This window comes from Streptomyces lucensis JCM 4490 (assembly GCF_014650035.1).
Classification (GTDB): domain Bacteria; phylum Actinomycetota; class Actinomycetes; order Streptomycetales; family Streptomycetaceae; genus Streptomyces; species Streptomyces lucensis.
This window is the reverse complement of sequence record NZ_BMUE01000005.1, coordinates 57435-112715: the sequence shown is the minus strand read 5'-3', so window position 1 is coordinate 112715 and position 55281 is coordinate 57435. Positions and strand designations below refer to the sequence as shown.

The window sequence follows — 55281 nt, the reverse complement described above, 5'->3', positions numbered from 1 at the left end:
CGCCGGGCGCACCGCCCCCGCACCATGGCCGCACGGTCGCGCCGCCGCGCCCCGTCCGTCCTGTCACCGTCCCGGGTGGCGTGACCGAGTCAACTGCCCGGTTCCGGGCACTTCCCGGGTCGGCGCCGCCCCGGGAGCGCTACAGTCGGCCACTGCCCGTCCGTGGTCCGGCCGGATGATCGAGGTACGCAGCGTGTCCGTTCTGGTTCTCCTTCTCGCCGTGGGTGCCGCCTGCTGTCTGGGTTTCGGGTTCGTGTTCCAGCAGAGTGCCGCACAGCGGGCACCGCTGGACGACTTCCTCTCGCCCCGGCTGCTGCTCGACCTGGTGCGGATGCCGCGCTGGCTGGGCGGGCTGGGACTGATGGTGGCCGGCATGGTGCTGGGCGCGCTGGCCCTCGGCCAGGGCGAGATCTCCCTGGTCGAGCCGCTGCTCGCGACCAATCTGCTGTTCGCGCTGGCCCTCTCGCGCCGGCAGACCGGGCAGTCCCTGGGGCGCCAGGGGTGGGCCGGCCTGCTGCTGCTCGCGGGTGGCGTGAGCACGTTCCTCCTGGCGGGCGAGCCGCGCGGCGGCAGCGCCGTCGCCGATCCGCTGCGGCACTGGCTGATCATCGGTGCGATGGTGGGCTCGGCGCTCGTGCTCACCACCTGTGCCAAGCGCTCCCGGCTGAGCTGGGGCCCGGTGCTGCTGGCCACCGCCGCCGGCCTGCTCTACGGCGTGCAGGACGCGCTGACCCGGGTGAGCGGCACACGCTTCTCCGAGGGCGGCCTCGCGGCGCTGTTCACCGGCTGGCAGCCCTACGGCGTGCTGCTCTGCGGGTTCACCGGGCTGATCCTGGTGCAGAGCGCGTTCGAGACGTCGTCGCTGCGCATGTCGCTGCCCGCGCTCACCGCGGCGGAGCCGCTCGCCGGGATCCTGTGCGGGGTGGGCTTCCTCGGCGACCGGCTGCGCACCGACACCGGGGCGCTGGCCTGCGAGGCGGCGGGACTGGCGGCCGTGGTCACGGGCATCGTCCTGCTCGGACTGCACCCGGCGATGCCCTGCGGCACGGCACGACCCGCCCCGGCGCGCACCCTGCAGCACCCCTGAGGACCCCGTCCCGGATCACGGGCTCCAGGCCCTGATGCCGCCGGGGCGGCTGGTTGGATGGGGGGATGAATCCTGCTGACGAGATCCTCGACATCGTCGACGAGAACGACCAGGTCGTCGCCCAGGTCCCGCGTGGCGAGGCGTACGCCCGCGGACTGCGGCACCGCTGCGTGTTCGTCCAGGCCCGGGACGAGGCCGGCCGGCTCTTCGTGCACCGGCGCACGGCGACGAAGCTGGTCTTCCCCGCCCTGTACGACATGTTCGTCGGCGGGGTCGTGGGGGCGGGCGAGTCCTACGACGAGGCGGCCCTGCGGGAGGCCGAGGAGGAGCTGGGCGTGAGCGGGCTGCCGCGGCCGGAGTTCCTGTTCAAGTTCCTGTACGACGACGGGGCGGGCAAGAGCTGGTGGTCGGCGGTGTACGAGGTGCGCTGCGAGCTGCCGGTGAGCCCCCAGGTGGAGGAGGTCCAGTGGTACGGCTTCCTGCCCGAGGAGGAGATCGAGCGGCGGCTCGGCGACTGGGAGTGGGTGCCGGACGGCCTGGCCGCGTACGGGCGGCTGAGGGCGTTCCGGTCCGGCCGGTGAGACGCCGGTAGGGTCGTCGCCGTGAGCGAGTTCGTGCGGAACATCCGGCTGTGGTTCGCGCCGGAACAGGTGCGTCAGGAGGGCGGCACGCCCGACTACCGCTTCTCGCTGGCCAACGAGCGCACCTTCCTCGCCTGGCTGCGGACCGCGCTCGCGCTGATCGGCGGCGGATTCGCGGTGGACCAGTTCCTGCCGGACCTGCGCTGGGCGTGGCGGGTCGGTCTGGCGCTCGCGCTGCTGGGCGCCGGTGTGCTGTGTTCCCTGCGGGCGGTGAACCACTGGGTGCGCTGCGAGCGGGCGATGCGGCGCGGCGAGGACCTGCCCGCGTCCCGGTTCCCGCCGCTGCTCAGCCTGGTCGTCGCGGTGGTCGCCGTGGCGATGGTCGTGGTGGTGCTGTTCCGGGGCGAGGGATGAACCGCGCGGACCGGGACCCCGGACTGCAGCCCGAGCGCACCCGGCTGGCCTGGCGGCGCACGACCCTTTCCGCGGCCGTGGCCGCCGTGCTCGCCGTGAAGACGGCGCTGCACGACGGGTCGGCCACCGGAATCGCCGTGTGCGCGCTGTGCTGCGCCCTGTGGCTGGGCTTCCTGCGCGTGGCCCACCTGCGCATCCGCACCCTGGCCTCCGCCTCCCCGCCGCCCGCGCTCGCCCCCCGGCACGCCTCGGCGGCGGTCCTGTGCGCGGTGTCGATGGCGGTGTGCGCGGCCGTGCTGGTGGTCTGACCCGCCCCGTCTCAGGAGGGCCCGCCGGTCCCGCCACCCGGCGTCACGACGATCTTGCCGCGGGTGCGGCCCTCCTGGTTCAGGCGGTGCGCGTCCGCCGCGCGGGCCAGCGGGAACGTCTCCTGGACATGCACGCCCACAGCCCCCTGTTCCGCCAGCCGGGTGAGTTCCGCCAGGTCCCCGGCGTCCGGGCGGACGAAGTGGTAGCGGCCGCCGTGACTCACGACCTCCGGATCGGCGATCGAGGCCAGCCGGCCCCCGGAGGCGAGGAGGTGGGCGGAGGCCGTGAGGGTGTCGCCGCCGATGGTGTCGAAGACCGCGTCCACGCCTTCCGGGGCGAGCCCGCGCACCCGTTCGGCCAGGCCCTCGCCGTAGGTCACCGGCTCGCCGCCGAGGCCGCGTACGTAGTCGTGGTTGCGTTCGCTCGCGGTGCCGATCACCCGGGCGCCGAGATGGACGGCGATCTGGACGGCCAGGGAGCCGACCCCGCCGGCCGCCGCGTGCACCAGCACGGTGTCCCCGCGGCCGGCCCCCAGCACCTTGACCAGCACCTGGTAGGCGGTGAGCCCGGCCAGCGGGAGTCCGGCGGCCTCCTCGAAGGACAGGTTGCGGGGCTTGCGGGCCAGCGTGCGCACGGGCGCGGCGACGTACTCGGCGAAGGTGCCCCGGGACAGGAAGTCCTCGCGGACGTACCCGATCACCTCGTCGCCGGCGGAGAACTCGCTCACCGCGGCGCCGGGCCGGACGACCACCCCGCTGACGTCCCAGCCCGGGATCACCGGGAACACGGCGTCCAGCAGACCGTCCAGGTAGCCCTCGCGGCACTTCCAGTCGACCGGGTTCACGGCCGCCGCGCGCACCTCGACCAGGACCTGGTCGGGGCCGACCTTGGGGTCGCGCAGCTCGCCGTACTCCAGCACCTCGGGTCCGCCGTAGCGGCTGTAGCTGATGCCCTTCATGTCCTCGACCCTCCGGGGTAGTCGTGCGCCACGCAAGCGGTACGTCCCGATGTGCCCCGTTCGCGTGGCAGCGTGTCCTTCGTCGGCGTCCGGTACCCGGGACGGGCACGATGACCACCCTCCGTCCGTCGGCCTAGGGTGGCTCCGGTCACGTTTCACGCCAGGTTCGCCACACGCACTGGACGACATACCGACCGGTCGGCATCATGAATCATGTTCTCGTTCGCCCGCCCACAGGAGTGATGTATGAGCGCCGACCACCCGCCGGGACTCGACCTGGACCGGCTGCGCGCCCTGCTCGACCGCGAGCGCCCCGGCCTGGTACACGGCCCGCTGACCGGCCGGCTGATCGAGGGCGGACGGTCGAACCTCACCTACGCGCTCTCCGACGGCGCCTCCCGGTGGGTCGTACGGCGCCCCCCGCTGGGCCACGTCCTGGCCACCGCGCACGACATGAAGCGCGAGCACCGGGTGATCAGCGCCCTGCACCCCACCCGGGTGCCGGTCCCGCGGCCGGTGCTGCTGTGCGAGGACGAGGAGGTGCTCGGGGCGCCGTTCTACGTGATGGAGTTCATGGAGGGCACCCCGTACCGCACCGCCCAGCAGCTCGCACCGCTGGGTGCGGAGCGCACCCGGAACGCGGTGCTGTCCCTGGTGGACACCCTGGTCGAGCTGCACGCCGTGGACCCCGCCGAGGTGGGCCTCGGTGACTTCGGCCGCCCGGAGGGCTTCCTGGACCGCCAGCTGCGCCGGTGGGGCAAGCAGCTGGACGCCTCCCGCAACCGCGAGCTGCGCGGCATCGACGAGCTGCACGCGGCCCTCGGCCGGGCCCTGCCGACGTCCCCCGCCCCGGCCGTCGTGCACGGCGACTACCGCCTCGACAACGTCCTGATCGGGGACGACGACGAGATCAAGGCGATCCTCGACTGGGAGATGTCGACGCTCGGCGACCCGCTCACCGACCTCGGCCTGCTGGTGATGTACAGCCGGCCGCTGGGCATGGCGCACTCCCCCGTCTCCACCACCGCCGAGGCCCCCGGCCACCCCTCCCCGGCCGAACTGGTCGAACGGTACGCCGCTCGCTCGGGGCGCGACGTCTCCGCGGTGTCCTGGTACACGGCGTTCGCCTGGTTCAAGCTCGCCGTGATCCTGGAGGGCATCCACTACCGGTACACGCTGGGCCAGACGGTCGGACGCGGCTTCGACCGCATCGGCGACCTCGTGCCCGTCTTCATCGACCATGGACTGACGACCCTTCAGGAAGGCTGACCGCACATGGACTTCGCGTTCGACGCGCGCACCGAGGAACTGCGCGCCAGGCTCCTCGCCTTCATGGACGAGCACGTGTACCCGGCCGAGGCGGTCGCCGAGGAGCAGCGGGCCGCGCTGGCCTCGCCGTGGGACACCCCGGCGGTGATCGAGGAGCTGAAGGCCGAGGCCCGCAGGCAGGGCCTGTGGAACCTGTTCCTGCCGGACGCCGAGTACGGCGCCGGCCTGACGAACCTGCAGTACGCGCCGCTCGCGGAGATCACCGGCCGGTCCCCGCACCTCGCGCCGACCGCGACGAACTGCGCCGCGCCCGACACCGGGAACATGGAGGTGCTGGCGCAGTTCGGTGACGAGCGGCAGAGGAAGCAGTGGCTGGAGCCGCTGCTGGCGGGCGAGATCCGCTCGGCGTTCGCGATGACCGAGCCGGAGGTCGCCTCCTCGGACGCCACGAACATCACCACGCACATCGAGCGGGACGGCGACGAGTACGTCGTCACCGGCCGCAAGTGGTACATCTCCGGGGCGATGAACCCCGACTGCAGGATCTTCATCGTGATGGGCAAGACGGACCCGGACGGGCCGGACATCCGGCGCCAGCAGTCCATGGTCCTGGTCCCGCGCGACACCCCGGGCGTGACCGTCACGCGCGCGATGCAGGTCTTCGGCTACGAGGACCACTCCCACGGCGGCCACGCCGAGGTGGTCTTCGACCACGCGCGCGTGCCGGCGTCCAACCTGATCGGCGAGGAGGGCGGCGGCTTCGCCATCGCCCAGGCCCGGCTCGGTCCCGGCCGCATCCACCACTGCATGCGGCTGATCGGCATGGCCGAGCGGGCGATCGATCTGATGTGCCGGCGGGCCGTCTCCCGGACGGCGTTCGGCAAGGCGCTGGCGCAGCAGGGCGTGGTGCAGAACTGGATCGCCGACGCCCGGGTCACCGTCGAGCAGCTGCGGCTGCTGGTGCTGAAGACGGCCTGGCTGATGGACACGGTCGGCAACCGGGGCGCCCACACGGAGATCCAGGCCATCAAGATCGCCACCCCGCGTGCGGTGGTCGGCATCCTGGACCGGGCGATCCAGCTGCACGGCGCGGGCGGCGTGAGCCAGGACTTCCCGCTGGCCGAGCTGTACGCGAGCGCCCGCACCCTGATGCTCGCCGACGGCCCGGACGAGGTCCACCAGCGGTCGCTTGCGCGGCGGGAGCTGAAGAAGTACCTGTAGGGACGCGAGGACGAGGGGCGGTCGCCGGGCGGCCGCCCCTCGCGCGTGCCCTGCTACGGCCGCAGCGCCCGCAGCAGCAGGTCGGCGAGGTGGTCGGCGACCTGCTGGGGGGTGAGCGGGCCCTCGGGGCGGTACCAGGTCGACAGGTGGTGGACCGAGCCGAAGTGGTAGTCCACGATCAGGTCGGCCGGGGTCGCGGTGGAGAAGACGCCCGTCTTCTGGCCCTCCTCGACGAGCGCGCGGAACCGCTCATGGTAGCGGCGGCGCTCGGCGCGGACCTGCTTGTTCTTCTCCGGGCTCAGGTGGTGCATCGAGCGGAAGAAGATCATCGCGTCGTCGAGGTGCTCGATCGTCGTGACGACGACGTCCGCCGCCGCGGCCCTCAGCCGCCTGTCGACCGGCTCGTCGGCGTCCGCGAACGCGTCGAGACGCTCCTGCTGGACGCGCAGCATGCGCGCGTACACCTCGTGCAGCAGGTCGTCCTTGGAGCCGAAGTAGTGGTACAGCGCCCCCTTGGTGACACCGGCCGCCTCCACGATCTCCTGCACGGAGGTACGGTCGTACCCCTGCTCGGCGAAGAGCCGGGTGGCGGCGGCCAGCAGCCGCTGGGGCACGGGCGTGCCGTCCCCGTCCGTCGTCCTGGGCACTGCCGCCACCTGCCTTTCCTCGTCGCCTACTGACCGGCGTCGCTGTTGTCGTGCGCTCGGGAACGCAGTTCCCGACGGAGGATCTTGCCACTCGCCGTCTTGGGCAGGTCCGGCAGGATCTCCACCTGGCGCGGGTACTTGTAGGCGGCCAGTCTCTCCTTGCAGTACGCCGCCAGTTCATCCGGGTCCGTCCCGGCACCGGGACGAAGGCTGATGTACGCCTTGACGGTCTCCCCACGGTAGCCGTCGGGGACGCCGACGACGGCCGCCTCGCGCACCGCCGGGTGGGTGTACAGGACGTCTTCGACCTCGCGCGGCCACACCTTGAAGCCGGACGCGTTGATCATGTCCTTCTTGCGGTCGACGACGTACAGCCAGCCCTGTTCGTCGAGGAACCCGATGTCTCCGGTGCGCAGCTCGCCGTCCGGGAAGGTCCGGGCGGTGGCCTCCGGGCGCCGCCAGTAGCCGGGCACCACCTGGGGCCCGCTGACGACGATCTCGCCCGGTTCTCCGAACGGCACCTCCTCGCCCAGCTCGTCCACGATGCGCACGAGCGTGTCCGCGCCGGGCAGGCCCACGGAGAGCGTTCCGGAGACCGGGTCGACGGGCGCCCGGAGGCCGGGCGGGACGGCGGCGCAGGGGCCGGTGCACTCGGTCAGGCCGTAGCCCACGCGGATGTACGGCCCGAGCCGCCCGGCGAACTTCTCCACCAGGGCCGGCGGCACGGGGGCGCCGCCCGAGGAGAGGTTCACGAAGGAGGCGAAGTGCTCGCGGGTGACGTCCGGGTGGGCGGCGAGCGCCATGTAGGCGGTGGAGGGTCCCACGGTGTAGTGCGGGCGGTGCTCGGCGAAGGCGTCCAGGACGGCCCCGGGTTCGAAGCGGTAGCCGAGCACGAGGGTGCCCGCGCTGTTCAGGCAGGCGGCGAACTGGCAGACCATGCCGGTGATGTGGAAGAGGGGCGCGAGCGCGTAGTAGACGGGCGCCTCGGGCAGCCGGAGCCCGGTGCGCTGCCGCTCGGCGTTGTACATGATGTTGCGGTGCGTGTTGGTGGCGCCCTTGGGGGTGCCGCTGGTGCCCGAGGTGTAGCTGATCAGGGCGATGTCGTCCGGGCCCGGCGCACGGCCCTCGGGCGCCCGGCCGCCCTGCCGGGCGACGGTCACCAGGTCGTCGGCGTCCGGGGCCTCGGGCAGTCGCTCGAAGTTGAGCACGCGGGCGTCGTCGCGGGTCTGGAAGTCCCGCTCGCAGCCGGTCAGCACGATGCGCACCGGCGAGCCGGCGGCCGTGTCCCTGAGGTACGCCTCCCAGGCCCGGTCGGAGCAGACCAGCGCGGTCACCTCGCCGTCCCGCAGGACGTGCGCCACCTCGCCCGACTTGTACATGGGGTTGACCGGGACGACGGTCGCGCCCGCCTTCCAGGCGCCGAGCACCGCCAGCACGAAGTGCGGCGAGTTCTGCAGCAGGACGGCCACCCGGTCGCCGCGCTCCAGCCCGCGCTCGGCGAGGTGGGCGGCGACGGAGTCGCTCAGCCGGTCCACCTCGCGGTAGCTCAGGCGGGCGTCGAAGTAGGCGAGGAACGTGCGGTCGGGGGCCTCGGCGACGGCGCCGCGCAGGGCGTGCACGAGGGAGTCCGCCGGGGCGACGGGAGCACGCTGGGCGTCGTCGAGGAGGGCCAGCCAGGGGCGCGACGCGTAGCGGGAGAAGGTCACCGGGCGGCCTCCCACTTGCGCTGGATGTGGTTCATGCCGGCCAGCCAGCGGTCGGGGGCGGCGGCCCGCGCCTGGTAGTACTCGGCGACCTCGGGGTGCGGCAGGATCAGGAAGCGGTCCTCGGCGATGCCCTGGAACAGGGCGTCGGCGACGGCGTCCGGTTCGATCGCGGTCGGCCGGAGCACCAGGTCGCCCGCGCTGCCGGTGGCCGTCAGCATGTCGGTGCGCACGCCCTGCGGGCAGATCGCGTGCACCTTCAGGCCCCGGTGGCGGTAGGTGAGCGAGAGCCACTCGGCGAAGGCGTAGGCGCCGTGCTTGGTGACGCTGTAGGAGGGGGCGCCGATCATGGTGAGGAGTCCGGCCGCCGACACGGTGGACACGAACCGGCCGCCGCCCCGCTCCAGCCAGCCCGGCAGCAGCAGGTGGGCCGCGCGGACGTGCGCCATGACGTTGACGTCCCAGGCCGCCGCCCAGGACCTCTCGTCCAGCGGCCCGCCGTCCCCGCCGTCCTCGAAGGCGACGCCCGCGTTGGCGCAGTAGACGTCGACCGTGCCGCCGAGCGCGTCGCGCGCCTCACCGACGATCGCGGAGGCGTCGCCGGGCACGGCGATGCCGCCGATCTCCTCGGCGACCGCCTCGGCCCCCTGCGCGTCCAGGTCGTTGACGACCACGCGGGCGCCCTCGGCGGCGAACCGCCGGGCCAGCGCGGCCCCGATCCCGCCGCCCGCTCCGGTGACGACCACTCCCGCATCCTGCACGGCTTCCACCATCGGTCTCCTTCGGCACGGCTCCCGCGCGTCGCGCATCGGCTGACCGGGCCAGACTAACCAGTCGGTATGTGTAAAGGAAAGGGTGACTGCAGCAACCTCAAGGGGGGCGGGGCGGTGTCCGCCGAGCGGCTCCGCCCCCCGCGCGCGACCACGACAGACGGCCCGTACCTTCCGGACGGCCCGTACCTTCCGGACGCACGGAGGAACCATGCACCTGTCCCGACGGAACCTGCTCGCGTCGGCCACACTGGCGGCCGCCCCCTCCGGGCCCGCCCACCGCGGACCCGAGCGCCTGCGCACCGGCTTCGAGCGGCTCGCGGCCGACGGCTACTCGCTGCTGTCCGGCCAGAAGGTCGGCGTCGTCACCAACCCCACGGGCGTCACGCGCGACGCCCGCCACATCGTGGACGTCATGCACGCCGACCCCCGCGTGCGGCTGACCGCCGTCTTCGGCCCGGAGCACGGCTTCCGCGGCACCGCGCAGGCCGGCGGCTCCGAGGGCCGCTACGACGACCCGGCGACCGGACTGCCGGTCTACGACACCTACCTCAAGAGCGGCCGGGCGCTGGCCGACGTCTTCACCGCCTCCGGCGTCGACACGGTCGTCTTCGACATCCAGGACGTGGGCGCCCGCTTCTACACCTACATCTGGACCCTGTACGACTGCATGGAGGCGGCCGGACTGGCCGGCCGGCGCTTCGTCGTCCTCGACCGCCCGAACCCGGTGACCGGGCGCGCGGCCCTGGGCCCGGTGCTGCACAGGGAGTTCGCCACCTTCGTCGGCAGGCAGCCGATCGCGCAGGCCCACGGGATGACGGTCGCGGAGCTGGCCCGGCTGTTCGACGGGGAGTTCCTCACCACGCCCGTGCCGCTGCGGACCGTGCTGATGACGGGCTGGACGCGCGCACAGTTCCACGACGCCTCCGGCCTGCCGTGGGTGCCGCCGAGCCCGAACATGCCCACCGCGGACACGGCGCTGGTGTACTCCGGCACCTGCATGTTCGAGGGCACCAACCTGTCCGAGGGGCGGGGCACGACCAGGCCCTTCGAGCTCCTCGGCGCGGAGGGCGTCGACGGACGGTGGGCCGCCGCCGCCGGCGAACTCGGCCTGCCCGGGGTCCGGTTCCGGGAGGCGTACTTCACGCCCACCTTCTCCAAGTTCCAGGGCAGAACCGTCGGAGGGGTGCAGCTCCACGTCCACGACCGGACCGCCTTCGACCCCGTGCGCACCGGGATCGCGCTGCTGGTGACCGCCCGGAAGGTGTGGGACGGGTTCGCCTGGCGGCCGGACGACTGGATCGACAAGCTCACCGGCTCCGCCCGGGTGCGCACGATGATCGACGCGGGCGCCACGGCCGACGAGGTGGCGGCCGCCTGGGAGGACGAGCTGGAGGAGTTCCGGCGGATTCGAAAGGAATATCTGCTCTACAGGTGAGCCGCGGCGTATGGCCAATTCTGCCCCGCCGCAGGACGATACGCCCGCATGGCATCGTTTCAGGGGGGACGAGGGAGCCTGGCATGGCGGATCCTGGGATGAGCGTGACTCCCTACTGGGAGCTGACCTTCGACGCGGACGGGGACGTGGACGGCCCCGAACGCGACCATCTGCTCGCGCAGGTCACGGACCACGGGGTCCGTGACCTGATCGTCTTCGCGCACGGCTGGAACAACGACCGTTCCGGCGCGACCGCGTTGTACCGCCGTTTCCTCGCACCGGTCCCGGCGCTCGCGCCCGGGGCCCGGCTCGGCTACGTGGGCGTGATCTGGCCCTCGATGCGGTTCAGCGACGAGCCCATCCCCGATCTGCCGAGGTCCGTGGCGGCCGTCGAGGCGGCGGGGGCACCGGTCCCGGCGCTGGACAAGGACACGCGGCGCGCGCTGCTCGAGGCCTTTCCGGGCCGGACCACCGTGGTCGCCGAACTGGCCCGGCTGCTGGACGAACGTCCGGACCGGACGGACGGGCTGGCCGAGTTCGGCCGGCTGGTGCGGCTGCTGGTGGACGACGAGCGGCGTCACGGTGCGGCCGACACGGAGGAAGAGGAGGAGGGCGGACCGGCCGTGTTCGCGCTGGATCCGGTGACCGCCTGCGGGGAACTGGCCGGGGCGCTGGCCACGCTCGAGTCGCCGGGCGCGGCCGGGTTCGGCATCCCCAACCCGTGGGACGGCGCCAAGGAACTGCTCAGGCAGGCGACGTACTACACGATGAAACGGCGGGCCGGCACGGTCGGCGAGCACGGACTCGGGCCGCTTGTCGGGCGGCTGGCCGGCGCGGCGCCCGGGGTACGGGTGCACCTGGTCGGGCACAGCTTCGGCGGCCGGCTGGTGGCGTTCGCGCTGCGCGGGCTGCCGGAGGGGGTGCGCGCGGTGAAGTCGGTGACGCTCCTCCAGGGCGCCTTCTCGCACTACGCGTTCGCGGCCCGGCTGCCGCACGACACGGACCGGGCCGGGGCGCTCCGGGACCGGCAGCGGCGCATCGACGGCCCCCTGGTGTGCTGCCACTCGCACTTCGACTCGGCGCTGGGCACGTTCTACCCGCTGGCGTCCCGGGTGTCCGGGGACGACAGGTCGTGTGCGGGCACCGAGATCGCGGCCGTGCTCGGTCCGCGCTGGGGCGCCATGGGCCACGACGGGGTGCAGGCGGTGCCGGGGACCGCCCGGCTGGACCTGGCGGCGGCCCTGAGCGGGCGGCTGCCGGGGTCGGGGTGCGTGAACGTCGACACGGCGGCCGTCGTACGGCGCGGAGGCCCGCCGACCGGCGCGCACAGCGACATCCTGCACCCCGAACTGGCGCGGGTGGTGCTGGCGGCGGGCCGCATCGCCTGACCCGCCGCCCCGGTCACCTCACCGGTGCGAGGTGAACTCCACCACCTGCTGGTAGGTCGGCCGGTTCTGCCAGCCGATCCTGCCGTGCTTGATGCCGCCCAGGGTGCGCTGGACGATCGAGTCGGCGCACCACTGGTCGCCGGCCGAGCACTGGTCGTCGCCCGGGTAGACCTGGGCGGCGGTCGTCCCGGCCGCCTGCTTCAGCGTGCTGATCAGGACGTCCCGGCAGGAGCCGAGGCTGCCGCCGCCGCAGTAGGTGCGCGCGAGGCCGCCCCGCACGGGCTCCCCCAGCACCGCCCGGATGTCCTTGTCGACATAGCTCCACCAGCCGTACTGGAAGGAGCTCCCGGCGTGCGAGCCGGTCGGGCCGTGTCCGGCGGACGGGGTCTCGTCCACGGGCAGGCCGGCGGTGAAGGCGTCGTAGAGGTCACCGCCGAGCCCCGGCTCGAACTCCGCCTTGACGAGCAGCGGCCACCAGGCGTCCAGGATCCGGATCGCGTCGGCGTTCGCGTACGTCTTCGATCCGGCCGAGGTCTGGGTGCGCCGGGCGCCCGCGGTGACCCACGCCTGGAGCTTGTCCACCGCGGCGGCCGCCGTGGGGTCGGTGACCGGCGCGGAGCCGATCACCTTGAGCAGCTTCGGCAGGACGTCCTCGGCGCGCAGGTCGGCGAGGCCCCCCTCCGCCATGGCCCGCACCAGTTGCGCGCGGGTCACCCCGCCTGCCGCGACCAGCTTCCTCACCCGGTCGTCCAGCAGGTTGCCGCGGTGCACGGACCCGTCGCCCCAGGACGCGGTCGTGTAGTCCTCGGCCTGCTTGTTGTTCCAGGAGACGTAGTAGTCCTGGTCGACGGAGTTGGGGTGGGCCGAGGCCGGGGTGTAGTCGGCGGTGTTGGTGGCCGGGTCCCAGTTCCGCCACTCGTACGCCGCCTGTCCCCACACCGGGAACTCGGCGTCGACGCCGCTCGCCCGGACCGGGTTGTCACCGCTGTTGTAGTAGGCGGTGTGCCGGGAGTCGGCGTAGAACCAGTTGAAGGTGTAGTTGATGTGCTGCGCCGCGCTCCGGAAGTCCTCGGGTCCCTTGACGAAGTCGGGGTCGTTGAGCATCTGGAAGCCGATGATGGAGTCGGCCTCGTGCAGGTACGAGGAGCGCAGGGTGGTGTAGGCGACCTTCTTCCCGCCGACGGTCGCGCGGTATGCCACCGGTCCGTACTTCGTGCGCCACACGCGCATGGTGTACGACCCCGCCGCCGTGCCGTCGGCCACGGTCGGCTTCCAGGCGTTCTTCTGCTCGACCTGCTCCATGGCGGTGCAGGTGCCGTGGTACAGGTAGTGGTGGTCGTCCTGGCACAGCTCGACGGCGTAGGTGTCGATGATGTCCTGGCCGGAGGTGGTCGCGCTCCAGGAGTAGTCCTGGCCGCGGCCCAGTTCCACGTACATGCTCAGGCCTGCGAAGGATGCGCCGCGGGCGCTGATGCCGGGCCCCTGGATCTCCTGGAGCATGAGCAGCTGCGGGGCGAAGTACCCGGTCTGCGGCCCGAAGACGGCGACGGGGTGGCCGCTCGCGGTGTGTTCGCCGCTCACCACCAGCGCGTTGGACATGCCGCGCCGGGCCGAGCCGAGGGTGGCCCTCGCCGCCGCGGTGGAGGCCTTCCGGGCGCCGGCGCCGCCGGCGCTGCCGGTGCGGTCGTACACGAGCGGTTCCTCGGTCACCGAGCCGGCGTCGGGCAGGGCCCCGCCCCGGGCGTCGGCGGGCTTGGAGGCGTACGGGAAGCTCTGGCCGTCGTGGACGGTGAGGACGGCCTCGGGGTCGTTGCGCTCCCGGAAGGACTCCCACACCCGGGTGCCCTCCTCCACGCCGTACCGGGACTGGGCGGCCATCAGCGACAGGGCGTTGGTCACCTCGCCGCCGCCGCCGGAGCCGAACAGGGAGCCGATCACGGAGGCCAGGGCCACCAGGTCGCTGACCTTGAAGTGCTCGATGGTTCCGGCGTTGGTGATGGAGTCCTTGTGGCCGGTCAGGACGTACTCGCCGGGGAAGTAACGGCCGCTGTCGGAGGCGTCGATGTAGGCGTTGATGCCGTCCAGGTAGGCCTTGACATCGGCGAGGGCCTGCTGGCCGCGGGCGCCGCTGCCGGCCACGGCCCGGTCGATCTGCGCCTGGAGGTCGGCCTCGGTGTAGGGCGCGTTGCGGTAGAACTGCTGCTCCAGTCCCTGGTTGGCGGGCGCCCCGCCGGCGAAGCCGGTCAGCCGGCCGCGGCCCACGTGCCGGAAGACGTCCATCAGCCACAGCCGGTCCTCACCGGCCGCGTACCCCGCGCCGAACTCGGTGCCGTACCGGGTGGTGCCCGTGATGTGTGGCACACCGGTCTTCTTGTCGCGGACGATCGTCACGTCGCCGCGGCCGGCCGGTTTCTCGGTGGAGGCGACCTGGTCGGGCGGGACGCCGAACGAGGCGTCGGTGAAGAAGGTGTTGAGCGTGGCGTCGGTGAGGCCCGGGTAGCCGGTGGCGAGGTCGGCGTACGGGCCGAGCTGGTCCTCGGCGTGCGCGGGCTGGGTGCCGAAGGCCTGGTTGAGCAGGATCTGCGCGAGCGTCGCGTTGCCGTTCTCACCCGGCGGCAGGATGTCCGAGCACCGGCCGCCGCAGTGGTCGACGGCGGCGGCGGTGCCGGCCGCGGCCGGTGTCTGTGTGATGGGGGAGAGGAGACCGGCGGTCAGGACGCATATGGACGCCGTCTTCAGGAACCCGGAGAGACGGCGGGACGTTCTCACTCTGTCAAGGGCGTTGCGTGGGGTGCGCCGTGGCATGGCAGCTCCTAGCGACAGGGGTGGCCGAACGTTACCGCCGGTATCCCCACGTTCAAAGATGAACATGCGTCAGTTCCCACAGAGCGGCAAGCAGGAGCACGAGAAGAGATGGAGCCGAATCGCCTGTCGATACGTCTATTCGACGACGTCCGTGCGATGACGCCGAACTGACCGAAGTACAGGTGCAGGTGTGACGGAGGTGCAGGGCGATGGCCGGTTTCCGGAGTCTGGCGAGACAGGTACGCGACCCGGACTGCGATCTGGCACTGCGGCGCTACTCGCTGCGCAAGTGCCTTGAGAAGTTCGCCCCTTACGGGCATCGGGCGACCTGGGACCACCTGTGTTCCCGGGCGGGCTTCGGTCCCGAGGACCGCTCCCCCGAACCGGCGCGGCTCGTGGCCGCGTTGGAGGAGCTGGAAGAGGCCCGCTCGGTCTGGCTCGCCTACGAGACGGACTTCACCGAGCGGCGCAAGAAGGAGAAGCACGACGGGCTGCGCCGGCCGGGCAGCGTGGACGACTGGCACCGGATGACCTGGGGCGGGTTCGGGGTCGCCTGGTGCGACGACCCCCGGGTCCACCCGGACGGACCGCTGGCCGAGGTGCTGCGCCGGCTGATCGCCGCCCTGGAGCGGGCGCCGGGCTCCTGCTGCCCGGTGTGCGAGGGGGAACGCCTGGTCTGGCGCTACGGCCTGGACCACGAGCCGTCGTCCGGCCCGGTCTGCGCGGACTGCGGAATCCTGGTGCCGCGGCCCGTGCTCACCCCGCGGGCGCTGGAGTACGCCCGGCGGGAACGGGTGCTGATGTCGGCCTGAGCGGTCCGGGTTCCACCGGGGGTGCGCAGGGGATGCCGCACTCCCGGGTTCGAGGCGGCCGGGATGGACGCGGTGGACCCGGGCAGGTTCGTTCCATGGTGCAGGTGTGTCTCAACGGGCGCCGCTCGGCGGCCGACGGCGCGGGCGTCCCGCTGTCACCCGATGATCTGGCACGCTCGGCAGCCGGCGCGGTGGCCGCCGGGGCCACGTCGGTCCACGTCCACCCCAGGACGCCGTGCGGGCACGACAGCCTCTCCCCGGGCGTGATCGCCCCAGCGCTGGAGGCGATCCGGGCGCGGGTACGGGTCCCCGTGGGCGTGACCACCGGCGCGTGGGCGGAGCCCGATCCGGCGGCGCGGCTCGCCCGGGTGCGCTCATGGCGGGTCCTGCCCGACTTCGCCTCGGTCAACTGGCACGAGCCGGGCGCCGAGGAGGTCGCGGCCCAGTTGCTCGGCGCGGGGGTCGGCGTCGAGGCGGGCATCTGGTCGGGCACGGACGGCGCGGCGCGGTTCGCGCTCTCGCCGGTGCGGACGAGGGTGCTGCGGGTGCTGGCCGAGGTGACCGATCCGCACCCCGCGACCGCCGGGTCCTCGGCGCGGGCCCTGCTGGCCGGACTGGGCACGGCGGCCGGCCGTCCCGTCCTGCTGCACGGCGAGGAGGGCGGCGCCTGGCCGGTGCTGCGGCTGGCCGGCCGCCTGGGTCTGGCCACGCGCATCGGCCTGGAGGACACGCTGCTGCTGCCGGACGGCCGACGGGCCGTCTCCAACGCCGAGTTGGTGGCGGAGGCACTGCTCCAGTACGGCCGCGGCGCGCAGTCGGCGGGGGACCGGGGACCAGGACGTTAGCAGTTCCGAATCCGGTGGCTCCACCCGTTTCCGGTGCGGACAGTGGGGGTGATGAAACACGTCCGCCGGGCGCCGACGCGCCCGCACGCCTGAGGAGCCGCGATGTCGACGCTGCGCGTCACCGCCGAAGTGCTGACCGTCCACGAGCACCCGAACGCCGATGCGCTGGAGCTGGCCCAGGTGGGCCTGTACCGGGCCGTCGTCGCCAAGGGTGCCTACCGCACCGGTGAGGCCGCCGTCTACATCCCCGAGCAGGCCGTGCTCCCGGCTGCGCTGATCGAGGAACTGGGCCTGACCGGGCGGCTGGCGGGCGGCGAGGCGAACCGCGTCAAGGCGGTGCGGCTGCGCGGTGAGCTGTCGCAGGGCATCGTGTGCCGGCCGCGGGCTCTGGCGGACGTCGACCTGGCGCGGGCGGCGGCCGAGGGCACGGACTTCGCGCGGTCGCTGGGCATCACCAAGTGGGTGCCGCCGATCCCGCCGACGATGGACGGGGAGGTCGAGCAGGCACCGGACCTGCTGCCGTGGGTGGACATCGAGAACGTCCAGCGCTATCCGGACATCTTCGTGCCGGGCGAGCAGGTCGTGCTGACGGAGAAGCTGCACGGCTCGGCGTGCCTGCTGACGTACGTCGCCGGCGAGGGGCGGGTGTACGTGTCCTCGAAGGGGTTCGGGGCCAAGTCGCTGGCGCTGCGGGAGGATCCGCGGAACCTGTACTGGCGGGCGGTGCGCGGTCACGGGGTCGCCGAGGCGGCCGCCCGGCTGGCCGACCGGCTCGGGGCGCGCCGGGTCGGCATCTTCGGGGAGGTGTACGGCGCGGGGGTGCAGGACCTGTCGTACGGGGCCGACGGGCGCCGGGAGACGCTGGGGTACGCGGCGTTCGACGTGTCGGCGGAGGTGGACGGGGCGGTGCGCTGGCTGGACCCGGGTGAGGTGCTGGGCGGGGAGCTGCCGTCGGTGCCCCGGCTGTACGCGGGGCCGTACGACGTCGCGCGCGTGCTGGAGTTCGCGAGCGGGCGCGAGACGGTGTCGGGGCGGGGGCTGCACCTGCGGGAGGGCGTGGTGATCCGGCCCGCGGTGGAGCGGTACAGCGCGGTGACGGGGGGCCGGGCCATCGCCAAGGCGGTGAGCCCGGCGTACCTGACCCGGAAGGGCGGGACGGAGTACGAGTGACAGGCCGTCGGCTGCGGTTCGGTGCGTCACGGCTGCCCGCCGGGTGACGCACCGTCGCCTGCGGTTCGGTGCGTGTCGCCTGCCCGCCGGGTGACGTGCCGTCGGCTGCGGTCCGATGCGTCACGGCTGCCCGCCGGGGGACGTGCCGTCGGCTGCGACCGGCCCGGGGGACGTCGCTCGCCCGCGCTGTCGGGGTGCCTCCCCCAGAGGGGGTACCCCCAGCGCCCACCCGTGCCGCCCCAGCGGCACGACTGCCCGCAGCCGCGGCGGCTGTGGCGCGGGGAACCGCGCTATCGGCCGCCGTGCGCCCGCGGCCGGTGCCGGTGCCGGGCCGGAGCCCCACGGTCTCAGCCGCGCAGCGGTCGGCGTTCCTCGGCCAGGAGGCGGGAGCCGGTCAGGCGCTCGCCGGAGATGTCGTCCGGGTTGGACAGGACGCAGTTCTCCAGGGAGAGGCAGCCGCAGCCGATGCAGTCGGTGAGGTGGTCGCGCAGCCGGTTCAGCTGCCTGATCCGCTCGTCCAGTTCCGAGCGCCACTTCTCCGACAGCCGCGCCCAGTCCGCACGTGTCGGCGTCCGCTCCTCGGGCAGCTCGGCCAGCGCCTCGCGGATCGTGGCCAGCGGGATGCCGACCCGCTGCGCCGCGCGGACGAAGGCGACCCGGCGCAGGGTGTCCCGGCTGTAGCGGCGCTGGTTGCCGGACGTACGGCGGCTGGTGATGAGGCCCTTGGACTCGTAGAAGTGCAGGGCGGAGACGGCGGCGCCGCTGCGGGCGGACAGCTGGCCGACGGTCAGCTCGTGGATCTTCTCCGGGATCTGGGGCACTCCTCAGAGATTACCCACCCGAACGGCCCCGCCGTCCGTTGACATCGGCCCGGCGGCCGACCATGCTAAGCAGTCGCTTAGAGATGCGAGCGAGAGGCCGGGAACATGGCAGAACCGAGGATCTTCACCTCCCCCGACGAGCTGAGGGCGGCGGTGGGCGAGCAGCTGGGCCACACCGACTGGCTGGAGGTCGACCAGAAGCGGATCGACCTGTTCGCGGAGGCCACCGGGGACCACCAGTGGATCCACGTGGACCCTGAGAAGGCCGCCGAGGGGCCGTTCCGGACGACCATCGCGCACGGTTACCTCACGCTGTCCCTGCTCCCGCTGTTCGGCCCGCAGCTGATCCGGGTCGAGGGCGTGAAGATGGGCGTCAACTACGGCACGAACAAGGTCCGCTTCCCCGCCCCCGTCCCGGTGGGCTCCCGGCTGCGCGCGACGGCGAGGATCACCGGCGTCGAGGACGTCACCGGCGGTGTCCAGGTGGCGGTCGCCTTCACCGTGGAGCGCGAGGGCGGCGACAAGCCGGTGTGCGTGGCGGAGTCGGTGGCCCGGTACTACCTGTGAGCGCCCGGTCCCGCCGGGGACCGCTCCGCCCGGGGGCGCGCTAGCGCGCCCCCACCATCCGGAGCACCAGGTCGGCGTAGAGCTCGCCGACCTGCTCGGGGGTGCGCGGGCCGTTCACGGTGAACCAGCGGGCCACGTCGATGCACAGCGACAGCACCGCGAGGGTGGTGCCCTGGACGTCCGCCACGTCGAACTCGCCCGCGGCCACGCCGTCCTCGACGATGCCGCGCACCTCGGCGTCCACCTGGCGGCGCAGCGCGACGATCTCGGCGCGGGCCTCGGGACCGAGGGCGTCGAGCTCGTACTGCACGACCCGTGCGGTGGTGCGCCGCCCGGCGTGCCAGCGGACGAAGGAACTGACGGCGTCAGCCAGCCGCTCCTTGGCGCTGCCCTCGCGGCCGGCCGCCGTGCGCAGGATGTCGAGGGCCTTGTCGTGGCCGATCCGGCTGATCCGGTGGAGCAGCTCTTCCTTGGTCTTGTAGTGGATGTAGAGCGCGGCCGGGCTCATGCCGGCGCGGCTCGCGATGTCGCGGGTCGTCGTGGCGTGGTAGCCACGCTCGGCGAAGGCCTCCACGGCGGCGACCAGCAGCCGCCGGGCCGCGTCAGGGGTGACCTCTTCCCACGGCTCCACTTCGCCGCCGGTCGTCTCCTCCGCCGTGCTCATCCTGGTTGGCCCCTCTCGGTGACAGAGGCACCACCATACCGCTGACGGTGAGCGCCCGCTTAGAGCGGCTGCTCCGAGCTGCCCGTGGACTCGCGGAACGGCTCAGACCTTCTCGAAGGGATCGTGCTCGGCGAGCAGCTTCTCCAGCCGGGCCTGGTCGACGCGGCTGACGATCTGCCCGGCCTCCTGGCGGTCCCGGATCACCTTGGCGAGCGTGAAGGCGGACGTGACGAGGTAGAGGACGGCGATGGCCAGGAAGGACCGCACCCAGGCGTTGGCGTCCAGCCGGAAGATGCCGATGGCGGTGGCCGCCATGGCGACCGAGAAGGAGGCGACGGCCTGTCCGTAGAAGGCGGCCGTGCTCTGCTGTTTGACCGGTGTGTCACTCATGCGACGATCCTCGGCGGACGCGGGCCGCGCCGCATCCGCCGAAGTACTCAGGTGTGCTACTCAGAACGCCGAGACGCCGGTCAGGGAGCGCCCGATGAGCAGCTTCTGGATCTGGCTGGTGCCCTCGTAGAGGGTCATCACCCGGGCGTCGCGCAGGAGTTTGCCCGCCGGGTACTCGTCGATGTAGCCGTAGCCGCCGAACACCTGCAGGGCATTGTTGGCCGCGCGGACGGCGGCCTCGGAGGCGAACAGCTTGGCCTTGGACGACTCCACGGCGAAGGGCTCCCCGCGGTCGACGAGGTCGGCGACCCGCCAGGTCAGCAGCCTGGCCGCGTCGACGTCCACGGCGATGTCGCTGATCAGCTCCTGCACCAGCTGGTGGTGGGCGATCGGCCGGCCGAACTGCTCACGCTCACCGGCGTACCGCACGGCCGCGTCCAGCGCGGCCTGGGCGATGCCGACGCAGCCCGCGGCCACCGACATGCGCCCCTTGGCGAGCGCGGACATGGCCACGGAGAAGCCCTTGCCCTCCTCGCCGAGCAGCGCGGAGGCCGGCACGCGCACGTCCTGGAGGACGAGTTCGGCCGTGGCCTGGCCGCGCAGGCCGAGCTTGCCGTGGACGGTCCGGCGGGTCAGACCGGGGCTGGAGGTGGGCACGAGGAAAGCGGAGACGCCCTTGTGGCCGGGGGCGTCGGTGGAACGGGCGAAGAGCAGGACGACGTCCGCCCAGGTCCCGTTCGTGATGAACATCTTCGTCCCGTTGATGACGTAGTCGTCGCCGTCGCGGACGGCGCGGGTGGTGAGGCTGCCCGCGTCGGAGCCGGTGCCCGGCTCGGTGAGGCCGAAGCAGCCGACGTAGTCGCCCGCGGTCAGTCCCGGCAGCCAGCGGCGCTTGTGCTCCTCGCTCCCCCAGGCGGCGATCGTCTTGGCGACCAGCCCCAGGGAGACGGAGACGATCCCGCGCACCGAGGAGTCGCCACGGCCCAGCTCCTCGGTGACCAGGCAGTACGACAGGTGGTCCCCGCCCGAGCCGCCGTAGCGCTCGTCGACGGTCAGGCCGAGGAAGCCGACCTCGCCGAGCTTCTTCACGATGCCCCGGTCGACCTCCTCGGAGCGGTCCCAGGCGATCACATGGGGGGCGATCTCCCGCTTCACGAACTCGCGGGCGAGCTGCCGTACGGCCGCCTGCTCCTCGCTGAGCCCCAGGTTCACCACGGGATCACCTCACTACGAACGATCTTGAAGTCTGTACATTTAAATTAGCAGTGCTAGTTTCCAGTCGCAGCCCTACTATGTGCGCCATGGCCCGACCGCGCAAGCCCCTGCTCAGCACCGACCGGATCGTCGAGACGGCCCGGGAGCTCGTGGACCGGGAGGGCCTGGCAGCCGTCTCCACCCGCCGGCTCGCCGCCGAACTCGGGGTGAGCGGGCCCTCGCTCTACAACCACTTCCGCACCAAGGACGAGATCCTGGAGGCGGTCGCGGACTCCGTGAGCGGGCTGGTGGACCTGTCGATGTTCGACGACGGCCGGGACTGGCGGACGTCCCTGCACGACTGGGCCGTCTCCTACCGGGCCGCCCTGCGCGACCACCCGAACATCGTCCCCGTCCTCGCCCGGGGGCCCGGGCGCCGCCCCGCCGCGCTCCGGCTGGCCGACGCGGTGTACGGCGCGATGGTCGACGCGGGCTGGCCGCCGGCGCAGGCGACCTCCATCGGCGCGCTGATGCGGTACTTCATCATGGGCTCCGCGCTCGGTTCGTTCGCCGGGGGTTTCGTGGACGACGCCAGCGCGTACGACCCCGCCGACTATCCCCACCTCGGCCAGGCCCATCTGCTCGCCGAGCAGCAGGAGAAGATCGACGAGCGGGCCTTCGAGGCGGGGCTGACGGCGCTGCTTGACGGGCTGGCGCAGCAGTACGCGCAGGTGGGACCGGGCGCGTGAGAACAGTTCGGCCGGTGCCGAAGTGCCGGTGCCGCATGCTGGGCGCATGACCACCAAGGACTCCCGGGCGGCGGGTCTGGCCGGGCTCGCCGCGCTCATCGCGGACGAGACCCGCGCCGCGTGTCTGCTGGCGCTGCTGGACGGGCGGGCCTGGACCGCCGGTGAGCTGGCCCGGCATGCCGGGGTCGCCGCGTCGACGCTGAGCGAGCACCTGGGCAAGCTGGTCGCGGGCGGACTGCTCGCGGAGGAACGGCAGGGCCGGCACCGCTACGTCCGGCTGGCCGGCGCGCACGTCGCGCAGCTCGTCGAGGACCTCGCGGCGCGGGTGCCCGCGGCGGCCGTGCGGCAGCCGCCCCGGACACTGCGGGAGGCGAGCGCCGGGTCCGCCATGGCACGCGGCCGTACCTGTTACGACCATCTCGCCGGGCGGCTGGGCATCGCCGTCACGGACGCCCTGACCCTCCGGGGGCTGCTGCGCCAGGACACGGGGTTCGCGCTCACGGACGCCGGGGTGGAGTGGTTCGGCGCGGCGGGCATCGCACTGGACCTCTCGAGCCGGCGTCCGCTGGCCCGGGCCTGCCTCGACTGGACCGAGCGGCGGCCTCATCTCGCCGGAGCGGCGGGGGCGGCGTTGTGCGGGCACGCGCTGGAGGCGGGGTGGTGCGTCCGCATCGGCTCGGAGCGGGCCGTGCGGGTGACGCCGGCCGGGGAACGGGCGTTGTCGTCGCTGCTGGGGGTTGCGTCCAGTGCGTTGCGCTGAGCCGCGCCGGCTGGGCGGGGCCGTCCGCCGGGGGGACTTGTCGGTCGGTCGTCGGGTGCGGCGCCGTCGTGGCCGGTCGCGCAGTTCCCCGCGCCCCTTCGGGAGTCACAGTGCCGTTCGTCGTGCCGGGCCGTCCGCCGGGGGGACCTGTCGGTCGGTCGTCGGGTGCGGCGCCGTCGTGGCCGGTCGCGCAGTTCCCCGCGCCCCTTGGGGGTGCGGGGCCGTCCGACGGGGGGACCTGTCGGTCGGTCGTCGGGTGCGGCGCCGTCGTGGCCGGTCGCGCAGTTCCCCGCGCCCCTTCGGGAGGTGCAGTGCCGTTCGTCGTGTGGGGGCACCCCCCCTCAGGCGTCTTGGGTTGTCGTGTCTTTGTTTGCCTGTAAGGAGCATGCGCTATGCGCCTTGTTCGGAATCGCCCGCACATACTCGCCCCCGGTGCCGCCGCCGTGAGCGTCCTGTTGTGGGCCTCCGCCTTCGTCTCGATCCGGAGTGCCGGGCAGGCGTACTCCCCCGGCGCGCTGGCCCTCGGGCGTCTGGCGGCGGGCGCCCTGGCCCTGGTGGTCATCTGGGCCGTACGCCGGGAGGGGCTGCCGCCCAGGTCCGCCTGGCGCGGCATCCTGCTCTCCGGGGTGCTGTGGTTCGGGTTCTACATGGTCGTCCTGAACTGGGGCGAGCAGGAGGTGGACGCGGGCACGGCGGCGCTCGTCGTGAACGTGGGCCCGCTGCTGATCGCCCTGCTCGGGGCCCGGCTGCTCGGGGACCCGATGCCGCCCAGGCTGCTGGCGGGGATGGCCGTGTCGTTCGCGGGCGCGGTGACGGTGGGGCTGTCGATGTCCGGCGAGGGCGGATCCTCCGTGCTCGGAGTGGCGCTGTGTCTGCTCGCGGCGGTCGCGTACGCGGCCGGGGTCGTCGCGCAGAAGCCCGCCCTCGGCCGGGCGAGCGCGTTGCAGGTGACGACCTTCGGGTGCCTGGTGGGTGCCGTGGCCTGTCTGCCGTTCACCGGGCAGCTGGTGCACGAGGCCGCCCAAGCGCCCCTGACGGCCACCCTGAACATGGTGTACCTGGGCGTATTCCCGACCGCGCTCGCCTTCACCACCTGGGCGTACGCCCTCGCCCGCACCACCGCCAGCCGGATGGGCGCGACGACGTACGCCGTGCCCGCGCTGGTGGTGGCGATGTCGTGGCTGGTGCTCGGCGAGGTGCCGGGGGCGCTCACGCTGGTGGGCGGGGTGCTGTGTCTGGCGGGCGTGGCGGTGTCGCGGTCCCGGGCGCGCGGCGGCCGGACGGTCCGGGCCGCGGCCGGGGAGCCGCGGCCCGAGAAGGTGTCCTGAGACGGGCGTCCCGGCGTCAGAAGACGACCAGCGCCCGGCCGCCCTTGCCCGCGAGCATGTTCTCGAAGGCGGCCGGGATGCCCTCCAGTCCGATCCGCTCCGTGACCAGCGCGGACAGGTCCAGGCGTCCCTCGCGCACGTGCCCGGCGAGCACCGGCAGGTCGCGGGCCGGGTCGGAGTCGCCGTAGACGCAGCCGGACAGGGTGCGGCCCCAGTGGAAGATCTCCAGGGCGTTGAAGGTGACCTGTTCCTCCTTGCCGCCGATGCCGACGACCGTCGTACGGCCGCCCCGGCGGGTGGAGTCCCAGGCCGCCCGGATGGTGACGGCGCGCCCCACGCACTCGATCGAGACGTCGACGCCCTGCCTGCCGGTGAGGGCACGGATCTCGCGCGGGGTGTTCTCCGAGGCGATGACGTAGTCGGTGGCGCCGGCCGCGCGGGCGAGTTCCTCCTTGGCGGGCGAGACGTCGACGGCGATGACGCGGGACGCGCCCGCGATCCGGGCCGACTGGAGGGTGGCGAGGCCGACTCCGCCGACGCCGAACACGGCGACCGTCTCGCCGGCCCGCACCCGGGCCGAGTGGTGGACGGCTCCGTAGCCGGTGAGGACGGCGCAGCCGAGCAGGGCGGCGTCGGTGAGCGGGACGCCCTCCGGGAGGGGCAGCACGCAGGCCGCGGAGACGACCGTCTCCTCGGCGAACGCGGCCACGTTGAGGCCCGGGTGCAGTTCGGTGCCGTCGGTGGTGCGGGCGTGGACGTCGGCGGCGCCGTTCAGGGCGTTGGCGCACAGCCACACCTCGCCGAGCGCGCAGGCGTGGCAGCTACCGCAGGACGGCGCCCAGTTGAGGACGACCGGCGCGCCGGGCGAGACATGGGTGACGCCCTCCCCCACGGCGACGACCGTGCCGGCGCCCTCGTGGCCGAGGACGGCCGGGACGGGGACCCGCATGGTGCCGTTGGCCAGGGACAGGTCGGAGTGGCAGACGCCGGCGGCCGCGAGGCGGACCCGGACCTGCCCGGGGCCCGGGTCGGGCAGCTCGATGCCGGTGATCTCCAAGGGGGCGCCGATGGCGGGCAGGACGGCGGCTCGTACGGCCATGGGTCTCGACTTCCTCAGAACTGGAGGGACTTGGTCTGAAGGTACTCGGCGAGTCCGTGCGCGCCGAGTTCCCGGCCGACGCCGGACTGCTTGTAGCCGCCGAAGGGCGCCAGGGGATTGAACCGGCCGCCGTTGATGTCGACCTGGCCGGTGTCCATGCGGCGGGCGAAGGCCACCGCCTCGGCCTCGTCGCCGGCCCAGACGGCGCCCGCGAGGCCGTACACCGTGCCGTTGGCGATGCGCAGGGCGTCCTCCTCGTCCTCGTAGCGCAGGAGGGAGAGGACGGGGCCGAAGATCTCCTCCTGGGCGATCGTCATCTCCGGGGTGACGTCCGCGAAGACCGTCGGGCTGACGAACCAGCCCTTGTCGCGGGGACGTTCGGGGCCGCCCGCGACGAGACGGGCGCCCTCGGCGACGCCCTTCTCGATGTAGCCGCGCACCCGGGCCTGCTGCTTCGCGCTGACGACCGGGCCGATCCGGTCGCCGTACTTCTCCGCCGCGGCCGCGGCCAGCTCGACGGCCTCGTCGTACTGGTCGCGGTGGACCAGCATGCGCGTCCAGGCGCTGCACGTCTGCCCGGAGTTGGACATCACGTTGGCGACGCCGACGCCCACGGCCCTGGCCAGGTCGGCGCCCGGCAGGATGACGTTGGCGGACTTGCCGCCCAGCTCCAGCGCCACCTTCTTGACGGCCGCACCGGCCACCGCGCCGATCTGCCTGCCGACGGCCGTGGAACCGGTGAAGGAGACCAGGTCCACGCCCGGGTGCTCGGCGAGCGCCTGGCCGGCGACCGGGCCGAGGCCGGTGACCAGGTTGAACACGCCCGCCGGCACCCCCGCCTCGTGCACCGCCTCGGCGAACAGCTGGGCGGTGAGCGGGGTGTTCTCGGCCGGCTTGAGGACGACCGTGCAGCCGGCGGCGAGGGCCGGGGCGACCTTGGCGACGATCTGGTGGAGGGGGTAGTTCCAGGGGGTGATCGCGCCGACCACACCGATCGGCTCGTGCAGGACGGTGGAGTTGCCGACCTTCTCCTCGAAGCGGTGGGTGGCGGCCAGTTCGGCGTAGGAGCCGGCGACGGCGATCGGCACGGCGGCGTGCACGGCCTGGGAGAAGGCGAGCGGGGAGCCCAGCTCGGCGGTGACCGTCTCGGCGATCTCGTCCTTGCGGGCGGCGAGGGCGTCCCGCAGGGCGGTGAGGCGCGCGGCGCGCTCGGCCGGGGTGGTGGCCGCCCAGGCGGGGAGCGCGGCGCGCGCGGCGCGAACCGCGGAGTCGACGTCCAGTGCGCCGCCCGCCGGGACCCGGGCGATGACCTGCTCGTCGGCCGGGTTCACGACCTCGATCTCGTCCGTGCTCCCGGCGGGGCGCCAGGCGCCGTCGATGTACAGGCCGTCATGTGCCTTCATGCTGCTTCCTCCCGGCGGGGCTGCGTCGTCCGGCACACAAACTAGCGGTGTTAGTTTTCGTGCGCCAGGGAGGCCGTCGGCCACCGGCCCGCCAGGGCGTCGGGCGGGCGCCGGAGACCGGGCGTCCCCGGACATCATCGCCGCCCGCGCGGGCGCTCATCCGCCCAGGTCGGGCAGCCGGTCGGGGGACGGGCAGACGCGGTCGCCGTGCTGGTCGAAGACGAACAGGTGGGCGAGGTCGACGAGCAGGGGGACCTGCATGCCGTGCCGCAGCCGGATGTCCGGGGTGGTGCGCACGACCAGGTCGCCCGGCAGCCGCCCCTCCGGCGGCGCGGGCTCCCGCGCCGCCTCCTCGTCCGGCGCCGCCGGTCGGTCCAGGACGACGACCGGGCCCGCGCGCAGCGACCCGGCCCGCTCCCGGATCCGCTCCAGCACGGTCACCCCCTCCCTGCGGCGCCGGCGCGGGGGCCGGGCGGCGGGGCGCGGCGCCTCCAGTTCGGGTACGACGGCGGGGCGCGAGCCGGTGTCGAAGTGGACGAGGACCTCGTGCCCCTGGAACTCGACGTGCTCCACGAGTCCGGTCAGCGGCACCTCGCCGGGCCGGGCGGCGCTGTGCGGTGGGGGTCCCCCCGCGTGAGCGAAGCCGAACGTGGGGGAGATGCGCACCGCCTCCGAGCGCAGTCCGACGATGACCTCGCGCCCCTGCTGCACGCGGAGCAGCTGGTGGTCGAGGGAGAGGGGCTCGGGCAGCCGCAGGAACTGCTTGCCGAGGCTGACGGTCATGGCGCCGTCCAGCGGGGCACGGACCAGGCCGCGCAGCAGGTTGATGCGCGGGGTGCCGATGAAGGCGGCGACGAAGACGTTGCGGGGCAGCGCGTACACCTCGCGCGGGGTGCCGACCTGCTGGAGCACCCCGCCGCGCAGCACGGCCACCCGGTCGCCGAGGGACATCGCCTCGGCCTGGTCGTGGGTGACGTACACCGTGGTGACCCCCAGCTCGCGGGTGAGCTGGGCTATCTCGGCGCGGAGGCGGTTGCGGAGCTTGGCGTCCAGGTTGGACAGCGGCTCGTCCATCAGGAAGACGGAGGGGTGGCGGGCGATGGCCCGGCCCATCGCCACCCGCTGCCGCTCGCCGCCGGACAGCTGGCCCGGGAAGCGGTCCAGCAGGTCCTCGATGCCGAGCATGCGGGCGGTCGCGGTGACCCGCGGGCCGGGGTCGGCGCCGGGCGACTCGATCCTCAGCGGGAAGCCGATGTTGTCGCGGCTGGTCATGCTCGGGTAGAGGGCGAAGTTCTGGAAGACCATGGCGATGTCCCGCTCGGAGGGCTGCCAGTGGTTGGCGTGCTCGCCGTCGAGGAGCAGTTCGCCCTCGTCGATGTCCTCCAGGCCGGCGATCATCCGCAGGACGGTGGACTTGCCGCATCCGGAGGGGCCCAGCAGGACCAGGAACTCACCGGGCGTGATGTCCAGCGAGAACCGGTCCACCACGCGCGGGCCGCGCGCGTAGGACTTGCTCACGTCGTGCAGGGAGATGGCGCGTGTCATGGCTGCTGTCCCCGGGGGCTGTGCGGAGCGCCGTCGCTCCGTGGTCCGAAGGTCCCGTGCGAGCCGCACGGAGCCTGTGGGTCACGGAAGTTAACGGATGGTGCCCGGCCGGGGAAGACATGACGCGGGACGGGACGATCCGGCGCAGGCAGCGGCGGAAACGGAGGATGACGTTCGACCTGGGGGGCGTGCGGCGGGCCCGCCCGGCCGGCCCACCGAGGGGCGCGAGACGGTGGTGCGGGCCCAGAGGTGCGCACCCGGCGAGCGCGACCGCGGGCCTCCGTCCGGCCGGCGCACGGTCACTTCGTCGCGGTCAGGTGGGCGAAGACGACCACGTTGCTGGTGTAGCCCGTCCGCCGGCTGAACAGGCCGCCGCAGGTGATCACCCTCAGCTCCGGGCGGCGGGCCGCGCCGTAGACCTCCTCGTCGGGGAAGCCGGTCTTGTCGAAGACCTGCACCCGGTCCACGGTGTACACGGCGGTACGGCCGTCCGCGCGCCGGGCCTCGATGGGCCTGCCGGGCCGGATCTGGGCGAGCCCGGCGAACACGGCGGCCCCCTTGGTGGTGTCGCGGTGCCCGACGGCGATCGCGGTGCCGGACTCGCCCGGGGTGGGACCGCCCTCGTACCAGCCGACCAGCTGGGGCCGGTCGACGGGCGGCGTCTCCAGTCGCCGGCTGCCGTCGAGCCGGATGGCCGTCACCGGGGCGTCGACGCCCAGCGAGGGGATGCGCAGGGACGTCGGCCGGGATCGGGGCAGCGGGCGGGGAGGTGGCGTCGGGTCCGACCGGGTCGCGCCCCGTCCGTCGGCCCGGTGGGAACCGGAGCCGGCCGCCACCACGGCGTCCGGGTCGCCGGGCCGGCCGGGCGCGGCCGGTGTGCCGTCCGCGTCGCACCGCGTCCCGACCGTCACCAGGACGACCACGAGCAGGGCCGTCCTGGCGAGGCGGTAGGCGCGGGTCCGGTGCCAGGGCCTGCGTCGGCGCCTACGCGGCGCCATGAGGCCGCCGGCGGATCAGCCGGATGTACACGGCGCCGCTGACGGCGACCAGGCCCACGGCCGCGGCGGCGGCCACCGGGGAGTACGCGGCCGCCGTGTCGATGAGGCCGCCGCCGCCCGCGTGCACCCCGCCCTTGGGCGGACCGTCGTGGTCGCTCTGTCCCCAGGAGCCGTTCTGCTGGTTGTCCTGCCGGCCGTCCTGCCGGCCGTCCTGCCTGTCGTCCTGCTGGCGGCCCTGCTGGTGGTCCTCGATCTGGCCGCCGGGCGCGCCCTCCGCCCGGCCGTCGTGGCAGTTGACGCGGAAGACCTTCTCCTTCACGGCCGGGGGCGTCCCCACGGTCCAGCTGATCTTGTACTGGCCATCCGCAAGCCCGAGCGTGTCGGTGTGCCCGGCGCCGCCGGCCAGCTGGATGACACCGGTCACGGTGGCGGCGGTGGGCAGCGGGGGCTGCGGCGTGATGGTGTACGCGATGGTGCTCAGGTCGTCGAAGTTGACGGCTTCGAGGAAGAACCTGCACACGACCGGGTCGTCCTTCGCCGAGCCGGTGAACTGCGGCATCGCGTAGTTGCCACGCGCGTTGTGGATCCGGATGTCGCCGTTCTCCCCTTGGGCCGCCGCGTTCGGCGCCGCCACCCACGACGCGCCCGCCGCGGCGAGGGCGGTGAGGACGACTGTGGCGCCCGCGCGGGAGCCGACGGCACGTGGGAGTGTGAGGGTGGGCATGCGCAATCCTCCGAGTTCAGACGATTTTCATACAAATCGCTCTTTCGCCTGGACTCTCCTTCATGGGGCGCGCGGCCCGCGGCAACGTCGCCCGGCGCGTCGTCAGAAATCGCCCGTCCGGCGCAGTCCCGGGCGCGGCGGCCCCGGCCGCGCCCGGGGCCCGCAAGAACGGCGCGGCCGGCCGACGCTCCCGGTCACCGGCTCGCGCTCACCTGGACGGGTACGCCGTTGAGGACCGCGTTGCCCGACAGCGGGTCCAGCAGGCTGCCGTCGAGGAGCTGGTTGACGTTGACCCCAGGGGCGGCGGAGGCGTGGCCGAGCCGGGTGCCGGGGCGGTCGTGGCCCCAGCCGTGCGGCAGGCTGACCACACCGGGCCGGACGCCGTCGGTGACCTCGGCGGGGGCCACCACCTCTCCCCCGGCGCCCTTGACCCGTACGTCCGCCCCGTCCCGGACGCCGAGGCGGGCGGCGTCCTCGGGGTGGATGTGCAGGGTGCAGCGGTTGCTGCCGCCGGTGAGGGCGGGCACGTTGTGCATCCAGCTGTTGTTGGAGCGCAGATGGCGGCGGCCGACGAGGACGAGTCCGTCGGGGCGCTCGGCCAGGGCCGCGCGGAGCCGGGGCAGGTCGCCGGCGATGGGCCCGGGAAGCAGCTCGATCCTGCCGCTCACGGTCCGCAGCGGCTGCGGCAGGCGGGGGCGCAGCGGGCCGAGGTCGATGCCGTGCGGGTGGGCGAGCAGTTCGGCCAGGCTCAGCCCGCCGGGCCGGGCGCCGAAGCCGTCGCCGTAGGGGCCGAGGCGCAGCATCATGTCGAGCCGGCGCTCGGGGCCGTTGTCACCGGTGAGCTGTGCGGCGAGTTCGCGCGGGTCCCGGCCGTACACCGGCGAGTGCTCCTCCCGCACGGCCCTGCCGAGGGTCTGGTCGACGACCATGGCGTCCACGGCGGCCGGGTCGGTGCCGTGCATGCCGCTGACCGCGAGGATCAGCCGGGCCAGGATCTCGCTCTCGGCCATGCGGCCGGGTTCGAGGGGGACGGCGGGGCGGGTGTAGCGCACCTGGTTGCGCACGGCGAGCGCGTTGAACGCGAAGTCGTGGTGGGGGCTCTGGGAGGGCGGGGGCGGGGGCAGGACGACGTGGGCGTGGCGCGAGGTCTCGTTGAGGTACGGGTCGACGCTGACCATGAAGTCCAGGGAGCCGAGGGCCTTGTCGAGGCGGTCGCCGTCGGGCGCGGAGAGCACCGGGTTGGCGGCGACGGCGATCAGCGCCCGTACGGGCGCGCCGTCCGCGGTCGCGGTGTCGATCTCCTCGGCGAGCGCCGACAGCGGCAACTCCCCCTTGGCCTCGGGGAGGTGACGTACCCGCGAGTGCCAGCGGCCGAGGGCGAAGCCGCGCCCGGGGCCCGCCGGGCGGGGCGTCCTGTCGGTGGCGGCCTGCGGGAAGAGGGCGCCGCCGGGCCGGTCGAGGTTGCCGGTGAGGATGTTGAGGACGTCCACCAGCCAGCTCGCCAGGGTGCCGTGCGGGACGGTGCAGCTGCCGATGCGGGCGTAGACGGCGGCGGTGGGCGCGGCGGCGAGTTCGCGTGCCAGGGTGCGGATGACACCGGCGTCGAGGTCGCAGGCCGCGGCGACGGCTTCCGGGGTGAAGTCCGCCAGTGCCTGCCTCAGTTCCGCGACGCCCTGGACGTGCGGGGCGAGGTCCTTCAGATCGGCCAGGCCCTCCTCGAACAGCACGGTGGCCATCGCGGCGAGCAGCAGGGCGTCGGTGCCGGGGCGGATCGCCAGGTGCCGGTCGGCGAGCCTGGCGGTGCGGGTGCGGCGCGGGTCCACCACGGTGAGCCGGCCGCCACGGGCCCTGAGCGCCTTGAGCCTGCCGGGGAAGTCGGGGGCGGTGCACAGACTGCCGTTGGACTCCAGCGGGTTGGCGCCGATGAGGAGCAGGTGGTCGGTGCGGTCGAGGTCCGGTACCGGTATGGCGCCCGCGTCACCGAACAGCAGGCCGCTGGAGACGTGCTTGGGCATCTGGTCGACCGTGGACGCCGTGAACAGGCTGCGCGTGCCGAGGGCGCCGAGCAGGAGCGGCGGGTAGAGGGCGCCGGCCACGGTGTGCACGTTCGGGTTGCCGAGGACCACGCCGACGGCGTTCGGGCCGTCCCGTTCCAGAACCGGGCGCAGGCCCGCGGCGACCGCGTCGAAGGCCTCCTGCCAGGTGGCCTCCCGCAGGGTGCCGTTCTCGCGGACGAGCGGGCTGCGCAGCCGGTCGGGGTCGCCGTCCACGGCGCCGAAGGAGGCTCCCTTGGGGCAGACGAAACCCTTGCTGAAGACGTCGTCGCGGTCGCCGCGCGCACCGGTGACGCGGGCGCCCTCGACGGTGAGGGTCAGCCCGCAGGTGGCCTCGCACAGGGGGCAGATTCGCAGGGCGGTGCGGGACACGGGTCCTCCCGAGGGGGGTCGGCTGTGGTGGCGCCCGGGCGCGGACGGATGCGAGGGAGCATACCGACCGGTACGCATGGAGGGGAGTCTCCGGGAGGACGGAAGACGGCTTCCGGCGCGAACGGGCGGGCCGGATCGCCCCGGGATCAGTCGAGCACGCGTCCGAGGTACGCCCGCAGCAGCTCCCGCGTCTCGGCGATGATCGCCTCGTCCCCCTGCGGGTCCATGCGGAAGGCCAGTTGCACCAGGGTGTCCGCGCTCTCCACGGCGACCAGGAAGACCAGGCGCAGGGTGTCGTCCGGCCTGCGGCCGAGGTGGCCGGAGAGCAGGTCGGTGAGCCGGTCGGCGATCCGGGTGTTGGGCTCGGCCTGCCGGCCGCCGACCGGGATCTGGTTGCCGAAGTCGATCAGGGAGAAGCCGGGCGCGGTGCGCTTCATGGCCAGGTACTCGTCCAGGACGACGTCCATCGCGGTCCGCCAGTCCCCCTCGCCGGCGCCCTCGGCGCGCGTCCGGCTCAGCCGCTCGACGACGCGTTCGGTGTACCGCTCCAGGTTGCGCTGGGCGAGGGCGTCGGCCATCTGCCGTTTGTTGCCGAAGAACCGGTAGACCGAGCCGATGGGCACGCCGGCGCGCTGGGCGACGGCGCGGGTGCTCAGCGCGTCGTAGCCGACCTCGTCGAGGAGTTCGGCGCACGCGTCGAGGATCCGGGTCAGCCGTTCGGCACTGCGCCGCTGGACGGGCGCACGGCGGAGCGATGTCGCGTGGGGCACGGGCTTCATGATGCCTCTCCGCCGGGGTCCGGTGAACCTCACCCCTCATTACGGAAGAGGGTGGCCCGGGCGCTCATCCCCCGGCGGACAGGCCTGGGCCGTGCCGGGCGTCGCGGCGCGGACGCGACTTCGCGGACACGGCCTCAGGGCTGCGCCGTCCCCGATTCCGCGGCTGAGACCGTGATGTCGGCGGTGCTCTGGACGGGTTCGCCGCGCACGGCCCATACGGTGCCGTCGTCGGCGTACAGCCGCGCGGTGACGTGGTGGGTGCCGCGCCGGACGAGGCGGCCGGGCAGGTGGTACTCGTGCCCGCGCAGCCGGGCGACCCGGTGGCCGTCCACGAAGAGGTGGGCGAGTCCGCGCCCGGTGACCGCCGTGGGCCGCGCGCCGGGCGCGGAGCAGCGGAAGTGACGGAAGGCCAGCCGGACGTCCCAGCCGCCGGGGCCCGGGGTCACCTGGACGCCGACCTCGGGGGCGTTCCCGCCGGGAACCTCGCGCAGATGGCGGCCGGTCTCGTCCGTGTCGGCCAGGACCGTGCCGACCGGTGACGACGAGACCGCGTCCCCCCGGCCCCGCGACTCACCGCTCCCGCAGCCCGCCACCCCGCACGGCAGCAGGACGCAGGCCGCCAGCACGGCGAGAGATCTGCTCCTCCACGACGTCCACGACATGCTCCGGAGACTAGGTCAACGCTCCCCGCGCCCGGATCCGCCTGAAGTCTGGTTCTCCGCATCCCCCGTGCGGAGTATGCGAAGCCCTCTTGCGCGGGCCCGCACTCATTCCTACGGTGATGCATAGGAATCAGGACCGTGAGGGAGCGAGAATGAGCGCGGACGCGCGGAAGACCGCCGAGGGACTGTCGTATCTGACCGGATTCGGCAACGAACACTCCTCGGAGGCGGTGCCCGGCGCCCTGCCCGAGGGCCGCAACTCGCCGCAGCGCGCGCCGCTCGGCCTGTACGCGGAGCAGCTGAGCGGCACGGCGTTCACGGAGCCGCGGGCGCACAACCGCCGCTCCTGGCTCTACCGCGTCCGTCCTTCGGCGGCACACCCGGCGTTCACCCGCACCGGCAACGGCTCGATCCGTACGGCACCGTTCACCGAGGCCGTGCCCGACCCGAACAGGCTGCGCTGGAACCCGCTGCCCGAACCGGCCCCCGGGACGGACTTCCTGTCGGGGCTGTGGACGCTCGGCGGCAACGGCGACGCGGCCCAGCGCGCCGGCATGGCCGTGCACCTGTACCACGCCAACGCCTCGATGGAGCGTGTCTTCTCGGACGCCGACGGGGAGCTGCTGATCGTGCCGGAGCGCGGTGGTCTGCTGCTGCACACCGAGTTCGGCCGCCTCCACGTGGAGCCCGCGCACGTGGCACTGATTCCGCGTGGGGTGCGCTTCCGTGTGGAACTGCTCGACGAGTCCGCCCGGGGTTATGTGTGCGAGAACTACGGGGCGGCCTTCCGGCTGCCGGACCTCGGACCCATCGGCGCCAACGGGCTCGCCAACTCCCGGGACTTCCGGGCGCCGGTCGCCGCGTACGAGGACGTCGAGGGCCCGGTGGAGGTGGTCAACAAGTTCTGCGGCAACCTCTGGTCGGCCACCTACGACCACTCCCCCCTCGACGTGGTCGCCTGGCACGGCAACTATGTGCCGTACGTCTACGATCTGCGCCGTTTCAATGTGATCGGCACCATCTCGTACGACCACCCCGACCCGTCGATCTTCACGGTCCTGACCTCCCCGTCGGACACCCCGGGGCTGGCCGGGGTCGACTTCGTGGTCTTCGCGCCGCGCTGGCTGGTGGGCGAGGACACCTTCCGGCCGCCGTACTTCCACCGGAACGTGATGAGCGAGTACATGGGCCTGATCGAGGGCGCGTACGACGCCAAGGCGGAGGGCTTCGTGCCCGGCGGCGGCTCGCTGCACAACATGATGTCGGCGCACGGCCCGGACCGGGAGACGTTCGACCGGGCGAGCGCGGCCGAACTGCGGCCGCAGCGGATCGACGACGGCCTGGCGTTCATGTTCGAGACCCGCTGGCCGGTGACCCTCACCCCGCACGCGGCCGGTGCGGACCACCTCCAGCAGCGCTACGACGACGTGTGGCAGGGCCTGGAACGCCACTTCCGCGCGTGACGCGTTCATTGCGCCGGACGTTCCCCAACAGGTACGGATAGCCGTGTGACCTCCTTCGCTCCGGATTCGATCGTCCTGAACCGCAAGCTGCCGCTGTGGTACCAGGTGTCGCAGTCGCTGCGCGCCTCGATACTCGGCCGCTCGCCCGAGGACCCACTGCGCCTGCCCACCGAGGAGCGGCTGGCGGAACACTACGGCGTGAGCGTGCTGACCATGCGGCAGGCGCTGAAGGAGCTGGAGGACGAGGGGCTGATCAGCAGACACCGGCGGCGCGGCACGTTCATCGAGCCCGATGTGCGGCGTGGCGCCCCGGTGCGGCTGCTGGGCTCGGTCGACGCGATCGTGGCCCAGCAGTCCGGCATGGCGACCGAGCTGCTGGCGCACGGCCGCGAGCCGGTGGCCGGCGAACTCGCGGGCTACTTCCCGGACCTCGCGGAGGTGGCGACGTACCACCGGCTGCGCAGCGACGAGAAGACCGGCGAGCCGACCAACCACGCCCGCAACCACGTCCGCCCCGAACTGGCGGCGCGCATCGATCCGGAGGACCTGGTCCGCTGGCCGATGACCAAGGTGCTGCGCGATGTCGTGAAGGCGGACATCAGCCGCATCACGGACACGGTCGAGGCCCGGCTCGCCGATCCGGAGACCGCGCGGCTGCTCCAGGTGCCGCTGCTCAGCCCGATCCTGCACTACACGGGTGTGACCTACGACTCCGTGGGGCGGGTGCTGGACGTGGTGGTCATCCACTACCGGGGCGACCGCTTCTCGTTCACCGTCACGCTGGACGCGACCTGATGCCGGGCGGCGGCCAGGCCGTACGATGCCCTGCGTGACGCACGACGACGCTCCGCCGCTGGCGGACCTCATGCCGTGGTCCGTCGCACCGCTGCGGACGGGCCGCGCCTGGCCGACGGCACCCGATCCGGCCTGTCTGAAGGCCCGCTGGAACGCCCTGCTGAAGGCCGTGGGCACGGACCGGGAGACCCTCTTCGAGCCGACCCGCTCCCGTACACCGCACTCCGCGGTGGCACAGCTGCCCGGCCAGACCGCCGGCACCGTACGGCTGGCGAGGGCCGAGGGGCCCTGCGCCGAGCCGGTGCGGGTCCTGGCGGCGCCCTTCGACGAGCAGTGGCTGATCCCGGACCACCGGCTGCTCGACGCGGCCCGGCCGGAGCTGTGGCGGGTGGCGGGCGAGCGGCAGGTGTTCGTGGTGGAGACGGGTGACGAGGGCCCTCTCCTCGCGACCGCCCTCCTCCCGCTGGTGCGCCCCGGCCGCATCCGCCCGCTGTACCGCCGCCCCGACGGCACGGAGCCGAACCTGGCGCCCGGCCTGCTGGACCATCTGGCCTCCCGCCTGGGGGAACGCCCCTCGGCCGAGGACGTGCTGGCCTGGATCCTGGCGGTGGTCCGCCCCGGGCTCACCGTCCCGCTCACGGAGGATCGAGGGGTCTGGTCGGCCGGCGTGGAGCTGGGCCGCCGCATGTTGTGGCTGCTGCGCCGCGACGGCGAACGCCCCAGGCTGCCCGGCGGCCGCCGTCCCTACGTCCGCGCGCCCCTGCCCGCGTGGCCCGGCGGCCTGCGCTACGACCGTGACGAGGAGACACTGCACCTCGGCGAGGGCCGCGTCTCCCCCGTGCCACCGGAGGCCTGGGACCAGGAGGTGGCCGGAGTCCGGGTGCTGGAGGCCTGGTTCGCGGCCCGCACGGACCCGGCCGAGCCCGGCACCCTGGCCGCGATCCGCCCCTCCGCGTGGCCGCAGGCGTGGACGTCGGAGCTGCTGGAGCTGATCACCGTGCTCGCCCTGCTGGCGGAACTGCGCCCCCGGCGGGCCGCCCTGGAGGTGACGTCACCGGTCACGGCGACCGCCCTGCGCCGCGCGGGCGTCCTCCCGGCCCCGGACGCCTCCCGCCGTCCCGCGTCGGTCCTGGACCACCAGGAGGAGGGCCCGGAGGGCCAGTTCGCCCTGCTCTAGGCCCTGTCGTCAGACTCCCGGCGTCCACCCGGAGGGCGGCCCTCGCGGCGTCAGGTGCGTGCTCTCGGCGTGCCGGGTCCTGGCCCTCGTACGGCATGTACTCGGGCCTGGGCCCGGTACGGCGAGAGTGCGTGCATGGCGTCGCGGGGCATGCGGGAGTTCGACGAAAGCCCCTAGGTGTGCGGTCCGGACTCCCGCCGCCGGCCCGGAAGCCGCCGCCAGCGCCTGGGTGCCCGCCGCGGGCCGGCGCTGCGGACGCACCCCGTCCGGGCGGCCGGGGAAGGGGGCGCGGGACGCGGGTGCTGACAAAGCCGCCGGCCGGGGGAGATCATCCACCCCATGGATCGTCTCCCGCTGCCCCTGGAGGGCATCACCGTCGTCGCCGTCGAACAGGCCGTGTCCGCGCCCTTCGCGACCCGGCAGCTCGCCGACCTGGGGGCCAGGGTCGTCAAGGTGGAACGGGTCGACGGCGGCGACTTCGCGCGCGGTTACGACACCGCGGCCCGCGGTCTCGCCTCGCACTTCGTGTGGTGCAACCGGGGCAAGGAGTCCCTCGCCCTGGACCTGAAGGACCCCCGCGGCCTGGACGTCGTGCGGCGGCTGATCGCGGACGCGGACGTGTTCGTGCAGAACCTCGCGCACGGGGCCGCGGCCCGGCTCGGCCTCGACGCCGCCACGCTGTGCGCGGCGCACCCCCGGCTGATCGCGGTGGACATCTCCGGCTACGGCGGCTCCGGGCCGTACGCGGACAAGCGGGCGTACGACATGCTGGTGCAGTGCGAGGCGGGGCTGGTGTCGGTGACGGGCACGCCCGGGCAGCCGGTGAAGGCGGGCATCCCGGCGGCGGACATCGCGGCCGCCATGTACGCCTTCTCGGGTGTGCTCGCCGCCCTGGTGCGGCGCGGGACCACCGGACGGGGCGGCCCGGTGGAGGTGTCCATGCTGGAGGCGCTCGCCGAGTGGATGGGGCATCCCCTGCACCACACGGTGCACGGAGGTGAGCCCCCGGCGCGCACCGGGCTGGCACACGCCGTCATCGCGCCGTACGACGCCTACGCGACGGCGGACGGCGGACGGGTGCTGCTGTCGGTGCAGAACGACCGGGAGTGGCGGCGGCTGGCCGGGCAGGTCATGGGCCGCCCCGAACTGGGGACGGACCCGGTGTACGCGACGAACGCGGCGCGAGTGGCGCACCGGGAGCGGACCGACGAGCTGGTCGCGCGGGCGCTGGGCGCGCTGGACACCGACGAGGCGCTGGCCCGGCTGGAGAAGGCCGGCATCGCCTGCGCGCGGCTGCGGGACCTGCACGAGCTGGCGGAGCATCCACAGCTGGCGGCCCGGGAGCGGTGGCGTTCGGTGGGATCGCCCGCCGGGCCGCTGACGGCGCTGCTGCCTCCCATCACACTGCCGGGCGGGGACGAGGCGCGGATGGGCGACGTGCCCGCGCTGGGACAGCACACCGATGCGCTGCTGCGTGCCGTGGGGATGACGGACGACGAGATAGCAGCGCTGCGCCGGGATGGTGTGGCGGCCTGAGCGCGGGCACCCCGGACGGAACTCCGGGGGTGCCGGCCGGCTCGGGGACGAGGCTCAGCGAGGATGCGCGAGGTGCCGAGCGGCGGCTCGGCGGCTGCTCAGTGACCGCCGAACAGCGAGCGGCGCAGCCTGCGCAGAGGAGCGAAGAGGGAGACGCGGCTGACCCGCACACCCCGGTCGCTGCGCCGGTGCCCGGAGTCGCGCGCGGTCAGTTCACGCATCAGCGTGGTGGCCTCGAGCGTCTCCCGCTGCGGTATGGCGGGACCCCCGAGCACCGAAAGATGGCGGTCGAGGCGCGAACTGGTCGCACTGCTCCCGCAGGTGATCGCAGGGACCCTGGCCCTGCTGCGCACTGTTATCTGCTCCATGTCACTCCCCACCCGTACGAGTCCACCCGGCCCGGGCAGGCTAACCCTATCGTCCCAATGCGGCATGCGTGTATCTCGCCCACAGGATTCACCTTCCCCACAAGGGGGTTGACCATCCTTCTTTGACTACTCTCCGAATCCGACCGATTTCAGGGTGAGTTGGACAATGGGCTGACTGGTCGGCTGAGCTGACCCTCCGTCAGGCTCGATGGTCACGGCGAGTGACGACGAGGACTTGCCGAGCCCCTTCGCGATCAGGGGCGTGTCGCCCGCGAGGAGCCCGAGGGAGCGCGGTTGCGCGTGCGGGCGCATGAGCCAGAGCTGGTGCACGCGCCCGCCGGACGGGGTGCCGTACCCGCTCAGGGTGACGACGGCCTCCCCGTTCGACGCGGAAGCGATCACTCCGATACTCCGGCCGCGCGCGTCCTCACTGGTCGAGGCGCGGGCGTCGGACGCGGCGAGAACGTGGGCGATCTCACGTGCCCGGGCATGTTCGGCGTCGAGCCGGTCCTGCGTGCGGTTCGCCTGGACGGCGACGAGGGAGGCGACGACTAGGGCCGCCGTGGCGGTGGCCGTGGCGAGCGGGGCGAACAGGGGGCGGCGTGCGCGGGGTGTGCGGGCGCGGCCCGGCGGCGGCTGGGCGCCCCACACGTGCGGGGGAAGCTGCGGCGTGCGCTCCCGGGCCGGCACCCGCTCCTGCGGGGTGCTGCGGACGGCGGCCAGTACCCGGTCGCGCAGGGCCGAGGGCGCGGGGGCCGCCGCGGACCAGGCGAGGCGCACCGCGTCCTCGGACAGGTCGCGCACCTCGGCGGTGCACCGGTCGCAGTCCTGCAGGTGCTTGTCGAAGCGGCGCCGCTCGCCGGGTTCGAGTGCGTCGAGCGCGTAGGGCGCGGCGAGGGAGTGCAGGTCCTCTCGGTGCAGCAGTCTGCCCAGGATGCTCATGCCGCGCCTCCCAGGCACTCGCGCAGCCGGGTGAGGCCGTCGCGCATCCGTGTCTTGACCGTGCCGAGCGGCAGGGAGAGCCGCTCGGCCACCTCACGATAGGTGTAGCCGTCGTAGTAGGCGAGGGTCACGGACTGGCGTTGCAGGGCGGTGAGGCGTTTCAGGCAGCGGCGCACCCACTCGCGTTCCAGGCCCGCCTCCACCTCCTCGGCGACCTGGTCGAAGGCGGGCTCCCCGGCGCGCAGCGCCTCCCGCTGCTCGCGTTCACCGGCCGCGCGTGCGCTGCGCACCCGGTCGACGGCGCGGCGGTGGGCGAGGGTGAGGATCCAGGACAGCGCGCTGCCCCGCCGGGGGTCGAACCGGGCGGCGGAGCGCCAGAGTTCGAGCAGCACCTCCTGGGCGACCTCCTCGGACTGGGCGGGGTCGCGCACCACGCGCCGCACGAGCCCGTACACGGGCCCGGACACCAGGGAGTACAGGTCCTCGAAGGCCCTCTGGTCGCCGCCCGCCACGAGCACGAGCAGCTCGTCGGCCGCCATCCGAGCCCCTTCTCCCCGGCCGCAACCGGCCCTTCCTCGCGCACCGCGCATCCGCACCGCACACACCTCCCCGAGGTGATACGGATCGGCGGGCCGGAAACGCGGGTCCCGGACCGGGAAAAAGTTTTTGCCGTCCGACCAAACCGATCGGCGGGTCCGCTCCGTATACCCGTCCGTCAAAGGCAAGTCGGCACTGAGGACGGACGGCATGACACCTCTTTTCTCCAGGAGCGGTGCGAGGCGCTCGAGCCTGGTAACGCTCATCTGTGGGGCGCTGGCGGCCGGAGGGCTCGCAGCCGCCGGCGTCACCGCGCTGGAACCCGGGGCGGCCTCCGCCTCCTCCCACCGGGAGGCCCCGCTGATCTCCGGCACCCCGCAGTACGACAACACGGACCTGTACGCGTTCGTCAGCCCGGACAAGCCCGACACGACGACGATCGTGGCGAACTGGATCCCGTTCGAGGAACCGGCGGGCGGGCCGAACTTCTTCACCTTCGCGGACGACGCGCAGTACGACCTGCACGTCGACAGCAACGGTGACGCCCAGGGCGAGCTGGTGTTCCGGTACACCTTCAAGACCCACACGAAGAACGGGAACACCTTCCTGTACAACACGGGACCGGTCACCAATCTGGCCGACCCAGACCTCAACGTCACCCAGACGTACGACCTCGACCTCATCCGCCTGAAGAACGGGCACGAGTCGTCGCGGACGAAGCTCGCGGACGACGTGCCGGTGGCGCCGTCGAACGTCGGCAAGGCGTCCATGCCGGACTACGGCAAGCTGCGCCGGCAGGCCGTGTACAAGACGGCGGGCGGCGCGACGACCTTCGCCGGGCAGGCGGACGACCCGTTCTTCCTGGACCTGCGCGTCTTCGACCTGCTGTACGGCGGCAACCTGAGCGAGGTCGGCCGGGACACCCTCAAGGGCTACAACGTCAACTCCATCGCCCTGCAGGTGCCCAACGAGCTGATCCGTGAGTCCGCCCAGCAGCCCGTGGTGGGCATCTGGTCCACGACCCAGCGCCGCAACGCGCAGGGCTACTACGCGCAGGTCTCGCGCCTGGGCAACCCGCTGGTCAACGAGGTCGTCAACCCGCAGAAGGACAAGGACAGGTTCAACGCGTCCCAGCCGGCGTACGACGCACAGTTCCTGAAGAACGTCACCAACCCGGAGCTGCCGAAGCTCATCGAGTCCATCTACAAGATCAAGGCGCCCGCCGAGCCGCGCAACGACCTCGTCGACGTCTTCCTCAAGGGCGTCAAGGGCCTCAACCAGCCGCCGAACGGCAAGCCTTCGGAGGAACTGCGGCTGAACACCTCGATCAAGCCGGCCATGCACCCCAAGCGGCTGGGCGTGCTGGACGGCGACAACGCGGGCTTCCCGAACGGCCGTCGGCTCACCGACGACGTGATCGACGAGGCGCTGCAGGTCGTCGAGGGCGAACTGGTCGGCTCCAAGAACGACCTGGGTGACGCGGTCGACAAGAACGACAAGAAGTTCGAGAAGTACTTCCCCTACGTCGCCGAGCCCACGGCCGGTTCGCGCGGCCGGCTCGCCAAGGGCACGACCGCGGGCACGGACGTGCGCAGCCAGCTCGGCGACGCCCTGCAGCCGGCCGGCTCGTCCTCGGGCGGCTCCGGCGACACCGTGCTGATCGCCGGCTCGGCCGCCGCCGGTGCGGCCGGGATCCTGCTGATCGGTACGGCCTTCGCGTGGTGGCGCCGGCGCATGCAGCGCCCGTACTGACACCCGCGTCCCACCGGGACCGGCGCGGCCCGTATTCCCCTCCCCCACGGCGGGCCGCGCCCTTTTTCTTCCGACACCACCAGGCGACCGAGGAGTGGGCATGTCCCCGCGTACGAACGACCCGCACAGGGATGACCGGCACGGCGACGCCGACGGGGCCGGCGAGCGGCGGACGGACCCGGAGCGGGAGGGTTCCGGGGAGCCCGGTACGCCGAAGGCCCAGGCCGGGGCGCGCGACGGTGCCCCGGCCGAGGGCGCACCCGGTGCCGCGGCCGGGGGCCCCGACGGGCGCGCGCCCTCGGACCCCGGCGAGCGCGCGGCCTCGCAGCCCGACGGGGGTGCGCCCTCGGATTCCGACGGGCGTGCGCACTCAGGGTCCGACGGAGGTGCGCCCTCGGACCGCGGCGACCATGCGGCCTCGGACCCCGACGGGGGCGCGCCCTCAGAGTTCGACGGGCGTACGGCTTCGGACCTCAGCGCGCATGCGGCCTCGGACCCCGACGGCGGCGCGGCCTCGGACCCCGAGGGGGGTGCGCCCTCGGATTCCGACGGGCGTGCGCACTCAGGGTCCGACGGAGGTGCGCCCTCGGAGCCCGGCGAGCGGGTCGCCGCCGTCCGCCGGGTGGCCGCCGCCGGGCGGCGCCGGCACGCCGCACAACTGGGCCTCTGCGCGGCACTGCTGGCGGTCGCCATGACCGGCGGTGCGATCGCTCTCGGCGCGGACCGGGAGCCGGCGCCGGTGCCGGCGGCCTCCAGCGCCGTGGACCCCGCCGTCCTCGGCGGCGGGAACCTCGACGCGGGCATCGCCGCGCTGCAGGCCCATCTGCGCTCCCAGCCGCGGGACTCCGGCAGCTGGGCCACCCTCGGCCTGGCCTACGTCGAGCAGGCGCGGACCAAGGGTGATCCGTCCCGGTACCCGCAGGCGGAGAAGGCGCTGGGACGGTCCCTCTCGCTGGCCCCGGACAACGACCAGGCCCTGGCCGGCCGCGCCGCCCTCGCCGCCGCGCGGCACGACTTCAAGAACGCTTTGGCCTTCGCCGATCGGGCCCTCCGACAGAACCCCTACAGCGAGCGCGCGCTGTCCTCCCGTATCGACGCCCTGGTGGAACTCGGCCGGTACGCCGAGGCGGCGAAGGCCGCCGGGACCGCCGACGCCCGCAAGCCGGGCGTGCCGGTCTTCACCCGGTACGCGTACGTGCGCGAGCTGCGCGGGGACGTGACCACGGCCCGCCGGGTGCTGCGTCAGGCGCTGTCCGCCGCCACGTCACCCGGGGACACGGCGTACGTGGCCGCGCAGCTCGGCCAGCTCGCCTTCAACCAGGGCGACCACAAGGCGGCCCTCACCTTCTACGCCCGTGCCCTGGCCGCCGACGACGACTACCTCCCGGCGCTGGAGGGCCGGGCCCGCGCGCAGGCGGCGAGCGGTGACCGGGCGGCGGCGATCAAGGGACTGGAGACGGTGGTCGCGCGGTACCCGCTGCCGGGCCCGCTCGTCGAACTGGGCGAGCTGTACGAGGCGCGGGGCACGGCCGGCGACCGGGCCCGGGCCGGGCGGCAGTACGCCCTCGTGGACGCCTGGATCGCGCTGGCCCGCGCCAACGGCGTCAACGCGGACCTGGACACCGCGCTGGCCGCCGCCGACCACGGCGACCGGACGGCCGCGCTGCGGGCGGCCCGCGCCGAATGGTCCCGCCGGCACACCGTGCACACGGCGGACGCCCTGGCCTGGGCGCTGCACGTCAACGGCCGGGACGCCGAGGCCCTGCCGTACGCCCGCCGGGCCACCGGCACCGGCTACCGCAACGCGTCCTTCCTCTACCACCGCGGTGTGATCGAGCTGGCCACGGGCCACCGCGCGGCCGGGCGCGCCTCGCTGGCCTCGGCGCTGAAGCTGAACCCCGGGTTCTCCCCGCTGGGCGCCGCACGGGCCCGCAAGGCCCTGGAGGGTACGAAGTGAAACCGCGTCTGCTGCTGGTCCTCCTCGCCGCCTGCGTCCTCGGGCTCCTCCCGGCCGGCGCCGCGAGCGCCCACCCCCTCGGCAACTTCACCGTCAACCGCTACGACGGCCTGGTCGCCGCTCCCGGACAGCTCCGCGTCGACCACGTGGAGGACCTCGCCGAGATCCCGGCGACCCAGGCGAAGCCCGACCTGGAGCGGCTGGGCCGGGCGGCGTGGGCCCGGCAGCGGTGTGCGCGGGCGGCCAAGGGCAGCGCCCTCACCGTCGGCGGGCGCCCGGCCGCCCTGACCGTCGAGAGCGGCACGGCCCGCCTGCGCCCCGGCCAGGCCGGGCTGAACACCCTGCGCGTGGAGTGCCGGCTGACCGCCCCGCTCCCCCGCCACGGCACGGTGGACCTCGGCTTCCGCGGCGCGGGCGCGGCCGGCGGGCCCGGCTGGCGGGAGATCACCGCGCGCGGCGACCGGATGACGCTCACCGCGACGGACGTGCCGAAGAGGTCGGTGACGCACGAACTGACCACGTATCCGAAGGACCTGCTGTCGTCGCCCGCCGACACCACCGCCGCGTCACTGCGGGTGCGGCCCGGCGGCCCGGCGCTCGCCGAGGAGCGGCAGGACGCCCCCGGCGCCGGTGTGCTGCCCCGGGGCGCCGACCGCTGGACCCAGGCCCTGGGCGACCTCGTGGCCCGGCGTGACCTCACCGTCGGGTTCGCCGCGCTCGCCCTGCTCATCGCGGTCGTCCTGGGCGCGATGCACGCGCTCGCGCCGGGTCACGGCAAGACCCTGATGGCCGCGACGGCGGCCGCGCGCGGCGGCCGGGCGCGGATGCGGGACGTGCTGCCGCTGGCCGCCTCGGTCACGGTGACCCACACCCTGGGCGTGGTCGCCCTGGGCCTGCTCGTCACGGCCGGCTCCGCCGCCACGCCCTCGGTGATCGCCTGGCTGGGCATCGCCAGCGGCGTCCTGGTGCTCGTGGCCGGCGTCGATCTCGTACGCCGCGCCTGGCGCACCCGCGCGCACGCACGGCCGCACCGGCACCCGCACGGACACGAGCATGACCACGAGCACGCGGAGGCCCGCCCGTTGGCCCTGGTCGGTGCGGCTCGGGAAGCCTCCGGAGCCGGGCACCGTCACGACAGCGAGGCGCACGCCCACGCCGACCACGTGCACGACGGACACACCCATCCCCACCACGAGCACACGGGGCACGCCCACCCTCACCACTACGACGACCACGACGCCGGGCACCACCACGACCACCACCACGACCAGGACGGCGTCCACCACCACGACCACGGTCACGACGGCGGACACCACGACCACGACGGCCACCACCATCAGGGTGGCGTGGTGCACACCCACGGCGGTCACACCCACAGCCACCCCACCGCACCCACCCTGCGCGGCACGATCCTGCTCGGCTTCGCCGGCGGTCTGGTCCCCAGCCCGTCCGCCGTGGTCGTGCTCGTCGGCGCGGCCGCGCTCGGCAAGGCCTGGTTCGGGCTGCTGCTCGTCGTGGCGTACGGGGCGGGTCTCGCGCTGACGCTCACCGCGGCCGGGTTCGCCGTCGTCCGGCTGGGGTCGGGGGTGACCCGGGTGCTGGAGCGGCGTCCGCGCTGGACCGCGCACCCGCTGGCCGCCCTGGTGCGCCGGACCCTGCCGCTGGTCTCCGCGGCGGTCGTCGTCGCGCTCGGTGTCGGATTGGTGCTCAAGGGGGCCGCATCCGCGCTCGGCTGAGCTACTTTTATGGAGAATTCGCGCGAGATGCCTTGGGGGCACCCGTGTCCGAAGAGCCGGGCCGTGAACGTGTGATCGCGGGGCGCTACCGTCTGCTGGCCCCGCTGGGCGCGGGCGGCATGGGCACCGTGTGGCGGGCCCGGGACGAGGTGCTGCACCGCGAGGTCGCCGTCAAGGAGGTGCGGGCCCCGGCCGGGCTGCCCGCCCCGGACGTCGAGCGGATGTACGCGCGCCTGGAGCGCGAGGCGTGGGCGGCGGCCCGGGTCGCGAACCGCAACGTGGTGACCGTCTACGACGTGGCGCTGGAGGGCGGACGGCCCTGGATCGTGATGGAGCTGGTGCACGGGCCGTCCCTCGCCGACCGGCTGGAGGCGGAGGGCCCGCTGCCGCCGGCGCGGGCCGCGCACATCGGTGCCGAGGTGCTGTCCGCGCTGCGCGGCGCGCACGCCGCCGGGGTGCTGCACCGGGACGTGAAGCCGGCCAACGTGCTGCTCGCCGAGGACGGCCGGGTCGTCCTCACGGACTTCGGGATCGCCACGGTCGAGGGCAGTTCCGCGCTGACCATGACCGGCGAAGTGATCGGATCGCCCGAGTACCTGTCCCCGGAGCGGGCGTTGGGGCGTACGCCGGGGCCCGAGTCGGACCTGTGGTCTCTGGGCGTGCTGCTGTACGCGGCGGTCGAGGGGATCTCCCCGTTCCGGCAGGACACCCCCCTGAGCACCCTGCGCGCCGTGGTGGACGAGGAGTTGCCGCCGCCGCGCCGGGCCGGACCGCTCGCTCCCGTGATCGCCGGGCTGCTCCGCAAGGACCCGGCCGGACGGCTGTCCGCCGAGCGGGCCGAGGCGGACCTGCGGGTGGTCGCCGCGGGCGGGACCCCCGGGGCGGACACGGTGTCCGTGGCGTCGCCGTACACGCCGACGACGGCCGTCCGCCCCGCACCGGCCGGGGCACGCGGCGCCCCGCCCGCGCCGCTGCCCACCGGGTACCCGGGCCCTGGGACCACCGCGGAACAGGACGTGCGCCCGGGCCGGGACCGCCGTGCCGCGCTCGTCCTGGCCGTGGGCGCGCTCGCGGTCGTCCTGGCGCTGGCCGGGCTGACGTACGCGCTGACCCACCCCGACGGCGGGCACGAGTGGGGTGACGCGACGGCGAGCGGCGGCCGGACGAGCGGCGCAGCGCACTCCCCCACGGCGAGCGGCGGCACCGGTCCGGACACCGCGGCGCCGGTCCCGCCCACGCACAGCGGCTCTCCGGCGAGCAGTGGTCCGGCCCAGTCCGTGCACGTCACGGTGGCCGGGGCGCACACGGCGTACTCCGGGGCCTGTCCCCCGCCCACCGCGCAGGCGCCGGCTTTCACGGCGACGTTCACGGTGCGGCGGCTGCCCGCCCTGGTGGAGTACCGGTGGGTGCTTGCGCACGGGTCCCTGTCGGACGGCGGGTGGAGGACGCTGTCCTTCCCGGAGGGCGGCGCACGGACCGGGCGGGCCCGGGTGACGGTGACGGCCCTTCCCGGGGCCGGCGGGACGCTGGAGAACGAGATCAGCGTGGAGGTACGCGGTCCGGTGCGCAACGCGTCGGCCGCCGTGCCGTTCTCGGTGACCTGCACGACGGCGGAGACCCCGTCGGACGGGGCCTCCGCCTCCGCCTCGGGCTCACCCACGAGTTCACCCTGACGGGTGAGCCCTGACGAGTGAGCGCGGACGGGTCACGCCGCGTTGGTGAACACCGGCAGGTAACCGCTCGCCTGACCGGACGCGGTGGGGTGGTACGACTCGCCGATGTCGAGCCAGTTGACGCTGTGCAGCCAGGAGCTGCCGGAGCAGATCTCGTGGCCGGAGAAGGTGGTGCGGACGTCGCCGAAGACGAAGTTGTGGGCGGTGGCGCGGGTCTTGATGGTGGCGTCGAGGAAGTCGGACGCGTCGTTGATCGCGGAGCGCTTGGTCTCGGAGAGGCCGAGGCAGGCCTGGCCGAGCAGGTAGAAGCGGGGGTAGCCGATGACGACCACCCGGGCGGACGGGGCCTTGGCTCTGATCGTGTCGTAGACGGTGTCCAGCTTGCCGGGGAGCGTGTTGGCGACGTACGCCCTCGCGGTGTTGATCTTGGACAGGCAGGTGCTGTCGGACTGGAGCACGCAGGTCGTCATGACGTCGGCGAAGCCGGCGTCGTTGCCGCCGATGGTGATGGACACCAGTGAGGTCGAGGAGTTGAGCGAGCCGAGCTGGTTGGCGAGCACGTCGTCCGTCTTGGCGCCCGAGCAGGCGTTGAAGGCGAACGAGGACGGGCTGTGGGCGGCGTTCCACAGGTACGGGTACGCCTTCGTGCTGCGGTCGCAGCTGCCGCTGGAGCCGATGTAGCTGCCGGAGCCCACTCCGGAGGAGTACGAGTCACCGAGCGCCACGTACCCGCCCGCCGCGGCCGTCGAGGACGCCTGCGCGGAAGCGGCCCCGGTGAGACCGAGGCCGGCGGCGAGGAGGAGCGAGGTAACGAATCCGGTAAGTCGGGAACGTCTCATGGAACCTCCCTTTAGCAGGATGTCTGCTGCAACTGTCGTAGCAACTACGCGTGTTGACGGGAAGTGTCCATGCCAAGACTTTTGTGATCTCAACGAGATCAGCTCGAAACGTTCACTGCTCATCTATTGCGTGGACATGTCAGACGTGTTGACGCAGCGTCAATCCGGGCAGGGAAATGCCGTGCGCGGAGCGCATCCGTGCCGGATCATGGCGGCATGTCTGCCAACCCGCACGACGCTCTGCCGATCCGGCTCCACGTCGACGACTCCGACTCGCCGTCCGACGTCGTCGACGCGCTGTTCCTCGGCCGCTTCGCGACGGGCGAGCAGCCGTACTCGCACGCGGTGAACATCGACCGGGTGCGCTCCGGCGCGACCCTGCTGCCGGACGGCGCCAGCGTGCTGCGGGTCGCCCGCGACGACGACCGCAGCGCGACCCTCGCGGAGGGCGACGGCTGGACGCTGCTGGTCTCCCGCTGGAACCGGGGCGCGGACGTCACGGTCACCGCGACCACCGCCGAACTGGCGAAACGAATCCTCGACCAGGCGACCGACGGCGCCGCCGACGAGCCCGAACCGCAGCCCGAGAACGTGACGATGGGCTTCTGGTACGTCTCCCCGCGGCGGGGCCCGCACCGGACCACCCGTCAGATCTCCGCGGGCACCTGGGAGGAGATCCGGCCCAACTACACCGCGCCCGTCGCGGACGCCATGGACCGGCTGATGACCACGACCCCCGAGGACATCGCGGGCCGGCTGCTGCTCCTGCACGGCCCGCCCGGCACCGGGAAGACGTCCGCGCTGCGCACCCTGGCCCGCTCCTGGCGGGACTGGTGCCAGGTCGACTGCGTACTCGACCCGGAACGCCTCTTCTCCGACGTCGGCTATCTCATGGACATCGCGATCGGCGAGGACGACGGCGCGGGCAAGGGCCGCTGGCGGCTCCTGCTGCTGGAGGACTGCGACGAGCTGATCCGCGGCGAGGCCCGGCACACGGCGGGGCAGGCCCTGTCGCGGCTGCTGAACCTGACCGACGGCCTGCTCGGCCAGGGCCGCAACGTCCTGGTCGGCGTCACCACCAACGAGGACCTGGAGCGCCTGCACCCGGCCGTGGTCCGTCCGGGCCGCTGCCTGGCCCGCATCGAGGTGGGCCCGCTGACCCGCCCGGAGGCGGTGGACTGGCTCGGCACCGAGCAGGGCCTCGGCCGGGACGGCGCCACCCTCGCCGAGCTGTACGCCCTGCGCCGCGGGACGACACCGACGTCGGTACCGGGCGCCCGGGAGGGGGCGGACGCGGGCCTGTACCTGTAGGAGCCGGATCCGGGTGCTTTGATGGTTCCATGACCTTGTTCGTCGGCACCTCGGGGTGGCAGTACAAGGACTGGCGGGACCTCGTCTATCCGGCCGGAGTCCCGGCACGGCTGTGGCTGGAGGAGTACACCCGGCTCTTCGCGACCGTGGAGATCAACAACGCGTTCTACCGGCTGCCGTCCTACGACAACTTCGCCGCCTGGCGGGCGCGGGTCCCGCCCGACTTCGTGGTGGCGGTCAAGGCCAGCCGCTACCTGACCCACATCAAGCGCCTGAAGGACCCCTTGGAACCGGTCCACCGGCTGATGACCCACGCGGCGGGCCTCGGCGGCCGGCTGGGCCCGGTCCTCCTCCAGCTCCCGCCCACCCTGCGCGCCGACCCGTCCCTGCTGGACGCCTGCCTGGCCTGCTTCCCGCCCGGTACGCGGGTCGCGGTCGAGCCGCGTCACGACTCCTGGTGGACGCCGGAGGTGCGGAGCGTCCTGCGGTCGCGGGGCGCGGCCCTGTGCTGGGCGGACGTCCTGGCCCGCCCGGTCACCCCGCTGTGGCGCACCACCGGCTGGGGCTACGTCCGCTTCCACCAGGGCCGTGCCCAGCCGTGGCCGCGCTACGGCCGGCGGTCCCTGGAGACCTGGGTGGACCGCATCGCCACGACGTGGCCGGAGGGGGAGGACGTGTACGCCTACTTCAACAACGACCCCGGGGGCGCGGCGGTCCGGGACGCGGTGGTGTTCGGCAGGGCGGCGGGCAGGGCGGGGCTGGCGGTGACCCGGGTCCCGAAGCACGCGACGGCGCGGTGAGGCGCGACGGCGCGGTGAGGCCTCCCGCCTACTCGCCGTAGGCCGCCCGCAGGGCGTCCCGCACCGCGGCCAGCGCCTCCGCCTCCCCCAGTCCGAGCCGCCGTACCCGCTCCGCGTACGCCTGCGCGGCCGACGACGCCTCACGCTCCGCGGCCGAACCGGCGGCGGCCACGAACGTGCCGTGCCGTCCCCGGGTCTCGATCACCCCGTCCGTCTCCAGCGCCCGGTACGCCTTGGCCACGGTGTTCACCGCGAGCCCCAGGGACTCGGCCAGCCCCCGCACGGTGGGCAGCCGGTACCCGACCGGCAGCGCGCCGGACCGCGCCTGCTCGGAGATGTGCGCCCGCACCTGCTCGTACGGGGGCGCGCTGTCGTCGATGCGGATCTTCAGGCTCACGGGGCGATTGTCCCGCACCCGCCGGAAAATGAGAGGCACCCGGCGACGCCCACCGCGTACGGTCCCTGCTCATGACAGTGATCGTGCGCGACCTGCGCCCCGATGTCCCGGCCGACACCGAGGGCTTCGCCCGGGTACGCGCTCTCGCCCTGCCGTACATCCTGTTCACGCCGGAATCGGTCCGGCACACCGCCACCCGCATCCATCCCGACGCCCGCTACCGTCCGCTGGTCGCGGTGCAGGACGGTGAGGTGATCGGCACGGCCCAGGTCCATCTGGTCCATGACAGCCCCGACCCGGGCCAGGGCTGCCTGAACGTCTACGTGCGCCCGGACCGCACCCGCCGCGGAGCCGGCCGGCTCCTGGTGCGGGCCGCCGAGGAGTACCTGACGGCGCAGGGGGCCACGAAACTGTTCGCCTGGGCGCTCGACGAGCCCGCCAACCGCGCCTTCGCCGAGCGGCGCGGCTACACCCAGGGCCGTTCGGGCCACTTCCTCCGTCTCGACCTGGCGAACGGCACCCTCCCTCCGCTGCTGGACGTCCCGCCGGACGTGGAACTGCGTACCGCCGCCGACTTCGCGGCCGACCCGCGGCCCCTGTTCGAGCTGGACGCGGAGACGATGCTCGACGAACCGAGCGACGTCACCAGCGAGTTCACGGACTACGACGCGTGGATCGCGGAGAACTGGCGGCACCCGCTGCTCGACCGGGACCTGACCACGGTCGCCTGCGTCGGGGGCCGCCCCGCCGCCTTCACGGTGGTCTACACGGACGGCGGCGCCCGCTACTCCACCGCGATGACGGGCACCGCCCGTGCCCACCGCGGCCGCGGGCTGGCCAAGCTCGCCAAGGTGCACAGCCTGCACCGGGCACGCGCGGCCGGCGTGACGGAGGCCTTCACCGGTAACGACACCGGCAACGACCCCATGATCGCGATCAACAAGTGGCTCGGGTACGAGATCTGCGCCACGGAGGTGCGCTATGTCCGCGAACTCGGCTGAACCGGCCGACCTGGTGGAGGTCGTCCTGGTCAAGGGCGGCCGTACGAAGATCCGTTACCCGGCCCGGCTGCTGCACGACGACGGCGTCCGGATCTCGGTCCGCGCCCCGTGGGCGGGCGAGGGCGTGCGTGACTTCGGGTTCGTGCGCTTCGAACCGGGTGACGTGTTCACCGAGCACTACTGGCGGGACCGCTGGTACTCGGTGAAGGAGGTCCGGGCCGGGGACGGCGCCCTGAAGGGCTGGTACTGCGACGTCACCCGCCCCGCCACCCGGACCGGCGGCGAGCTGGTCGTCGAGGACCTCGACCTGGACCTGTGGTGCTCCGCCGACGGCACGGTCGTACGGCGCCTGGACGAGGACGAGTTCGCCGAGAGCGGCCTGGCGGAGCGGGACCCCGGGGCGGCGTCCGCCGCGGTGGCCGCCCTGGACGAGCTGGAGGGACTGGCCCGAGAGGGCGCCCTGGGGACGCCGGCCTCCTGAGCCCCGGGGCCGTCCGCCCCTCACACCGTCGCGAGCACCGCGTACCGTTCGTCGTCCACGGCCTTCCCCCACAGCGCGGGGTCGTCGGACAGCCGCTCCACGCGCGCGTGCCGGGTCACCGGCTCCAGCAGGGCCACGAGCCGGTCCGCGGGTATGCCGACCGGGGCGACGGCCCCCCAGACGCCCTCGACCAGCACGAACCGGCCGCCGGGCCGCAGCAGGGTGCGCCAGTGGCGCAGCACGGCCGCGGGGCCGGGCAGCGTCCACAGCACGTGCCGGACCAGGACCACGTCGTAGCGCCGCTCCCCCACCGGCGGTGACGCAGCGTCCCCGCGGAGGACCACCGCGTCACGGCCGGCGAGCTTGGCCCGGGCCCGGCCGGCCATGGCCGGCGAGCTGTCGACGCCGGTCACCCGGTGTCCCTGCTCGGCCGCGAGGAGCGACATGCTGCCGGTGCCGCAGCCGAGGTCGAGGACGTCGGCGGGGTGCCCGGGCAGCCAGGAGCGCAGCCGGGCGGCCCAGGCGGCCCGCACCCCGGGGGCGCGCAGACCGTGGTCCGGCTCGTCGTCGAAGGCGGCGGCCGCCGCGTCCCAGTCCACTCCGGCACCCACCGCGACCGCCTGCTCACCGTCGTGCGTCATGTCCCGCGTCATGCCCGAAGAGTGACAGCCGCCACTGACAATCGGGCACCGATGAGGAACTCTCCCCGAAAGCGTCTGCGTCCGCGACAACGCGGAACCCGGTGGACGCCGAAGGAGGCAGACATGCGCCGTGTGACCGTGCAGAAGCCCCTGAAGAGGACGGACGGCCGCCGCAACCGCGAGGAGCCGGAGGAACCCCCCACGGGACGCCCCGAGGTGCGCAGGGACATCGCCCGCACCTGGTGGCCCGACAGCTGACGCGGACCCCGGCGCCGGTCGTCGGCGACCGGGACGACGACCGTGTGGCGCGGCTCGCCGCCGCCCGCCGGACGGGCCGATCGCTGCTACGGCCCCCACCGTCATGCCCCTGTTCCTGAGCCATCGGTTAGCTCTTCCTTAACGGCACCATAAGGATCTCCTCCGGCCGCCGCCAGCAGGTGATTCCGCGGTTTCGCGGGGCTAGTTTCTGATCACCCCACGGGATTCAGTCCACCCCACGGACCGTTCGGAGGAGTTCCGCATGCCCGCTCGCGCCCGCCGCAGGGCCGTCGCCGTACTCGGTGTGACGCCGCTCGCCCTGACCGCGCTCGCCGCCGCCCCCGCGTCCGCGCACGGCTCGATGGGCGACCCCGTCAGCCGGGTCGCGCAGTGTTATGCGGAGGGGCCGGAGAGCCCGGACTCGGCCGCGTGCAGGGCCGCGGTGGCGGCCGGCGGCACGCAGGCGCTGTACGACTGGAACGGCATCCGGATCGGCGACGCGAACGGGCGGCACCGCCAGCTGATCGCGGACGGCAGGCTGTGCAGTGCGGGCAACGAGGAGTTCAAGGGGCTCGACCTGGCGCGCGCCGACTGGCCGGCGACGAGCGTGCGCAAGGGGCCGTACACGTTCAAGTACCGCGTGACCGCCCCGCACAAGGGCACCTTCACCGTCTATCTCACCAAGCCCGGTTACGACCCCGCGAAGACGCTGGCCTGGAGCGAACTGGATCTGGAGCACCCGGTGGCGACGGTCACCGACCCGGCCGCCTCCGGCGGTTTCTACACCTTCTCCGGCACGCTCCCCGAGCGGTCCGGCCGGCAGTTGCTGTACGCGGTCTGGCAGCGCTCGGACAGTCCGGAGGCGTTCTACTCCTGCTCGGACGTGGACTTCGGCGGTGGTACGGACGGGGCGGGAGGCACGGGCGGCACGGCGGGTGGCGGAACCGCCGGGGCCGGCACCGCTCCGGCGCCCCCGGCTCCGGCGACCCCGGCTCCGGCCGCCTCCGCGCCGTCCGACGAGCAGATCGCGGCCGGTGCCGACAAGTCGACGATCGAGCACCACGGTCACGGGGACGACGACGCCAGCACCTCGGCGGAGCCGGCCGCCCGGGACAACCGACCGGTGACGGACGGGAGTTCGCGGAGGCTCGCCGAGACCGGCGCCACGCCCGGCACCCCGTCCCTCGCGATCGGCGGCGCGGCGGCGCTGGCGCTCGGTTCGGCGGCGCTCTTCCTGTCGGTGCGCCGGCGCGCGGCGGGCGGCGGCCGGCGCCGGTGAGGGTTCCGGGACCTGTCCGGCGGCTCAGGCCGGACAGGTCCCGGAGGCGGTCAGTCGAAGACGGACGCGCAGGTGGTGGCGGTGGCGTGGGCCGGGTCGAGCGCGTTGGCCACCTCATGGAAGGCGATCCGGTCGAGCAGGCCGATCGCCACGTGTTCCGAGAGGTCGAGCGGGCACAGGTCCTGCAGCAGGACGTTGCGGACGTCCGGGCCGGTGAGGTACTGGCCGCGCCACGGGGCGACGACCTCGTCGTACTTGGTGGCGAGGACCGTGTAGTGCACTCCGGGGACGGTGTCACCGCCCGCGTTGAGCTTGGTGAGGAACGCGGAGCCGGCGATCTGGTCGGCGAGGCCGGGGGTGGTGGCCTTCAGGAGGTCCTCGGCGCCCGGGAAGTACGGCAGCAGGTTGGTGAGACCGGACAGGTTGGTGCCGTGGTTGCTGGGAGCGATGCCGACCAGCGCGTTCACCTTGCCGGCCCCGCCGAGGAACTTGAGGTAGTAGCGGGGCATCATGCCGCCCTGGGAGTGTCCGACCAGGTCGGCCTTGGCGGCTCCGGTCGCCGCGAGCACCTTGTCGACGAACACCGACAGCTGCTCGGCCGACTTGTCGATGGGCCCGAGGCCGTGGATGAGGGGGACGCCGGACAGCTGGCCGTAGTCGAGGGAGTAGACGCAGTACCCGCGGTGCTCCAGGTAGGGGGCGAGGGCGAGCCAGTTGTCGACCGAGTTCCCCAGGGTTCCGTGGACCAGGACGACGGGGCGGGGGTGGGCGGCGGAGGGCTTGCAGGAGTAGTCGTTCCAGCCGGTGCTCGG

General features: G+C 73.6%; 53 protein-coding genes (1 of these 53 cut by a window edge). 29 read left to right on the top strand and 24 right to left on the bottom strand.

Features of this window, described 5'->3' with window-relative positions; translation table 11 throughout:
• Positions 1–175: 175 nt before the first annotated feature.
• From IE177_RS13690 to IE177_RS13675, 4 genes are all read left to right on the top strand, one after another.
• Positions 176–1087: a DMT family transporter gene (locus IE177_RS13690; RefSeq protein ID WP_190015587.1), complete on the top strand. Its 912-nt coding sequence runs from the start codon at positions 176–178 to the stop codon at positions 1085–1087.
• 65 nt (positions 1088–1152) lie between these two features.
• A complete protein-coding gene (locus IE177_RS13685; RefSeq protein ID WP_190015586.1) occupies positions 1153–1668 on the top strand; it encodes an NUDIX domain-containing protein in 516 nt (171 codons plus the stop codon).
• Between the two features lie 21 nt (positions 1669–1689).
• Positions 1690–2082 (top strand): YidH family protein, encoded by a 393-nt coding sequence (locus tag IE177_RS13680; RefSeq protein ID WP_190015585.1) that lies wholly within the window; start codon positions 1690–1692, stop codon positions 2080–2082.
• Positions 2079–2390, top strand: coding sequence for a DUF202 domain-containing protein (locus IE177_RS13675; RefSeq protein WP_190015584.1), 312 nt, complete (start codon positions 2079–2081; stop codon positions 2388–2390). Before IE177_RS13680 ends, IE177_RS13675 begins: the two co-directional genes overlap by 4 nt.
• A gap of 11 nt (positions 2391–2401) precedes the next feature.
• On the opposite strand, the gene IE177_RS13670 is transcribed toward IE177_RS13675, so the two are convergent.
• Positions 2402–3349, bottom strand: a complete 948-nt coding sequence (locus tag IE177_RS13670; RefSeq protein WP_190015583.1) for an NADP-dependent oxidoreductase — start codon at positions 3347–3349, stop codon at positions 2402–2404.
• A 246-nt stretch (positions 3350–3595) separates the two neighbouring features.
• Between IE177_RS13670 and IE177_RS13665 the strand changes: the two genes are divergently transcribed.
• Together IE177_RS13665 and IE177_RS13660 are read left to right on the top strand one after the other, a co-directional pair.
• Positions 3596–4618: a phosphotransferase family protein gene (locus IE177_RS13665; RefSeq protein WP_190015582.1), complete on the top strand. Its 1023-nt coding sequence runs from the start codon at positions 3596–3598 to the stop codon at positions 4616–4618.
• 6 nt (positions 4619–4624) lie between these two features.
• On the top strand, positions 4625–5839 hold the full coding sequence (locus IE177_RS13660; RefSeq protein WP_190015581.1) for an acyl-CoA dehydrogenase family protein: 1215 nt from the start codon (positions 4625–4627) through the stop codon (positions 5837–5839).
• Between the two features lie 53 nt (positions 5840–5892).
• Here the strand turns inward: IE177_RS13660 and IE177_RS13655 are convergent, their stop codons facing one another.
• From IE177_RS13655 to IE177_RS13645, 3 genes are read right to left on the bottom strand one after another with little or no spacing between them, the layout of a single operon-like run.
• The gene (locus IE177_RS13655) at positions 5893–6486 is read right to left on the bottom strand and encodes a TetR/AcrR family transcriptional regulator (protein ID WP_190015853.1); all 594 of its coding nucleotides are present in this window, start codon (positions 6484–6486) and stop codon (positions 5893–5895) included.
• 26 nt (positions 6487–6512) lie between these two features.
• Positions 6513–8192 (bottom strand): class I adenylate-forming enzyme family protein, encoded by a 1680-nt coding sequence (locus IE177_RS13650; RefSeq protein WP_190015580.1) that lies wholly within the window; start codon positions 8190–8192, stop codon positions 6513–6515.
• Complete coding sequence (locus IE177_RS13645) at positions 8189–8962, bottom strand: SDR family oxidoreductase (RefSeq protein WP_190015579.1); 774 nt, start codon at positions 8960–8962, stop codon at positions 8189–8191. The genes IE177_RS13650 and IE177_RS13645 overlap by 4 nt, the downstream gene beginning before the upstream one ends.
• 208 nt (positions 8963–9170) lie before the next feature.
• Here IE177_RS13645 and IE177_RS13640 point away from each other — a divergent pair, with 208 nt between their 5' ends.
• Together IE177_RS13640 and IE177_RS13635 are read left to right on the top strand one after the other, a co-directional pair.
• Positions 9171–10397: an exo-beta-N-acetylmuramidase NamZ family protein gene (locus tag IE177_RS13640; RefSeq protein WP_190015578.1), complete on the top strand. Its 1227-nt coding sequence runs from the start codon at positions 9171–9173 to the stop codon at positions 10395–10397.
• Between the two features lie 83 nt (positions 10398–10480).
• Positions 10481–11785, top strand: coding sequence for a serine-threonine protein kinase (locus IE177_RS13635; RefSeq protein ID WP_190015577.1), 1305 nt, complete (start codon positions 10481–10483; stop codon positions 11783–11785).
• An 18-nt stretch (positions 11786–11803) separates the two neighbouring features.
• Here the strand turns inward: IE177_RS13635 and IE177_RS13630 are convergent, their stop codons facing one another.
• Entirely contained in the window at positions 11804–14590 is a 2787-nt protein-coding gene (locus IE177_RS13630; RefSeq protein WP_190015576.1) for a penicillin acylase family protein, read from the bottom strand.
• Positions 14591–14799: 209 nt separating this feature from the next.
• Between IE177_RS13630 and IE177_RS13625 the strand changes: the two genes are divergently transcribed.
• The 3 genes from IE177_RS13625 to IE177_RS13615 all read left to right on the top strand — a co-directional run bounded on the left by IE177_RS13625 (position 14800) and on the right by IE177_RS13615 (position 17417).
• Positions 14800–15402: a hypothetical protein gene (locus IE177_RS13625; protein ID WP_190015575.1), complete on the top strand. Its 603-nt coding sequence runs from the start codon at positions 14800–14802 to the stop codon at positions 15400–15402.
• 95 nt (positions 15403–15497) lie between these two features.
• On the top strand, positions 15498–16247 hold the full coding sequence (locus IE177_RS13620; RefSeq protein WP_190015574.1) for a 3-keto-5-aminohexanoate cleavage protein: 750 nt from the start codon (positions 15498–15500) through the stop codon (positions 16245–16247).
• 102 nt (positions 16248–16349) lie between these two features.
• Complete coding sequence (locus tag IE177_RS13615; protein WP_190015573.1) at positions 16350–17417, top strand: RNA ligase (ATP); 1068 nt, start codon at positions 16350–16352, stop codon at positions 17415–17417.
• A 347-nt stretch (positions 17418–17764) separates the two neighbouring features.
• Here IE177_RS13615 and soxR read toward each other — a convergent pair whose 3' ends face one another.
• The gene (gene soxR, locus IE177_RS13610) at positions 17765–18238 is read right to left on the bottom strand and encodes a redox-sensitive transcriptional activator SoxR (protein WP_190015572.1); all 474 of its coding nucleotides are present in this window, start codon (positions 18236–18238) and stop codon (positions 17765–17767) included.
• Between the two features lie 105 nt (positions 18239–18343).
• Between soxR and IE177_RS13605 the strand changes: the two genes are divergently transcribed.
• Entirely contained in the window at positions 18344–18805 is a 462-nt protein-coding gene (locus tag IE177_RS13605) for a MaoC family dehydratase (protein WP_190015571.1), read from the top strand.
• 40 nt (positions 18806–18845) lie between these two features.
• On the opposite strand, the gene IE177_RS13600 is transcribed toward IE177_RS13605, so the two are convergent.
• The 3 genes from IE177_RS13600 to IE177_RS13590 form a co-directional block, all read right to left on the bottom strand.
• On the bottom strand, positions 18846–19469 hold the full coding sequence (locus IE177_RS13600; RefSeq protein ID WP_190015570.1) for a TetR/AcrR family transcriptional regulator: 624 nt from the start codon (positions 19467–19469) through the stop codon (positions 18846–18848).
• 102 nt (positions 19470–19571) lie between these two features.
• The gene (locus IE177_RS13595; RefSeq protein WP_190015569.1) at positions 19572–19859 is read right to left on the bottom strand and encodes a YiaA/YiaB family inner membrane protein; all 288 of its coding nucleotides are present in this window, start codon (positions 19857–19859) and stop codon (positions 19572–19574) included.
• A gap of 60 nt (positions 19860–19919) precedes the next feature.
• Complete coding sequence (locus IE177_RS13590; protein ID WP_190015852.1) at positions 19920–21071, bottom strand: acyl-CoA dehydrogenase family protein; 1152 nt, start codon at positions 21069–21071, stop codon at positions 19920–19922.
• An 89-nt stretch (positions 21072–21160) separates the two neighbouring features.
• Here IE177_RS13590 and IE177_RS13585 point away from each other — a divergent pair, with 89 nt between their 5' ends.
• The 3 genes from IE177_RS13585 (at position 21161) to IE177_RS13575 (ending at position 23890) form a co-directional block, all read left to right on the top strand.
• Positions 21161–21802, top strand: coding sequence for a TetR/AcrR family transcriptional regulator (locus tag IE177_RS13585; protein WP_190015568.1), 642 nt, complete (start codon positions 21161–21163; stop codon positions 21800–21802).
• Positions 21803–21848: 46 nt separating this feature from the next.
• A complete protein-coding gene (locus IE177_RS13580) occupies positions 21849–22562 on the top strand; it encodes an ArsR/SmtB family transcription factor (RefSeq protein WP_190015567.1) in 714 nt (237 codons plus the stop codon).
• A 392-nt stretch (positions 22563–22954) separates the two neighbouring features.
• On the top strand, positions 22955–23890 hold the full coding sequence (locus IE177_RS13575) for a DMT family transporter (RefSeq protein WP_190015566.1): 936 nt from the start codon (positions 22955–22957) through the stop codon (positions 23888–23890).
• 16 nt (positions 23891–23906) lie between these two features.
• On the opposite strand, the gene IE177_RS13570 is transcribed toward IE177_RS13575, so the two are convergent.
• The 8 genes from IE177_RS13570 to IE177_RS13535 all read right to left on the bottom strand — a co-directional run bounded on the left by IE177_RS13570 (position 23907) and on the right by IE177_RS13535 (position 33526).
• Positions 23907–24989, bottom strand: a complete 1083-nt coding sequence (locus tag IE177_RS13570) for a Zn-dependent alcohol dehydrogenase (RefSeq protein WP_190015565.1) — start codon at positions 24987–24989, stop codon at positions 23907–23909.
• Positions 24990–25003: 14 nt separating this feature from the next.
• Complete coding sequence (locus IE177_RS13565) at positions 25004–26392, bottom strand: aldehyde dehydrogenase family protein (protein WP_190015564.1); 1389 nt, start codon at positions 26390–26392, stop codon at positions 25004–25006.
• 156 nt (positions 26393–26548) lie between these two features.
• Positions 26549–27937, bottom strand: a complete 1389-nt coding sequence (locus IE177_RS13560) for an ABC transporter ATP-binding protein (RefSeq protein ID WP_190015563.1) — start codon at positions 27935–27937, stop codon at positions 26549–26551.
• A gap of 299 nt (positions 27938–28236) precedes the next feature.
• Positions 28237–28935, bottom strand: a complete 699-nt coding sequence (locus tag IE177_RS13555; RefSeq protein ID WP_190015562.1) for a class F sortase — start codon at positions 28933–28935, stop codon at positions 28237–28239.
• A complete protein-coding gene (locus tag IE177_RS13550) occupies positions 28922–29659 on the bottom strand; it encodes a hypothetical protein (protein WP_190015561.1) in 738 nt (245 codons plus the stop codon). The genes IE177_RS13555 and IE177_RS13550 overlap by 14 nt, the downstream gene beginning before the upstream one ends.
• Before the next feature lie 194 nt (positions 29660–29853).
• Positions 29854–32085, bottom strand: a complete 2232-nt coding sequence (locus IE177_RS13545; protein WP_190015560.1) for a molybdopterin oxidoreductase family protein — start codon at positions 32083–32085, stop codon at positions 29854–29856.
• A gap of 146 nt (positions 32086–32231) precedes the next feature.
• On the bottom strand, positions 32232–32864 hold the full coding sequence (locus IE177_RS13540; RefSeq protein WP_190015559.1) for a TetR/AcrR family transcriptional regulator: 633 nt from the start codon (positions 32862–32864) through the stop codon (positions 32232–32234).
• A gap of 134 nt (positions 32865–32998) precedes the next feature.
• Complete coding sequence (locus tag IE177_RS13535; protein ID WP_190015558.1) at positions 32999–33526, bottom strand: hypothetical protein; 528 nt, start codon at positions 33524–33526, stop codon at positions 32999–33001.
• Between the two features lie 152 nt (positions 33527–33678).
• Between IE177_RS13535 and hmgA the strand changes: the two genes are divergently transcribed.
• From hmgA to IE177_RS13515, 4 genes are all read left to right on the top strand, one after another.
• Positions 33679–34989, top strand: coding sequence for a homogentisate 1,2-dioxygenase (gene hmgA / locus IE177_RS13530; RefSeq protein WP_190015557.1), 1311 nt, complete (start codon positions 33679–33681; stop codon positions 34987–34989).
• 45 nt (positions 34990–35034) lie between these two features.
• The gene (locus IE177_RS13525; protein ID WP_190015556.1) at positions 35035–35784 is read left to right on the top strand and encodes a GntR family transcriptional regulator; all 750 of its coding nucleotides are present in this window, start codon (positions 35035–35037) and stop codon (positions 35782–35784) included.
• A gap of 25 nt (positions 35785–35809) precedes the next feature.
• Positions 35810–36961 carry a type ISP restriction/modification enzyme gene (locus IE177_RS13520; protein WP_190015555.1) on the top strand — a complete coding sequence of 384 codons (1152 nt, stop codon included), beginning with the start codon at positions 35810–35812 and terminating at the stop codon, positions 36959–36961.
• 339 nt (positions 36962–37300) lie between these two features.
• Positions 37301–38497: a CaiB/BaiF CoA transferase family protein gene (locus tag IE177_RS13515; protein ID WP_190015554.1), complete on the top strand. Its 1197-nt coding sequence runs from the start codon at positions 37301–37303 to the stop codon at positions 38495–38497.
• Positions 38498–38595: 98 nt separating this feature from the next.
• On the opposite strand, the gene IE177_RS13510 is transcribed toward IE177_RS13515, so the two are convergent.
• The 3 genes from IE177_RS13510 to IE177_RS13500 all read right to left on the bottom strand — a co-directional run bounded on the left by IE177_RS13510 (position 38596) and on the right by IE177_RS13500 (position 40346).
• Entirely contained in the window at positions 38596–38865 is a 270-nt protein-coding gene (locus tag IE177_RS13510) for a hypothetical protein (RefSeq protein WP_190015553.1), read from the bottom strand.
• Positions 38866–38991: 126 nt separating this feature from the next.
• Complete coding sequence (locus IE177_RS13505; protein ID WP_190015552.1) at positions 38992–39807, bottom strand: anti-sigma factor; 816 nt, start codon at positions 39805–39807, stop codon at positions 38992–38994.
• Positions 39804–40346, bottom strand: coding sequence for a sigma-70 family RNA polymerase sigma factor (locus tag IE177_RS13500; RefSeq protein ID WP_190015551.1), 543 nt, complete (start codon positions 40344–40346; stop codon positions 39804–39806). Before IE177_RS13500 ends, IE177_RS13505 begins: the two co-directional genes overlap by 4 nt.
• 208 nt (positions 40347–40554) lie before the next feature.
• Here IE177_RS13500 and IE177_RS13495 point away from each other — a divergent pair, with 208 nt between their 5' ends.
• The 4 genes from IE177_RS13495 to IE177_RS13480 all read left to right on the top strand — a co-directional run bounded on the left by IE177_RS13495 (position 40555) and on the right by IE177_RS13480 (position 47462).
• Positions 40555–42096, top strand: coding sequence for a DUF4331 domain-containing protein (locus IE177_RS13495; RefSeq protein WP_190015550.1), 1542 nt, complete (start codon positions 40555–40557; stop codon positions 42094–42096).
• Between the two features lie 100 nt (positions 42097–42196).
• Positions 42197–44053, top strand: a complete 1857-nt coding sequence (locus IE177_RS13490; RefSeq protein ID WP_229816037.1) for a tetratricopeptide repeat protein — start codon at positions 42197–42199, stop codon at positions 44051–44053.
• Positions 44050–45789, top strand: a complete 1740-nt coding sequence (locus IE177_RS13485) for a sulfite exporter TauE/SafE family protein (protein ID WP_190015549.1) — start codon at positions 44050–44052, stop codon at positions 45787–45789. Before IE177_RS13490 ends, IE177_RS13485 begins: the two co-directional genes overlap by 4 nt.
• Positions 45790–45833: 44 nt before the next feature.
• On the top strand, positions 45834–47462 hold the full coding sequence (locus IE177_RS13480; protein WP_190015548.1) for a serine/threonine-protein kinase: 1629 nt from the start codon (positions 45834–45836) through the stop codon (positions 47460–47462).
• 32 nt (positions 47463–47494) lie between these two features.
• On the opposite strand, the gene IE177_RS13475 is transcribed toward IE177_RS13480, so the two are convergent.
• Positions 47495–48301, bottom strand: coding sequence for an SGNH/GDSL hydrolase family protein (locus tag IE177_RS13475; protein WP_190015547.1), 807 nt, complete (start codon positions 48299–48301; stop codon positions 47495–47497).
• A gap of 216 nt (positions 48302–48517) precedes the next feature.
• Between IE177_RS13475 and IE177_RS13470 the strand changes: the two genes are divergently transcribed.
• Both IE177_RS13470 and IE177_RS13465 read left to right on the top strand, forming a co-directional pair.
• The gene (locus IE177_RS13470) at positions 48518–49612 is read left to right on the top strand and encodes a DUF5925 domain-containing protein (protein ID WP_190015546.1); all 1095 of its coding nucleotides are present in this window, start codon (positions 48518–48520) and stop codon (positions 49610–49612) included.
• A gap of 29 nt (positions 49613–49641) precedes the next feature.
• The gene (locus IE177_RS13465; protein ID WP_190015545.1) at positions 49642–50412 is read left to right on the top strand and encodes a DUF72 domain-containing protein; all 771 of its coding nucleotides are present in this window, start codon (positions 49642–49644) and stop codon (positions 50410–50412) included.
• A 28-nt stretch (positions 50413–50440) separates the two neighbouring features.
• On the opposite strand, the gene IE177_RS13460 is transcribed toward IE177_RS13465, so the two are convergent.
• Complete coding sequence (locus IE177_RS13460) at positions 50441–50809, bottom strand: GntR family transcriptional regulator (RefSeq protein ID WP_190015544.1); 369 nt, start codon at positions 50807–50809, stop codon at positions 50441–50443.
• Positions 50810–50880: 71 nt separating this feature from the next.
• Between IE177_RS13460 and IE177_RS13455 the strand changes: the two genes are divergently transcribed.
• Together IE177_RS13455 and IE177_RS13450 are read left to right on the top strand one after the other, a co-directional pair.
• Complete coding sequence (locus tag IE177_RS13455; protein WP_190015543.1) at positions 50881–51810, top strand: GNAT family N-acetyltransferase; 930 nt, start codon at positions 50881–50883, stop codon at positions 51808–51810.
• A complete protein-coding gene (locus tag IE177_RS13450; protein WP_190015542.1) occupies positions 51791–52291 on the top strand; it encodes a ribonuclease FAU-1 family protein in 501 nt (166 codons plus the stop codon). Before IE177_RS13455 ends, IE177_RS13450 begins: the two co-directional genes overlap by 20 nt.
• A 20-nt stretch (positions 52292–52311) precedes the next feature.
• Here the strand turns inward: IE177_RS13450 and IE177_RS13445 are convergent, their stop codons facing one another.
• Positions 52312–52944, bottom strand: coding sequence for a class I SAM-dependent methyltransferase (locus IE177_RS13445; protein WP_373305082.1), 633 nt, complete (start codon positions 52942–52944; stop codon positions 52312–52314).
• A gap of 111 nt (positions 52945–53055) precedes the next feature.
• Here IE177_RS13445 and IE177_RS35395 point away from each other — a divergent pair, with 111 nt between their 5' ends.
• Together IE177_RS35395 and IE177_RS13440 are read left to right on the top strand one after the other, a co-directional pair.
• The gene (locus IE177_RS35395) at positions 53056–53190 is read left to right on the top strand and encodes a hypothetical protein (RefSeq protein ID WP_268253162.1); all 135 of its coding nucleotides are present in this window, start codon (positions 53056–53058) and stop codon (positions 53188–53190) included.
• Between the two features lie 262 nt (positions 53191–53452).
• Positions 53453–54469, top strand: coding sequence for a lytic polysaccharide monooxygenase auxiliary activity family 9 protein (locus tag IE177_RS13440; RefSeq protein ID WP_190015541.1), 1017 nt, complete (start codon positions 53453–53455; stop codon positions 54467–54469).
• A gap of 50 nt (positions 54470–54519) precedes the next feature.
• Here IE177_RS13440 and IE177_RS13435 read toward each other — a convergent pair whose 3' ends face one another.
• Positions 54520–55281: the 3' portion of an esterase/lipase family protein gene (locus IE177_RS13435; protein ID WP_190015540.1), read on the bottom strand. The gene runs 99 nt beyond the window's last position; only the last 762 of its 861 coding nucleotides appear in the window; its start codon lies off the right edge, out of view; the stop codon is at positions 54520–54522.

Coding starts and splice junctions, on each gene's coding strand:
- IE177_RS13690 (WP_190015587.1), top strand. CDS start 176: ATGATCGAGGTACGCAGCGTGTCCGTTCTGGTTCTCCTTCTCGCCGTG.
- IE177_RS13685 (WP_190015586.1), top strand. CDS start 1,153: ATGAATCCTGCTGACGAGATCCTCGACATCGTCGACGAGAACGACCAG.
- IE177_RS13675 (WP_190015584.1), top strand. CDS start 2,079: ATGAACCGCGCGGACCGGGACCCCGGACTGCAGCCCGAGCGCACCCGG.
- IE177_RS13670 (WP_190015583.1), bottom strand. CDS start 3,349: ATGAAGGGCATCAGCTACAGCCGCTACGGCGGACCCGAGGTGCTGGAG.
- IE177_RS13665 (WP_190015582.1), top strand. CDS start 3,596: ATGAGCGCCGACCACCCGCCGGGACTCGACCTGGACCGGCTGCGCGCC.
- IE177_RS13660 (WP_190015581.1), top strand. CDS start 4,625: ATGGACTTCGCGTTCGACGCGCGCACCGAGGAACTGCGCGCCAGGCTC.
- IE177_RS13645 (WP_190015579.1), bottom strand. CDS start 8,962: ATGGTGGAAGCCGTGCAGGATGCGGGAGTGGTCGTCACCGGAGCGGGC.
- IE177_RS13640 (WP_190015578.1), top strand. CDS start 9,171: ATGCACCTGTCCCGACGGAACCTGCTCGCGTCGGCCACACTGGCGGCC.
- IE177_RS13635 (WP_190015577.1), top strand. CDS start 10,481: ATGGCGGATCCTGGGATGAGCGTGACTCCCTACTGGGAGCTGACCTTC.
- IE177_RS13630 (WP_190015576.1), bottom strand. CDS start 14,590: ATGCCACGGCGCACCCCACGCAACGCCCTTGACAGAGTGAGAACGTCC.
- IE177_RS13625 (WP_190015575.1), top strand. CDS start 14,800: ATGGCCGGTTTCCGGAGTCTGGCGAGACAGGTACGCGACCCGGACTGC.
- IE177_RS13620 (WP_190015574.1), top strand. CDS start 15,498: ATGGTGCAGGTGTGTCTCAACGGGCGCCGCTCGGCGGCCGACGGCGCG.
- IE177_RS13615 (WP_190015573.1), top strand. CDS start 16,350: ATGTCGACGCTGCGCGTCACCGCCGAAGTGCTGACCGTCCACGAGCAC.
- IE177_RS13605 (WP_190015571.1), top strand. CDS start 18,344: ATGGCAGAACCGAGGATCTTCACCTCCCCCGACGAGCTGAGGGCGGCG.
- IE177_RS13600 (WP_190015570.1), bottom strand. CDS start 19,469: ATGAGCACGGCGGAGGAGACGACCGGCGGCGAAGTGGAGCCGTGGGAA.
- IE177_RS13595 (WP_190015569.1), bottom strand. CDS start 19,859: ATGAGTGACACACCGGTCAAACAGCAGAGCACGGCCGCCTTCTACGGA.
- IE177_RS13585 (WP_190015568.1), top strand. CDS start 21,161: ATGGCCCGACCGCGCAAGCCCCTGCTCAGCACCGACCGGATCGTCGAG.
- IE177_RS13580 (WP_190015567.1), top strand. CDS start 21,849: ATGACCACCAAGGACTCCCGGGCGGCGGGTCTGGCCGGGCTCGCCGCG.
- IE177_RS13575 (WP_190015566.1), top strand. CDS start 22,955: ATGCGCCTTGTTCGGAATCGCCCGCACATACTCGCCCCCGGTGCCGCC.
- IE177_RS13570 (WP_190015565.1), bottom strand. CDS start 24,989: ATGGCCGTACGAGCCGCCGTCCTGCCCGCCATCGGCGCCCCCTTGGAG.
- IE177_RS13565 (WP_190015564.1), bottom strand. CDS start 26,392: ATGAAGGCACATGACGGCCTGTACATCGACGGCGCCTGGCGCCCCGCC.
- IE177_RS13560 (WP_190015563.1), bottom strand. CDS start 27,937: ATGACACGCGCCATCTCCCTGCACGACGTGAGCAAGTCCTACGCGCGC.
- IE177_RS13555 (WP_190015562.1), bottom strand. CDS start 28,935: ATGGCGCCGCGTAGGCGCCGACGCAGGCCCTGGCACCGGACCCGCGCC.
- IE177_RS13550 (WP_190015561.1), bottom strand. CDS start 29,659: ATGCCCACCCTCACACTCCCACGTGCCGTCGGCTCCCGCGCGGGCGCC.
- IE177_RS13540 (WP_190015559.1), bottom strand. CDS start 32,864: ATGAAGCCCGTGCCCCACGCGACATCGCTCCGCCGTGCGCCCGTCCAG.
- IE177_RS13535 (WP_190015558.1), bottom strand. CDS start 33,526: ATGTCGTGGACGTCGTGGAGGAGCAGATCTCTCGCCGTGCTGGCGGCC.
- hmgA (WP_190015557.1), top strand. CDS start 33,679: ATGAGCGCGGACGCGCGGAAGACCGCCGAGGGACTGTCGTATCTGACC.
- IE177_RS13520 (WP_190015555.1), top strand. CDS start 35,810: ATGCCCTGCGTGACGCACGACGACGCTCCGCCGCTGGCGGACCTCATG.
- IE177_RS13515 (WP_190015554.1), top strand. CDS start 37,301: ATGGATCGTCTCCCGCTGCCCCTGGAGGGCATCACCGTCGTCGCCGTC.
- IE177_RS13510 (WP_190015553.1), bottom strand. CDS start 38,865: ATGGAGCAGATAACAGTGCGCAGCAGGGCCAGGGTCCCTGCGATCACC.
- IE177_RS13505 (WP_190015552.1), bottom strand. CDS start 39,807: ATGAGCATCCTGGGCAGACTGCTGCACCGAGAGGACCTGCACTCCCTC.
- IE177_RS13500 (WP_190015551.1), bottom strand. CDS start 40,346: ATGGCGGCCGACGAGCTGCTCGTGCTCGTGGCGGGCGGCGACCAGAGG.
- IE177_RS13495 (WP_190015550.1), top strand. CDS start 40,555: ATGACACCTCTTTTCTCCAGGAGCGGTGCGAGGCGCTCGAGCCTGGTA.
- IE177_RS13490 (WP_229816037.1), top strand. CDS start 42,197: ATGTCCCCGCGTACGAACGACCCGCACAGGGATGACCGGCACGGCGAC.
- IE177_RS13475 (WP_190015547.1), bottom strand. CDS start 48,301: ATGAGACGTTCCCGACTTACCGGATTCGTTACCTCGCTCCTCCTCGCC.
- IE177_RS13470 (WP_190015546.1), top strand. CDS start 48,518: ATGTCTGCCAACCCGCACGACGCTCTGCCGATCCGGCTCCACGTCGAC.
- IE177_RS13465 (WP_190015545.1), top strand. CDS start 49,642: ATGACCTTGTTCGTCGGCACCTCGGGGTGGCAGTACAAGGACTGGCGG.
- IE177_RS13455 (WP_190015543.1), top strand. CDS start 50,881: ATGACAGTGATCGTGCGCGACCTGCGCCCCGATGTCCCGGCCGACACC.
- IE177_RS13450 (WP_190015542.1), top strand. CDS start 51,791: ATGTCCGCGAACTCGGCTGAACCGGCCGACCTGGTGGAGGTCGTCCTG.
- IE177_RS13445 (WP_373305082.1), bottom strand. CDS start 52,944: ATGACGCGGGACATGACGCACGACGGTGAGCAGGCGGTCGCGGTGGGT.
- IE177_RS35395 (WP_268253162.1), top strand. CDS start 53,056: ATGCGCCGTGTGACCGTGCAGAAGCCCCTGAAGAGGACGGACGGCCGC.
- IE177_RS13440 (WP_190015541.1), top strand. CDS start 53,453: ATGCCCGCTCGCGCCCGCCGCAGGGCCGTCGCCGTACTCGGTGTGACG.